Consider the following 56,124-nt stretch of genomic DNA (forward strand, 5'->3'; position numbering starts at 1 on the left):
CAGTCCCATTTTGGGGGCCGCTTCGCGCCCCAGCGGGAGCAAGCTCCCTCGCCACAGTTACCGATTCTGTCTTAACTGACTGGCATTAGCCTGGTGCCGGGTTTATTTTTGCCTGTTGGTCTGTTCAGGATGCTTGTGCCGCACGTTGTTGCTCATCTTTTGCTATGAGCAGGCGATTGAGGTCTTCTCCGACATTGAGCGCCTCGATCTCGGCCAGCAGATGCGGATGCTTATCCAGTAGGCGCATGAGTGTAAACAATGGTTCAGGAGGGAAAACCTCAGCCCTTTCGTAGCGAGAAAATGAGTTTTGCCCGCGCACAGTCAACAGCTTCACTGCCTCCTTCTGAGTGAGCTGCAGTTTGCGACGGATTCGCTTCATTTCAGCCGCGATGACTTTTCTGCCATCAATCAATAATTGGTCACTGGCATCGGAATAACGCTCTGCGCTGTCATCGTCATGATCGAATTCGATTTCCTTACAAACCTGGCATTCCCAGCCCGCGATGTTTGGAATGTCGCGCATCATGCCGCGTGTGTTGATGGTGAAGGTGCGACCTGCGAAATACTGCATTCCATCATGGGTTCCGCAATTCACGCATTGTTGGGTTTTCATAAGGTTTTCTCCTTGAAGGAGATTACGGGAGCTTCGCCGCCTGGGCGGTGAGTCACCTTGATGTAAATCTCCGTACCGTACATCTTGATCAGATAGACGTCCTGCCATATCCGGTGGTCTGCATAGGTTGTCATTGATTTGTACAACATTCGCGTTTCAAGGGCGCAGACCGCCAACCGCATCTGGCCGATGCTCAATTCAAGTTGACGAGCGCTCTCCCGCGCAGTTGCCGTAAAGGCTCTGTGGCCCAGCCGGATGACTTGCGCCTTGATCAAGGCCAGATCGTAATGAGGTGTGTACTTTTCCATAAGACACCTGAGTCCAATAATTACCCTCTGAGGGTAATTTTACCAATCGAAAATACTGCTCCTTTCCCTGCCTAAAAACCCTAGTGCGTTGCCTTTGTAGGCGACTCCTAATAGGCTGTAGGAAAATTCATCCTATGATTGGACGAAAGCGTTAAACCCATGACAGACATCGCCCCGCTGATCAAACGCTCGCTGGTTGACCAGGCGCTGGAACAACTGCGTCTGCGTATTGCCGAGGGTGTGTGGGCCGTTGGCGAACGCCTGCCCACCGAGCCCGAACTGTGCGCCGAACTGGGGATCAGCCGTAACACCGTGCGTGAAGCCATGCGCGTGTTGGCATTCTCCGGGTTGATCGAAATCCGCCAGGGCGACGGCAGTTATTTGCGCTCGATGACCGACCCGTTGGGCACGATGCGTGCGTTGTCTCATTGCACCCTGGGGCAGGCGCAGGAGACGCGGCAGATTCTGGAAGTGGAGGCCATCGGCCTTGCTGCTCAACGCCGTACTGCAAGTGACCTGCGAGCATTGCGCACAGCGCTGGATACCAGCGCCGCGCTGTATCAGGGCGACCTCGAGGCCTATATCAGCGCCGACCTGGCGTTTCACCAACGCTTGGTGGACGCCGCACACAACCCGGCCTTGAGTGAGCTGTATCAGTATTTCTCCGCTATCGTCGGCGCGCAGTTGCGCCAGACCCTGAACCTTTCACCGCGTCGCCAGGCCGTGTTCGACTTGCACGTTGCCCTGCTTGACGCCGTAGAACAGCAAGACCCCGAACGTGCCAAATCCCTCTGCCGGCAGTTGATCAATGAACCCTGAAACCCAACACACACCCGAACTTGAAGAGTTGTTGATTGACGCCGAGGCCGATGACGACGTGGTGCAACACAACCACCCGCTGGTGAGCCGGCCCTGGTTGCTGTTGCTGGGCCTGATCCTGGTGGCGCTCAACTTGCGCCCGGCCTTGTCGAGCCTGTCGCCGCTGTTGGCCGACGTCTCCAGCAGCCTGGGCCTGTCGGCGGCCCAAGCCGGTTTACTGACCACCCTGCCGGTGTTGTGCCTGGGCCTGTTCGCGCCCATGGCGCCGATCCTGGCCCGACGCTTTGGGGCTGAGCGGGTGGTGTTCGGCATCTTGCTGACCCTGGCTGGCGGGATCATCCTGCGCAGTTCATTCGGGGAAGTGGGCCTGTTTGCCGGCAGCCTGATCGCCGGCGCCAGCATTGGCATCATCGGCGTATTGCTGCCGGGTATCGTCAAGCGCGACTTCGCCGCACGCGCGGGCGCCATGACCGGCGTCTACACCATGGCCCTGTGCCTGGGCGCCGCATTGGCGGCAGGGGCCACGGTACCCTTGAGTCATTACTTCGGCGACAGTTGGCCCCTTGGTCTGGGGTTCTGGATTCTGCCAGCGCTGTTGGCGGCGTTGTTCTGGTTGCCGCAAGTCGGGCAGAAGCACGGCGCACACCGCGTCGCTTACCGTGTGAAGGGGCTACTGCGTGACCCGTTGGCCTGGCAAGTGACCTTGTACATGGGCCTGCAATCGTCCCTGGCCTACATCGTGTTCGGCTGGTTGCCGTCGATCCTGATCGGCCGTGGCCTGAGTGCCACAGAGGCGGGATTGGCGTTGTCCGGCTCGATCATTGTGCAGTTGTTCAGTTCCCTGGCCGCGCCATGGCTGGCTACCCGTGGCAAGGACCAGCGCCTGGCGATCGTGGTGGTGATGCTGCTGACCCTCGGCGGCCTGTTCGGCTGCCTGTATGCGCCGCTGGACGGTTTGTGGGGTTGGGCGATTCTGCTCGGTCTGGGGCAGGGCGGTACCTTCAGCCTGGCGCTGACCTTGATTGTGCTGCGCTCGCGTGACGCTCACGTAGCCGCCAACCTGTCGAGCATGGCCCAGGGGATCGGTTATACCCTGGCGTCCCTTGGCCCTTTCGCTGTGGGCGTGGTGCATGACTGGACCGGCGGCTGGACGGCCATCGGCTGGATCTTCGCAGTGATCGGCCTCGGCGCCATCTTGGCGGGCCTGGGCGCCGGACGTGCGCGCTACGTGCGCGTCACCTGTGAGAAGGTCTAGAGATAAACCACTTCCAGCGTGGCCGAACCGTCAATCGGGGTTTGCGTGCTCAAGTCCAGATTCTTGCGAGCATTGATCACGGTCTGCACCGTGACGTGGCTGCCTATTATGCCAATGGCGGTGGGGCCGCTGACGCTGCCCTCGATCGACGTAAAACCCAGGTAGCTCCTGGAACCGATGTCGATGGGGTTGAGGTTGGACGTGCGCCATGCCAGCCCCCCGGTGGTGGATTCGGTGCCGTAGAGCTGCCCGTTGTTGCTGGCCTGGGTCTGCCGAGGATCGAAGGTCATGGAGTAGACGCCCAGGGGCGTGCCGTTGCTGTCGAAACCCAGCCCGTAGTAAATCTCGCTTTCGACCAGGGTCGAGTCGCCGCGGTTGTCTTGCATGCGCAGGGCATAACGTACCGGGCCGGTACACGCCATGCCGAAGAACAGAGTCTTGGCGGGAAGACGGGTGCGGGTTTCCAGGTTCAAGTCTTGTTGAGATATTTTGCCGTAGTCAATCAGGCCGCCGTTTGACAGTTGCGGCAGGCACGCGGCGGGCGTGACCAGCCCCTGGACGCTGAGGTCCACCGTCGAGGCCGCCAGCGCCGCCTGGGTGCTGGTCAATAATAGAAGGCTGCAAAGGGCAGGAATTTTCATGGTACGCACTCCTACAAGTAAATGATTTCGAGGGTGCCGGACCCATTGATACGCACGACATCGCGCAGATCCAGCGATTGGGTGGGGGCCAGGTACGTCTTGATGCGCATCGTGCCGGTCAGGACCTGTATGGCGAGCGGGCCCGTAGTCACGCCGGTCTTGTCGGTAAAGCCCATGAGGCTGTTGGCAGCCATGGGGATCTGCCGCGCAGTCGAACTGCTCCAGGCTGCGCCATTGCTGGTGGAGTCGGTGCGGTACAGCGTGGACACGCTGTCGGCGCTGAATTCCGCTGGGTCGACCGTCAGGTAGAAACGTCCGATTTTGTTGTTGCTGGCGTCCAGGTCCAGGCCATAGGCCGTTTCATCGGTGCCGCCGGTGGCTGAGCCATCGCGATTGTCTTTCATGCGCAGGCCGAAGCGGGCCGGAGCATCGCAGGTCACGCTCAGGCGTACGGTGCGCGTCGGTAGCGGTGTTTCGTGGGTGGCACTCAGATCCTTGGCGTACAGCGTGCCGTAGTCCACGACGCCCTGGTCCGACAGTGTCGGTTGGCAGGCGGTCGGCGCGAAGTGGGCGCGCAACGTGAGGTCGCGGTAACGCCCGCTTGCGCTGTGGTACATCATCCCGCTGACTTCCCAGGTGGTGGCGTCGCGCACCTGGGTGGCGGCCGGGTCGGCCCAGGCGCGCAGAGTCAACTGCAACGCCAGGGTTTTCCCCTGCAATACCGTGCCCTGGTGCAGCGGCGCGATGCCATGGTCGGGCCGCCATTCCAGCACGCTGGCGCTGCTCACCGGCGCCTGGCCTGCGCCGGGCAACAAGCCCAGTTCCACCGCCCGGCCGTCGAGCACGGCGTTGCCGACTTCTATGGCATAGCTGCCGTTGGGAGTGAATTGCAGACGTTGCGCGGAGGCGGCGGTGCCGCGATAAAACAGGCTCAGGTCCTGGGCCTGGGGGCAGGTGAACGTCAGGCTCAAACGGCGCTCGCCGAGCAGGCGTTGCGGCGCGCTGTCGCTTTGCGCCAGGCGACTCATCAAGCCCAAATCCACCAGCGGTTCGCTGAGGTTGAATTGGCATTCCTCAAAGGCTTGAGCAGTGCCGGCAAACGCGAGCAATAACCCCAGGCTCACGTAGCGCAAACAGATTGCAGGGTGCATGGCAGTAGTCCTCATGGTGTGTGGCAACGAGCAGGTGCGGTTTCGAAATACACCGTGGGGTCGGCTTTTGCCGGCAGTTCGTAGCGCAATTCACAGCGGTTGCCTTGGGAGGTGGTGATCCACAGCGCTCCTTGGTCCAGCACATTGGGCAGGAACACCTGGCTGGCGTCCTGCACCAAGGTGATGAACTCACCTGTGTTCGTCGTAACGGAGGCTCCCACCGGCATGGGGTTTCCATGATCGTCGCTGACGGTGAGCAGCATGCGGCGGGTCAGGCCCACGCCGAACTCGACCCGATCGACTGCGCCACGCCCGGCCGAGATCACCGCCAGGCCATTGTTGATGTCGGCGTTGCGCGGTAGAGAGCGGGTCTGCACTTCCACAGGGCTGCGCCCGTAGGCGGCCACCTGCGACACCACGGCCTGGCCTTGCCAGTCGGTCCATACCGGGCCACTGGGGGTGCTGAGTTTGATGCCGCTCATGTCGCCGACGGAAACCAGAGCGAAGGTGTCGCGCACCGGGTAGGGGGTAAATGTCATACCGTCGCCATGCACGACTACACCGCCGCGGGCGCCGCCCTGGTAGCTCGAACGCTCGGCATCGGAGCGGCTGTAGCTCAAGTCGAGTTGGGTATAGCGCGGCAATGCCGAAACGCCCACGCTGGTTTCCACCTGATGGTCACTGCTGTCGTGTTCGGCGCTGACGCGGTAGCTCAGTTGGTCGTCGATCTGTTCGGTCAGGCCCAGGCCGGTACGGTTTTGGCCGCCGGAGTTGCGCACCCAACTGCGCAGCCGGCGGCTTTCGCCCAACGGCACGCTGACAGTGAGGTAGACCGCGTTGTCCTGTTGCTGGCGTCCGCCCATCTGCCACTCGGCACTGGCCGATAACGAGACTGCGCCAATGCTCGTGCCCCACGCTGCCAGCGCGCGGCTGCTGCTGTTGCCCTCGAAGGTACTCGAACGTGAAACGCCGGCGCTGAATGCGCCCAACTGCGGATGTGACCACCCCAGGTTGATGCTTTGTTGGTCGCGATAGCGTGAGTTGCGCTGACTGCCGTCGCGCTCGTAGGTGCTTTCCTCCAGTTCGCGGTAGCCGCTGCTGCGCCAGGAGTTGGCGGCGCTGAACGACCATCGCTCGCTCAGGCGCTGTGACCAGGAAAGATCGGTCTGCACGCCCGAGACTTTTTCCCACGACTGGGTGTTGGACAATTGGGCGGACACCTGGATCTGACTGTCCAGCCACGGCAGCCAGCCCAGGCTGGCGCCCGCCGAGCGATACTCGCCGGTCGCCAGCACGCCACTGCCCAGGGTCAGTTGCGGATGCAAGTTCCCGGTCCAACCGGCGCTGACCACCCACGGCGCCTCTGCCTCGGCCCCGCCGACGTTGCGTACGCGCCCCGCTGCGACCGAATAGCCGGGTGCAGGCAGGCCGAGACCGAGCATGGCGGCGGGTACGGTGAAACGTCGTTCCCCGCCGACACTTTCCTTGACCGTGACTTCGACGTCCGAGCGCGTATTCAGGCGACGTACATCGTTCAGCACAAACGGCCCGGCAGGCACCACGGTGGAGTGAATCAGCGCGCCGTTCTGGCGCACCTCTACCTGTGCCGGGCTGTTGGCGATCCCCTGGATTTGCGCGCTCTGGCCTTGCTCCTGAAGGGCGTGCTCGGTCAGCACCTGGACGCCGGTGATCTGTGCGCCAGACAACACCGGGTTATAGAGGTTGATCTGCCCGGCCTGCAGCACTGCCTGATGGCTGGCGAAGGTCCGTTGCGCATAGGCCTCCAAGTGGGTGCTGCGCGATAAGCCATCCTGCCAGGTCTGCACTTGGCGGCTGCGCACGATCCAGTCGCCGGCGTTGAAGCCGACTTCGGTGTTGGCTGAACCAAACCGGCTGGCGTCTTCGCCAAAGCGGTTGTAGAACCCGCTCAGGTCGTAGTTGAGCATCCCGGCAAACCCGCCGGTCTGGTAGCCCGAGATGTCCTGTTGCACGGGGCGCAGTGCTTCGGTGGGCACGACCAGTGCCAACGTCAGTGTCGACGGGTCCGGTTCCACCAGGCTTTGCGGATACCGCACGAGAAAATCCTCACAACCCACGGGTTCAGCGGGTATCACCAGGTTGGCGGCGTCCAGCAACGCACGGTCCAGGCAGGGGTTGCCCTGTTGATCGAAACTGACCTCCAGGCGTCCCCGGCGCAGGCCATTGACCCGCAGGTTGACGTTATGACGGCCGGCGGCAAAGCGCGGTGTTGCCAGCAGCAGGCTGGCCAACTGTGGATCGATGCCGCGCTGATGCAAGGTCTGGGCGTCGAAGCCTGCGGGGCTGGTGTCGTCGGCCCACGCCTTGTCCGGCATGAGCGCATACAGCAGCAACACCAGCGGCAAGGCTGGACGAATGGGCACGGCTTCGCCGTCACGGTAACTCAATACTGTTTTCACGCAAGGTACTCGCTTAGTGAACGCACAGCCCTCATTGGGTTCGGGGCTTTGGGCGTTCTGGTGACGGTCGATAAGCCGTCACTTCGTTATCCAGGCGGCGGTCTTGGCGACGCCTGTGGTTTTCTGTCAGAGGGTGATGGGGGCGTCGTAGGCCTTGACCGCAAACCCGTACACAGTGGCCGGTTGTAGCCTCACCGTCTTGGCTTGGCCACCGCTGGCAGGCACGCTCAAGGCTTCACCTGGCAGCACGTAGGTGCGCGGCAGCATCGCCTTGCCGTCGCCGGGCAACAGCCGCAGCTCCTGGGCCAGGCGCACCACATAGGGTGTGTCATTACGCACCTGCAATTGGCCGTCGCGCAGGGTCCATGTCAGGCCGGTCCAGGGGCTGCGATTGGGTGCCAGGCCCTTGGGATGCACAATCACCGGCAGGTTCTGGCGCACGGTCACGCCCACGCGGGCATGACCGGCGGCAGTGGCTGCGCGGCCCTGGGGCATGCCTTCGAACACGGCGCGTTTGAGCCGCTGGGTGAGCAACGGTTTTTGGTTTTGCAGAATAAAGCGCACCAACTGGGATTTGGACGCTTCGACTCGAGACAGCGGCGGCGTCACCACCAGCAGGGGTTCGGTGTCTTCCGGAATGTCCTGCAAGGTCACATGCAACAACGAGAGCTGGCTGTCGGAGTTGGTCACCGAAACGGAAGCTTCACCATCGGCCTCGTGGACGATCACCACGGATGTGTCCGGGACCATGCCGTCAGCCTTTGCTTGGTTGCCGAATATCAGCAGCAGGGCAATAAGGCCGAACGCGGTGTTTGAGCATGTCATCGTCATGATGGGTTTTCCATTAGGCGAAATGAGTGGGTCAGAGGTAACGCAAATCCAGAACGATGGAGCCGTCGAGGGGCACTTCCTGATTCAGGGTCAGGTACTGCGAAAAGTTGATGGCGGTGTCCACTTGAAGCTGGACCCTCAACTGGCTGATGAAGTCGGGCTGACGGTCGCCCGTCGGAGCAAATGCCATATAGGATCGTGGATAGCCATTGGGCTCGGGCGTCCAGCTTTCGCCGCTGTTGGTGGAGGCCAGGACTTGCATGGCCTGTGAGTCCCCCACTGGGTTGCGGTACGACAACGCCACGGAGCCGAGGCGTTCGTCCGGTGCATGGATGTTTCTGCCCAGCCCATAGAAAAAATCCGGTGCCAGGGAAGACTCCGCACGATTGTCGATACCCACCAGCGCAAACAGCATGGGCCTGGCGCATTGCACCTGCAGTTCGAGTTGCCGGCTGGGCAGCACGGTGAATTCGTCGACAAGGAGGGTGTGTGCGGGGATCTTTCCGTGGTCGACAAAGCCTTCATCCGACAGCTCGATATAGCAGGCATCCGGTGTCACACGACCGGTTACCGTAAGCTCGGCAGCGCTGCCCGCACTGGCCTTGGCCGCAGCGCACAGGGATAACAACAGCACGGTAAAGAAACGGGTGAACATAGTCATCGATTCATCACTGGCACGGGTGAGCACAGCCCACGGCGAAGCCCATGCCCTTCAAGGGTAAGGGCATGGGGCGCCATGGGTCAGAGGTACTTCACTTCAAGGGTGGCGGAGCCGTCGATGGTCACTTCGTTGCTCAGGTCCAGGCCGTCGGCGCGGTGAATTGCAGTGCTTACACCCACATCAACGCTCAAGTCCTTGACCGCCAGGGGCAGGGTAAGGTCCTCCATTGAGGCAACTGACATGTACAGGCCTGGGTCCAGGAACTTCTCTTTGAACCAGGTCTGGCCCTGGTCAGTGGAACCGATCGTCTGCACTACAACGCCATCATCGGCGACCGGGTTGCTCAAGGTGAGGAAGTAGTAACCCAGTTTCTGGGTATCGTTGATAAAACCCAGGCCAAAGTACGAGCTGCTCATGCTGGAACTTGCCCGATTATCAATCGGGTGCAGGGCAAACTGAATCGGAGCGTCACAGTTGACCGTCATCGTCAGGGTGCGTTTATCCAGATATGTTGCGTCGTCCAGATTCAGATCCTTGGCGGAAATCTTGCCGTGGTCGACCACGCCACCACCGGACAAGCTGGGTGTGCAAGCGCTGGGCACGATCAGCCCCTTGACGGTCAGGTCAACGGACGATGCAGCGAAGGTTGTCGCCGAGCCGAGCAGCAATACGCCGGCGGCCAGGGTGGTCAATCGGGTTTTCATCGTAGGGACTCCTTAAAGGTAATTGACTTGTACGGTGGCGTGACCGTCGATAGGGACTTCGTCGGTCAACGTCAGGTTGTTGGCAGGTGCGATGTGGGTGATCAGGCGGATCTCGGCGTCCAGTTCCTGAACTGCAATCGGTATCACGTCGTCGCTGTGGGCGATCGCCGTCAGCAAGGTATGGCTGAGCATCACCGAAGGCATCCAGGTCACGCCGCCATCCCTTGAGGTGATGGTGCGCACGGAGACGCCGTCGGCCACGGGCAAATAGAGACCCAGCCCGGCATCGCCGACTTTTTCATCGCTGGGTGTGGTGCCCAGCCCATGCCAGCTGAAGTGGCTGGCGGCGGTGCCTGAACGGTTGTCGATGGTGTTGAGGGTGAAGTACGTCGGCCCGTCGCAGCGCACACTCAACAGCATGGTTTCTCTGGGCAGATCGGTGTAGGTGTCGGTGTTGAGGTCCTTGACCGACACCTTGCCGAAGTCCACAGTCCCGCCGCCGGAGATGACTGGTGAGCAAGCGCTGGGGGTGATGCTGCCGCGCACGAGCAAGTCTGTGTTGCTGGCGGCGAATGCTGTCGGGCTGAGGAGCAAGGCGCCTATCAGGCCGGATGCAAAAACATTCATGTCAGTGAATCTCCTTGGGCATGGGGCAGAGGCGTTATAGGTATTTGACTTCAAGCGTGGCGGACCCGTTGATTGGAACCTCTGTGGTCAGATCCATTCCTGCTGTCGGCGCGATGATGGTTGCCACCATGAGGTCCGCCAACACCTGCTGGACCGGGGTGGGTGCCCACCTGCCGGTGGTGTTGTCGCCAAACGAAGCGAGGTAGGAGGCTGGCCACATGTCACCTGGGAAACTTGCCCGCCAGGTGAGGCCGTTATCCGAGGACTCAATCATGGAGATCGCTGCGCCATCGGCGATTGGATTGCTTAAGGTCAGGGAGAAACTGCCTAATTTTTTTCCGCTGACCAAGCCCAGGCCATAGCTGTTCCTCGGATCGTGGGCGTCACCAACGTTATCAATGCCCTTCAGGGCTAGCAGGGTTGGCGCATCGCACGTGATGCCCAGTTGCAGGTTGTGACTTTTAAGCACGGTCCATCCATCCAGCCTCAAATCCTTGGCCGAAATTTTTCCGTGGTCGACAATCCCGCCGCTTGAAAGGCTAGGTGCACAGGCGCTGGGTGTGATCAGCCCTTTGACGGCCAGTTCCACGCTGCTGGCTGCGAATACCGATGAACTCATGGCGAGCAGCAGGACACTGCTCAATAGGGCTACAGGGCTCTTCATTTTTCTGTTTTTTCCATTGCAGGCTGGCAGATAGAGGTGCGTGCAACGCAACGCCCGCGCTGGTGTCGGCGGGTGGTTGTCGGTGCGATGGTCTCGATATTTTTTGCGGCTGCCGGGGAGTGGCAAGCCGTCCCTCTTTTGGGGTGGGGCACAATTTAGCGAGGAGCGTGCGCGGGGGAAATACAACTAATACGACATTGGCAGGGTGGATCGAATAGGGTGAGTTCGCGTTTTTTCGTAGTTGTTGTATCGGCTTTAAGCCATTCAAAAGGTTATTGGTTTTTCGTCGATAGCATTCAAAGGAATGTGGCGATCGTTGCTGCCTAAGTAGGCCTCTATGGCTATTGCGCCAGTGCCGAAGGTTGCTGCCGTATCAATAGCTACGAAGAGGTACTGATGGGTTCGCTGTCAGGTTCAACCGCAGGCGCGAGCCGCAAATCGAGATCGCCTGTTACTCCCCCGCCTCACTGGCGGCAGTTGCATGTCCTGGTGGCGGAGGATCATTCAGCCCACCGTCTATTGCTGGGTTGCTTGCTGCGAAAACTCGGGTTGGACCATGAGCTGGTCACCGACGGGTATCTCGGGCGAGTGGCTTATGCTCGTCGGCCCTTTGACCTGGTGATCACTGATTGCCAGATGCCCGTCATGGACGGTTACAGCATGGCCCGCGCCATTCGCCAATATGAGCACCACGTCGGCTTGAGGCGAGTGCCGATCATCGCGTTGACCGCCGACCTGCAAAACGACAGCCCCCAGCGCTGCCGCGACGCGGGCATGGATGCCTGGCTGCTCAAGCCTCTGACCCTGGAACAATTAAGTGCCGTTTTGGCGCGATGGCTCCCGGGTGCCGATCACATGCCTATCGGTGCGGAGCCTGTTGCGAAGGTTATGGGGTGGCCCGCCCGCGCGAGCCTGGTCGCGACGTTTGGCAGTGAACAGGTGGTCAATCAACTGTTGGAAAATCTGCTGGTCGAGGCTTGGCAAGATCACGACCTGTTGGGCCGTGCCTGTGCCGCATTGAACGCATCATTGACCGCCGAACGCCTGCATCGATTGACGGGTAGCCTGGTATTTATAGGAGGAACAGGGCTTGAGTCCTGTGCCGTGAGGTTGATCGAGCAGGTTCAGCGCGATGGCGTGTCTGCGCACCAGGCGGAGTTGACATCGTTCCAGGCACGCTTGCGCACCTATCTGGATTATCTGTCCACTCTGTGAAAGGTGTTTACAGAGGGTTTAAGTTATTTGGAAGTCTAGTTTTTGCTGTAGGTGGTTTCCTATTATGTTGTAGTCCAAAAAATAGCCGCTACTAAACATTGGCTTCGGCTGCAAGTGGGTCTTTGTTAGTAGTTGTTGATGAGCGCTGACAGAGGTATTTTGCGCGGATTCAAGTTGCCACCATTCGTAGGTATCTATGCTTCGAGTAATTATTGCTGACGATCACCCTATTGTTCGAGTCGGGCAGAGAGTCGTGATTGAGGCGAATGGCAAGTGCAAGGTGGTCGGCGAAGCCGACGGCCCCGATCAATTACTCGGGGTGTTGAGTACTACGGCATGTGATGTGCTGGTCACCGATTTTGCCATGCCGGGCGGTCAGCAAGCTGATGGCTACAGCCTGTTGAGCCTGTTGCGTCGTCAGTACCCGAACGTGCCAGTGATCCTGGTGACGATGTTCGCCAACGTTGCCACCCTGCGTGCCTCCTTCGCCCATGGTGCCAAGGCAGTGGTCGCCAAAAGTGCCTCTGCCAAGGAGTTGCCCCTGGCGATCAAAGCCGTGTGCGCCGGCCAGACCTTCGCCAGTGAATGCCTGCGGGTGCAACTGGTGGAGGCGGGGACAGGCAATCAGTCCCATGAGCCGCAGTTGTCCGGCAAGGAGAGCGAGGTGGTGCGTATGTTGGCCAGCGGCATGACTGTCAGCCAGATCGCGGCCAAGGTCCACCGGAGTATTTCCACTATCAGCAAACAGAAAAGTACAGCGATGCAGCGGCTGAGTATCTCTACCGATGTTGAACTGTTCGCCTATGCGCGTGCATCGGGAATGGTGCCTTAGAAAGTTGCAGTTTTATGACAGTGGTTTAACTAAAGGCCAAGTGCAGGATTCGTATTAATTGTATGGGGCTGGTGCGCTAAGTGCTCTAAATTGTTGTTAGCGCCTGCTGGCATTAGTTGAGGGTTGTTTAAAATTCCGGTCAAATTAGTTGAGACGAAATACCCATTGTGCGATGTACTTGCTTGTGCCCGCGTAACCGCTGGTTGATCGACCGTAAGTGATGCAACCCTGCCGGAGGTCAGTTGCAACGCGCCTGCATTGATAGCCGTCAAGGCCGCGCGGCTAGTGTTCAAGTCCGCACTGCCGACCGCTGAAGAGATCCAGATCGACGGCAGCGCTATTTTTGTCATGAATGCCCATGGTCTTCGCGGCCTGTGCGGATTATCGTGCAGGCCTGACAATAATTGCTGCGGAACCTGCCCATGAGTGCTGCCCACGATGCTCTGATCCACCGCTTCTATGAGGCCTTTCAGCGCCTTGACGCCGAGGCCATGGCCGCTTGCTACACCGACGATGTGGTCTTCAGCGACCCGGCTTTCGGCGAACTGCGCGGGCGAGACGCCGGTGATATGTGGCGCATGCTTACCACGCGGGCCAAGGATTTTTCCCTGACGTTCGACCATGTGCGCAGCGATGACAGCACCGGCAGTGCCCATTGGGTGGCGACGTATTTGTTCAGCGCCACCGGCAATACCGTGGTCAACGATATCGGTGCGCGGTTCGTGTTCCGTGACGGCAAGATCTGTGAACACCACGACCACTTCGACCTGTGGCGTTGGTCGCGCCAGGCGTTGGGCCTCAAGGGCCTGTTGCTGGGTTGGTCGCCCGCGCTGAAAAACGCGGTACGTGCCCAGGCGCTCAAAGGCTTGAAGGCATTTCAGGCCGGGCGTTGATAAGCTTGGCGCTCTTCTGGTTTGCCGACATCGACTTGTGACTGATCCCTCTGAACCCAAACCCTGGTTCGTCTACCTGGTGCGTGCCGCCAATGGCTCGCTGTACTGCGGTATCAGCAATGACCCCGTGCGCCGGTTTGCCTCGCACCAAAGCGGCAAGGGCGCACGGTTTTTTCTGTCCAGCCCTGCCGTGGCCTTGGTCTATACCGAGCAATGTGCGAGCAAGGGCGAGGCGCTGCGTCAGGAGCGCTTGATCAAGAAATTGAAGAAGAGTGTCAAGGAGTGCCTGGCCGCGAGTGGCCTCGAGGGCGGCATACACAAAAATAGTTGCGAACCCATGTGAGGTAAACCTGCGCCCCATCCGTGTAGTGCTTGAAACTGCGATCTATTCGCATTAACAGCGTTTTCAACACGGGTTCTCAGAGCATGAAGTCGACGGCGGGCGGATGGGTAAAACAGTGGCTGGGAGCTTCGGTCTTGGCAGTGTCGGGGCTGGCGTTGCTGCCCTTGAGCGTTGCGCGTGCGCAGGAGCAGCAGAGCGCCCAGTTCAATTTTGCCCTGGCAGCCAAACCACTGCCCCAGGCCCTGAGCGAGTTCAGCCGGGTCACCGGCATCAGCGTGATCTATACCGATGAAGCGCCCTACGGCCTCAATGCCCCGGCAGTCAGCGGGCCGATGACGGCTCAGCAGGCGCTGCAACGCCTGCTGAGCCGATCCGGCTTCACGTTCCGCCAGATCGATGCCCGCACCCTGGCGCTGGAGCCGGTGCCAACCGACGGCGCGGTCAACCTCGGCGCTACCACCATCAGCGGCGCCAACCTCACTCAGGACAGCACCAGCTACCAACCGCCGCCGACCAGCTCGGTAATGCGCTCCCATGGGTTGCTGTTGGAAACCCCACAAACCGTCAACGTAGTGCCTGCTCAAGTGCTGCGCGACCAGCAACCGCGCAACCTGGATGACGCGCTGGGCAATATCAGCGGTATCACCCAGACAAACACCCTCGGCAGCACCCAGGACGCGGTGATGTTGCGCGGCTTTGGCGACAACCGTAACGGCTCGATCATGAAGGACGGTATGCCAATGGTGCAGGGCCGTGCCTTGAACGCGACAGCCGAGCGCGTCGAAGTGCTCAAGGGCCCGTCGTCGCTGTTGTATGGCATCCAGGACCCAGGCGGTGTAGTCAATATCGTCAGCAAAAAGCCTGAGCTGGTGCAGTCCACCGCCCTGACCGCACGCGGTTCGACCTTCGGCAGCGGCAAGAACGGCAGCGGCGGCAACCTCGACACCACCGGGCCCCTGGGTGACAGCGGCCTGGCTTATCGCCTGATCCTCGACCATGAAGACGAAGATTACTGGCGCAACTACGGCACCCACCGCGAAACCCTGGTGGCGCCGTCCCTGGCCTGGTATGGCGACACCACCCAAGTGCTGCTGGCTTATGAGCACCGCGAATTTCTCGCGCCGTTCGACCGTGGCACCGCCATCGATCCCAAGACCAACCATCCGTTGAACATCCCCGCCACTCGCCGTCTGGACGAGCCGTTCAACAACATGGAAGGCCGCTCCGATCTGTACCGCCTGACTGTCGATCATGATCTCAACGACGACTGGAAAGCCCACTTCGGTTACAGCTGGAACCGCGAGACCTACGACGCCAGCCAGGTGCGCGTGGTCAAGGTCAACACCAACGGCACCCTGACCCGCAGCATGGACGGCACTCAGGGCGCACTGACCACCGACCGCTTCGCCACCGCCAGCCTCGAAGGCAAGGTAGATGTCGCGGGTATGCAGCACGACTTGGTGTTCGGCCTGGACGATGAGTACCGCAAGATCTACCGTGCCGACCTGATCCGCCAGGCACCGCGGGGCAGCTTTGATTACACCAACCCGGTATACGGCAACGAAGTCGCCGGTTCCAAAGTCAGCGCGCCGGACAGCAACCAGACCGATCTTTTGCGCAGCGATTCGCTGTTCTTCCAGGATGCCATCCACCTCAACGATCAATGGATTCTGGTCGGCGGTGCGCGCTACCAGATGTACGACCAATACGCCGGCAAAGGCGTGCCGTTCACCGCCAACACCGACGGCAATGGCCAGAAGTGGGTGCCTCGGGCCGGGTTGGTGTATCGCTACAGTGACGAATTGTCGTTCTACGGCAGCTACACCGAGTCGTTCAAACCCAACTCCACCATCGCGCCACTGGCCAATAAAACCGTGTTGAATGGCAGTTTGCAGCCGGAGGAATCCAAAGCCTGGGAGCTGGGTACCAAGTTCGACCTGCCGGGGCGTATCACCGCCAGAGCAGCGTTGTTCACCATCGATAAACGCAACGTGTTGGTGCAGGTAGGCGAGGGCCTGACCTCGGAGTACAGCGTGGCCGGCAAAGTGCGCTCCCGTGGTCTGGAGTTGGATGCCAGCGGCCAGCTGACGGATAAGTGGAGCCTGATCGGCAGCTATGCCTACACCGATGCCGAGGTCACCGAAGACCCCAAGCTCAAAGGCAACCGCCTGCAGAACGTGGCAAAAAGCACCGGCTCGCTGTCAGCGGTGTATGACTTCGGCAGCATCCTGGGCGGTGATCAACTGCGCGTCGGCGCCGGGGCGCGTTATGTCGGCGAGCGGGCAGGGGATGCGGCCAACAGTTTCGAACTGCCCAGCTACACCGTGGCTGATGTGTTCGCCAGCTACGACACCAGGCTTGAGGGGCAGAAGGTCAAGTTCCAGCTCAACGTGAAAAACCTGTTCGACCGTACCTACTACACGTCCTCGGTGAATACGCAGTTTGTGTCCATGGGCGATGCGCGGCAGGTGTCGGTGTCCAGTACCTTGACCTTCTGATTCATTTATCTGTGGGAGCTGGCTTGCCTGCGATGGCATCGACTGGGTTTACCTGATACACCGAGTTGTCTGCATCGCAGGCAAGCCAGATCCTACAGGAAAGCGGTCGCCACATTGATAGCGAGCTGTTAGCGTTGCCGCCATTGCATGCTTATGGAAAACGCTACTGATGTACTTTGGAAAATGGCTACGCACCGGCACCCTGCTGGTCGGTTTGAGTTTTTTACTGGGCGGCTGCGCCAGCGTCTCCCAAACTTCCACTCCGGCAACCCTGGATAAACTGCTGAGCGATCCGGCGCTGCAAGGTGCTACGGTCTCGCTGATGGTACGTGACGCCCGCACGGGCTCCACGCTGTATCAGCACAACCCACGCACCCGGCTGGTGCCCGCGTCCAACCTCAAGCTGTTGACCACGGCGGCGGCCATGGATGTGCTAGGGCCGCAATACCGCTTCGCCACCCAACTGCTGAGCAACGGCATACGCCAGGGCGACCGCCTGACCGGCAACCTGTACCTGCGTGGCCTGGGCGACCCGAGCATTCAGTTTGCCGACTACCAGGCGCTGGCCGCGCAATTGGCCAGCCAGGGCGTGCGCCAGGTGCAGGGCGATCTGGTGTTCGACGACACCTGGTTCGATGCCGAGCGATTGGGGGTGGATTGGTCCCATGACGATGAAACCACCTACTACGGCGCGCAGATTTCGGCGCTGACCGTGGCGCCCAATGCGGATTTTGATGCGGGCAGCGTACTGGTTACGGCCAAGGCGCCATTGCGGAACGGCTCGCCGGTGAGTGTCGATATTTTCCCGCCTACTGATTACCTGCAACTGAGCAACCATGCCATGAGCGGACCGGGCAACAGCTATGGAATCAATCGCCGTCACGGCACCAACCTGTTGCAACTCAGCGGCGCAGTAGCGCCGGGAAAGCAGAGCCAGCAATTGGTCAGCGTCTGGGAGCCAACGCAACTGGTCGCGAATCTGTTTGAACAAGCCCTGGCGCAACAGGGCATCACCGTACTGGGGCGTCGGGTGATGGGCGGGGCAAGCCCGACGGCGGTAACGGTGCTGGCCGAGCACCAATCGGCGCCGTTACAGGCGTTGATCACACCGCTGCTCAAGCTTTCGAACAACAATATGTCTGAAGCCTTGCTCAAGGCCATGGGGCGCAAGACGGCCAATAGCGGCACGGCAGCGGCGGGCGCTGTGGCGGTGGCCGGGTTCCTCAAGCGCCAGGGGCTGGAAACCGTCACATTCAGTCAGGTCGACGGCTCAGGCCTGTCGCGGCGCAACCTGGTGTCGTCGCAAACCCTCACCGACCTGCTGCTGGCCGCCAGCAAACAGCCGTGGTTTGACGCCTGGTACAACGCGCTGCCGATTGCCGGCAACACCGACCGCATGACCGGCGGCAGCCTGCGCTATCGCTTGCGCGACACACAGGCGCAAAACAACCTGCACGCCAAGACCGGCTCCATGGGCGGCGTGTCGTCATTGAGTGGGTACATCACCGATGCCGGCGGGCGCAAGCTGGTGTTCTCGATGCTGACCAACAACTACGTGGTGGCCGGCGCGCAGGTCAAGGCGTTGGAGGATCGCGTGGCCGTGGCGCTGGCGCGCAGCGACGAGTGATTCAGGGCTGATAGCCCATCCGCCAACTCACGGCCCGGGTCGCCGCCAGCAAGTGCTGCGCCGCCGGGCCATCTTCATCGGCATGGAACAGCGAGGTTGGGCCGACCACGGTCATCACCGCCGCGACTTGCCCGACCGCATTGAACACCGGCGCCGACAACGCATCCACGCCGGGCATCAGCAGGCCATGTACAAAGTGCAGGCCGCGGCTGCGGATTTGCTCGCACACGCTGGCATAGGCCTGATCGTCCGCCAAGGTGTGAGCGGTGCCGGCTTGAACCTCGCGTTCGCGCAGCTCCACGGTTTCCCGCGACGGCAAGTAGGCGCTGAACACCAGCCCGGTGGACGAACTGAGCAGCGGCAACACCGAGCCCAACTGCGTCACCACGGTGACGGCGCGCACGGCCGGCTCAATCTGCACCACGGTCGCGCCCTGGTTGCCCCACACCGCCAGAAAGCAGGTTTCATTCAACTCATCGCGCAGTTCGGCCAAGGGCATGGCGCCGACTTTCAACACATCCATGCTGCCCAGCGCCGCCAGCCCCACGCGCAACGCTTCGCGGCCCAGGCCGTAATGGTTGGTGGCGCTGTTCTGTTCGGCAAAACCCGAGGCGATCAGCGCCTGCAAATAGCGGTGGACCTTGCTCGCTGGCATCTGCACATGCTCGGCCAGGCGTGACAGCGAGGTGGCCGGGGACAGTTCGGCCAGGGCCTTGAGAATATCGGTGCCGACTTCCGCCGAGCGGACTTTCTGTTTACCGGTGTCGCGGGGCTTTTCCATGGAAGGGCGAGAATCCGAGAGATGAATGGGCGTCTTTATAGCTTGACGGTCGACAGTGATCAAATTACGTTGTGCGTAACTGGATTACGATAAAAACAACTTCTGCACAGAGGAAGATCCATGGACCTCGAATACCTGTCGGGTTTCGGCAACGAATTCGCCAGCGAAGCCTTGCCTGGCGCGCTGCCGGTCGGCCAGAACTCGCCGCAAAAAGCCCCCTACGGGCTCTACACCGAACTGTTTTCCGGCACTGCCTTCACCATGGCGCGTAGCGAAGCCCGGCGCACCTGGCTGTACCGCATCCAGCCGTCCGCCAATCACCCGGCGTTCGTCAAACTTGCGCGGCAATTGGCCGGTGGCCCGCTGGGGGCGGTGACGCCCAACCGCCTGCGCTGGAACCCGCTGGATATTCCGAGTGAACCCACGGACTTTATCGATGGACTGGTCGGCATGGTTGCCAACTCGGGGTCGGAAAGACCTTCGGGCATCAGCATTTATAACTACCGCGCCAATCGTTCCATGGAGCGCGTGTTCTTCAACGCCGACGGCGAGTTGCTGATCGTGCCGGAGCAGGGCCGCTTGCGCATCGCCACCGAACTGGGCGTGCTGGATGTCGAGCCGCTGGAAATCGTGGTGCTGCCCCGTGGCCTCAAGTTCCGTGTCGAACTGCTGGACGCGCAAGCCCGCGGCTACGTCGCTGAAAACCATGGCGCCCCGCTGCGCCTGCCTGACCTGGGGCCGATTGGCAGCAACGGCCTGGCTAACCCGCGCGATTTCCTCACGCCCGTCGCCCGTTACGAAGACCTCAAGCAACCGACCACGCTGGTACAGAAATTCCTCGGCGAACTGTGGGCCTGCGAGCTGGATCACTCACCGCTCAACGTGGTCGCCTGGCACGGTAATAACGTGCCGTACAAATACGACCTGCGTCGCTTCAACACCATTGGCACGGTGAGTTTTGACCATCCGGATCCGTCGATCTTCACCGTGCTGACCTCGCCCACCAGCGTGCACGGCCTGGCCAACCTCGACTTCGTGATCTTCCCGCCGCGCTGGATGGTGGCCGAGAACACCTTCCGGCCGCCGTGGTTCCATCGCAACCTCATGAACGAATACATGGGCCTGATCCAGGGCGCCTACGATGCCAAGGCCGAAGGCTTCCTGCCGGGCGGCGCGTCGCTGCACAGTTGTATGAGCGCCCACGGCCCGGATGGCGAAACTTGCACCAAGGCCATCAACGTGGACCTGGCGCCGCACAAGATCGATAACACCATGGCCTTCATGTTCGAGACCAGCCAAGTGCTGCGTCCGACCCAGTTCGCCCTGGAGTGCCCCCAACTGCAACCTGCTTACGACGCGTGCTGGGCCTCGCTGCCCGCCACCTTCAACCCGAACCGGAGATAACCCATGACTCAACCAACGCAGACCCGCAGCTGGGTGGCCTCGGCCAATGGTCACGCGGATTTCCCCCTGCAAAACCTGCCCCTGGGCGTGTTCAGTATCAACGGCTCGGCCCCGCGCAGTGGCGTGGCGATTGGCGACATGATCCTCGACCTGCACGCCGCGCTGGATGAGTTTGACGGTGACGCCCGGCGCGCCGTCGAAGCCACTGCGGGCGGGCAGTTGAACGCGTTTTTCGAACTGGGCCGTGGGCCTCGCGTTGCCCTGCGCCAGCGCCTGCTGGAACTGCTGGCCGAAGGCAGCAAGCTGCAAACCCGCGAGGCGCAAGTGCTGCACCGTGCCGCCGATTGCCAGATGCACCTGCCGGCCAAGATCAATGACTACACCGACTTCTACGTCGGCATCGAGCACGCGCAAAACGTCGGCAAATTGTTCCGCCCCGATAACCCGCTGTTGCCGAACTACAAGTACGTGCCGATTGGTTACCACGGCCGTGCCTCGACCATTCGTCCCTCGGGTACAGAGGTGCGACGCCCTAAGGGCCAGACCTTGCCAGCCGGTCAGTCCGAGCCGACCTTTGGCCCATGCGCGCGCCTGGACTATGAGTTGGAGCTGGGCATCTGGATCGGCCAGGGCAATGCCATGGGCGATGCGATTGCCATTGGTGATGCCGCCGAGCATATCGCCGGTTTCTGCCTGCTCAACGACTGGTCGGCGCGGGATATCCAGGCCTGGGAGTACCAGCCGCTGGGGCCGTTCTTGTCGAAAAGCTTTATCACCAGCATCTCGCCGTGGGTGGTGACTGCCGAAGCCTTGGAGCCTTTCCGCAAAGCCCAGCCGCCGCGCCCTGAAGGTGATCCGCAACCGCTGCCTTACCTGTTGGATAAGCGTGATCAGAACGCGGGCGCCTTTGATATCGAACTGCAAGTGCTGCTCACCACGGCCTCGATGCGTGAGCAAAACCTGCCCGCCCATCGCCTGACCCTGAGCAACACCGAGCATATGTACTGGACCGTGGCGCAAATGGTGGCGCACCACAGCGTCAATGGCTGCCAGTTGCAGGCGGGTGACCTGTTTGGTTCGGGCACGTTGTCTGGCCCGCAGCCGGGGCAGTTCGGCAGCCTGTTGGAAATTACCGAAGGCGGCAAGAAGCCGATTGAATTGGCCTCCGGCGAGGTACGTAAATTCCTTGAAGACGGCGACGAAATCATTCTGCGTGCCCGTTGCAGCCGCGAGGGCTTTGCCTCCATCGGCTTCGGCGAATGCCGCGGTACCGTGGTCGCGGCGCGCTGAGAGGACAGGGCCATGGAACTCTATACTTACTACCGTTCCACCGCGTCGTATCGAGTACGTATTGCCCTGGCCCTCAAAGGCCTGGATTTCACCGCGCTGCCGGTCAACCTGCTGGTGCCGGCAGGCGGCGCCAACCGCCAGCCTGAATACCTGGCGATCAACCCCCAAGGGCGCGTGCCGGCATTGCGTATTGATGAAGGGGCGTTGCTGATCCAGTCACAGGCGATCATTGAGTACCTGGAAGAGCGTTATCCACAGGTGCCGATGTTCTCCAGGGATTTGGTCGCCAGGGCTCATGAGCGGGCGGTGGCGTCGATCATCGCCTGTGATATCCACCCGTTGCATAACTCCAGCACCCAGAACTTGCTGCGCAAGTGGGGGCACGATGAGGCGCAATTGCTGGAGTGGATCGGGCACTGGATCAGCCAGGGCCTGGGCGCTGTGGAGCAGTTGATTGGCGACACCGGGTTTTGCTTTGGTGAGCAGCCGGGCTTGGCCGATGCGTTTCTGATCCCGCAGTTGTATGCGGCCGAGCGCTTCAAGGTGCCCTTGGCGGCATACCCACGCATTGGGCGGGTGGCGGCGTTGGCGGCCCAACATCCAGCCTTCATGCAGGCCCACCCCGCCAATCAACCTGACACCCCCTGAACCCCCTGTAATGATCGTTCCTACGCTCAGCGTGGGAACGCCTCATGTGGCGCTCTGCGTCACGGCTCTAAAAACGGACGCGGAGCATCCAGGGCTGTATGCCCACGCAGAGCGTGGGAACAATCATAAAAAAACAGGTACCTAGCGATGCACAATCAGATTGCCAGCTTTCGTGCGGCACTCGACGCCCGTCCGGTGTCGCGCTACCAATGGTTGATTCTCCTGCTGCTGGCACTGTTACTGGTCACCGATGGCTATGACGCCCAGGTGCTGGGCTATGTAGTGCCGGCGCTGGCCCAGGATTGGGGCCTGGAAAAGTCCGCGTTTGGCCCCGTGTTCAGCGCCAACCTGCTGGGCCTCACCCTGGGCTCGCTGTTGGTGACACCGCTGGCGGATCGGTTCGGCGTGCGACGTATCCTGCTGGCATGCGTGCTGATCTACGCCAGCCTCACGGTACTGATGGTGTTCGCCAATTCCCTGACCACGTTGATGGCGGCGCGGTTTATCTGCGGCATTGGCATGGGCGGTGCGATGCCCAGTGCCATGGCATTGATGTCTGAATACTCGCCGCCGCGGATGCGCACCTTGATGGTGACCCTGGCGGCCTGCGGCTTCTCGTTCGGCGGCGCAGCAGGCGGCTTTGTGGCGGCCGGGTTTATCGATGGTTTTGGTTGGCAGGCGGTGTTCCTGGCGGGTGGTGTGACGCCGCTGCTGCTGTTCCCGTTCCTGGTGTGGCTGTTGCCCGAATCCTTGCCACGCCTGTTGCGCGATGCGCCGCCGTATCTGCGTTTGCGCAAAGTCACGGTGCGGATGCTGCCCGATTGGCAACCGCCACCGGCGACCGAAGCTGAAAACTTGCAGGAGCAGGGCAGCAAACTGACGGTGGTGGAGCTGTTTCGCAACGGCTACGCGCGCCCGACGCTGCTGATCTGGGCGACTTTCTTTGTCAGCCTGATCCTGCTGTACTTCATGATCAGTTGGTTGCCGTCGCTATTGCTCGAAAGCGGCCTGGCATTGAACGAAGCCAACCTGGTCACCTCCATGTTCCTGTTCGCTGGCACCTTGGGCGCCATCCTCATGGCCTGGTTTGCCGACCGTCTGAAAAGCAAAGTGCGGTTGCTGTCCGGCGTGCTGGCGGCGGCAGCGCTGTGCACCATTCTGCTGGGCTTGAACCACGACAACCCACGCTACCTGGTGGCCTGCGTGTTTGCAGCAGGGTTCTGCATCATCGGCGGGCAACTGACCCTCAATGCCTTCGCGAGCAACTTCTACCCGGCGCACGTGCGCGCCACCGGCACGGGTTGGGCGTTGGGTGTGGGGCGATTCGGATCGATTCTGGGACCGCTGTTTGGCAGCCTGCTGCTGGCGATGCATATACCGGTCGAGCAGATTTTCTTCTTCTGCGCGATTCCGGCGGTGATTGCAGCGTTGTTGATTATTCAGGTGCGGGCGCCTTCACTGTAGGAGCGAGCTTGCTCGCGAAGGCCGCAAGGACAGCGCGTTAAACCAGGATGCCTGCGTTATCGTTCACGTTCTTCGCGAGCAAGCTCGCTCCTACAGGGGTCAGTGCACCACTGAGTTGGGCGGCAGGTGCCCCAGCCGCTCGGTCAGGCGCAGGCGCTGAATCGGGTCGTCGCTGAGCAGCAGGGCGTGTTCCAGGTCGAAGCGTTCGGCGCTGGGGCAGTCCAGGCGTTGATACAGGCTGGCCCGCGCCAGGTAGTCGGAGGCGCTGGCGTTGCCCAGTTCCAGTACGCGCTCGGCGTCCACCAGGGCGGCCAGTGGCTCGTCGTTGGCAAGGTAGAGTTGGCGCAGGTTGCGCGACAGCCGTTGCAGGATGGCCCGTGGCTCGGCGGTCAGTAGGTGGTCGGCCTGCAATTTCAGTTTCGCCCCGTACTGGCGCGCCAGCAACTCGCGACAGTCGTTGGGGTACAGGCGCCGGCCGCCGCAAGGGTCCAACAGGTGGTCGGCTCCCGGTACCCGCAGCAGGAAGTGCCCAGGGAAGTTCACGCCGACCAGGGGGATATCCAGGCGCCGTGCCATCTCCAGTGCGATCAGGCCCATGGCCAAGGGTTGCCCGCGTTTGCGTTGCAGCACTTTGTCCAGCAGCGCGGCGGCGGGGCGCAACGGCGTGTGGTCATCCTGGGCAAACCCCAGGTCATTCATGCGCCGCAGTAGCGGCTGGCCGAGTTCATCCGCCGGTAGCAAGGGCATGCCCAGGCTCACCTGTTGTTGTAGCGCACCAAGGTCGTGCAGTATCAACGCGGGCTGCACGCTGGCGTCATGCTCGGCAGCAATCCACAGCGCGGCCTCAAACAGCGCGGGGGGTGAACGGTCCAGGCAGGCGAAAAAGGCGGTGCGGGGATTCATTGAGTTCTCCGGCATATGCCCCCGTTTTAGCCTTGCTGCGAATTTTCGTCCAGCATCTTGAGAGATATCCCACGCTCTTATGTCGTAGATCCCACGAAAACGCGCGGCTTATTCCAGTGCAATCCAGCAGTTTTCTGCCGCAAGCCTATACTTGGCCCACTACCAGAAGTGATTCGGGAGCTCATTGATGTTTGCGCTCATGCACAGCACCCGCCTTGAATCGCTGCACCTGAGCGTTGATCCGGTGACCGGCTTGAAGGCGATCATCGCCATCCACAACAGTCGCCTGGGCCCAGCGTTGGGTGGCTGTCGTTACCTGGCTTACCCTAATGATGAAACCGCCGTGGCCGATGCCGCGCGCCTGGCGCAAGGCATGAGCTACAAAGCGGCACTGGCCGGGCTGCCGGTGGGCGGCGGCACCGCGGTGATCATCCGCCCCGTGCACGTGGAAAGCCGTGCGGCGCTGTTCGAGGCGTTTGGCCGTTGTGTGGAAAAACTCGATGGCCGCTTTATCACCTCGATCGACAGCGGTACCTCGGTCGCCGACATGGACTGCATCGCCCAGAACACTCGCTTTGTCACGAGCACCACCGCCGCCGGCGACCCTGCGCCCCATGCCGCCATGGGGGTATTCGCCGGTATCCGCACCACCGCCATGGCGCGCCTGGGCAGCGACAACCTCGAGGGCCTGCGCGTGGCGGTGCAAGGCCTGGGCAACGTCGGTTACGCCTTGGCCGAACAACTGCACGCCGCGGGTGCCGAGCTGCTGGTCAGCGACATCGACCACGGCAAGGTGCAACTGGCCATGGAGCAATTGGGCGCCCACCCGATTGCCAACGACGCCTTGCTCAGCACGCCCTGCGACATCCTCGCACCGTGCGGCGTCGGCGCCGTATTCAACCGTAACAGCGTCGGCCAGTTGCGTTGCGCCGCCGTGGCGGGTGCCGCCAGCGCACAACTGACCAACCTGGACATCGCCGACCAATTGGAAGGCCGCGGCATCCTCTACGCACCGGACTATGTGATCAACTCTGGTGGGCTGATCTACGTCGCCCTCAAACACGCCGGCACCGACCTGCCAGGCATCACCGCGCACCTGTCGAACATCGGCAGCCGCCTGACCGAAATCTTTGCCCATGCCCAAGCCGAAAAACGCTCCCCCGCACGGGTGGCCGATGAACTGGCCGAACGCCTGCTGTACAAATAGGCCAGGCATTAAAAAGGCCCTGAATCCATGATTCAGGGCCCGTTCAATTCGGGCTTTACTCCGCCGCCGGGTTCAGCAACTCGGACAAGGCGTCCGGTTGGCTCTTGAACGCCTTGGCAAATACATCGCGGTTCTTCGCCATGTAGATCCCGGCTTCCTCCACCTGCTGCTCGCTCAACGACGGCACGGCTTTTTGCAACACCTCTGCCAGCAACTCAGCGAGTTCAAGCATCTTGTCATGACGGTCAGCTTCGGCTTTATCCATGAACAAACGCTCCAGATCTCGGCTGCTGCGGTATACCACTTCGACGGCCATTCACCACCTCACATGCCTTCACGATAGTTGTCTTTTGCGACTACTGTATTTATATACAGCGAAAAGGATAAGCCAAACGTCGGGGTTTGGGTAGTAGGTTTTTAATGTAGTTGGGAAATAGGGGGCTGAACCGGAAATTTCGCACGGCACGCTGAGGTCGATCGTTCCCACGCTCCGCGTGGGGATGCATCCCGTGACGCTCCGCGTCACCCACGAGCAGGTCTGAGGGACGCGGAGCGTCCCAGGCGGCGTTCCCACGCGGAGCGTGGGAACGATCGGGTTGTGGCGAGGGCTCGGATTTCTGTGCCTCATGCCACCGAGCCATCATCTCATGGCAGTGCTGGCCTTTTTTCTGCATGCAGAACAACCGTCACGTCCACCCCGCATTATCCGGTCGAGCCGACCTAAGGAAGCATCATCGTGAAAATCAATTGGGCCGAAAGGCTGCGTCAGCAAGTACACGGGCTGGCCGAGTCGCTGGGTAATCTGTTTGTCGAGTCGTTCCATTACCTGGCGTTGTTCGCCATTGGTGCGGTGACCGCCTGGGCGGCGGTGATGGAATTTCTGGGGATGCTGGAGAACGGCCATATCAAGATCGATGACATCTTGCTGCTGTTCATCTACCTGGAATTGGGTGCCATGGTCGGGATTTACTTCAAGACCAACCACATGCCGGTGCGCTTCCTGATCTACGTGGCAATCACCGCGCTCACGCGTTTGCTGATCTCCAACGTGTCGCACCACAACCCGCCGGACCTGGGCATCATCTACCTGTGCGGCGGCATTTTGCTGTTGGCGTTTGCAATCCTGGTGGTGCGCTACGCGTCGTCTGCCTTTCCTTCGGTGAAGGTCGAAAGCCCGCGTCGCAAGGGCGAGGCGAGCCTGGAGACCGAGAAGGGCGAGCTTTAAAGCCCGACGCTGAAGGGCAGGGTACGGGCGGGCGGTCGCTGCAGGAGTTTGTGGCTGTCGCCGTCCGTCATCAGCTCCAGAATTTCCACGGCGCTGTGGCCCTGTTCGATGGCGATGCCGAACTGGATGCTTTGCACCAGGCGCCTGAGGCGCTGCGGGTCGTTGCGTTGTTCGGCGCTGATCATGCGCTTGGCCACCACGCCAGTCTCGTCAGACAGGGTGAGCATGATGCTGCCGTCCAGCCTTTGGATGCTCAGGTTGACGCGGTATTGGGGGCTGAACGTGTCGGTGATGATCTGAAAAGGATTGTCCATGGTGCGTTACCGCCTGATAAGAACATGCAGTCATTGACGGCCGGTGTCGGGATTAGTTCGCATTGCCTGACCACTGGCCAAATTCCGTTTTCCTCAAAAGTTCTACAGCAAAGGGCGTGCCGTACAGCGATTTACCCGACATAGATATTCAAATGTGGGAGCGGGCTTGCCCGCGATTGCGGTGTATCAGCCAACAAGTACTTGGCTGAAGGACCGCAATCGCGAGCAAGCCCGCTCCCACATTTTTTTTGCTGTTTTTGGAGATCAGTGAGCCAATTCAGGGCATCACGGAAAAAACGATCGCAGACAGCGCAATCAGCCCGATCACCACCACAAATACATTCGATGCCTGGCCTGAATACTGGCGCAAAGATGGCACTCGGCGGATGGCGTACATCGGCATCAGGAACAGCAGGCACGCGATGATCGGCCCGCCCATGGTTTCGATCATGCCCAGGATGCTCGGGTTGAAGGTGGCCACGGCCCAGCAGGTCAGCACCATGAACAACGCGGTGCAGCGTTCCAGCCATTGGGACGACATCGAACGGTTGCGCCCACGCAGAGATTTGACGATCAGCCCCTGGAAGCCTTCGCTGGCACCAATGTAGTGACCCAGGAAGGACTTGGTAATTGCCACCAGCGCGATCAACGGTGCGGCGTAGGCAATCACCGGCGTCTGGAAGTGGTTGGCCAGGTACGACAGGATCGAGATGTTCTGCGCCTTGGCCGCGGCCAGGTCAGCCGGTGACAGCGCCAGCACGCAGCTGAAGCAGAAGAACATCACGGTCAGCACCATCATGCCGTGGGCGGTGGCCAGGATGCCGCTGCTTTTGCGCTCGGCCTGGGCGCCGTAGACGCGCTTCTGGTCCACGGCAAAGGCGGAGATGATCGGCGAATGGTTGAACGAGAACACCATCACCGGGATCGCCAGCCACAGCGTTTTGAAGAACAGCGGCAGCGGCATGCCTTCGCTGGCCGAGGCGAAGAACGCGCCGTTCCAGTTGGGAATCAGGCTGAATGCCAGCAGCAGCAAGGCGGCAACGAAGGGGTACACCAGCACGCTCATGGCCTTGACGATCACGCCCTGGCCACAGCGCACAATGGCCATCAGGCCGAGGATCAGCACCAGCGACAGAATCGCCCGTGGCGGCGGCGCCATGTGCAATTGGTGCTCCATGAAACTGCCCAGGGTGTTGGTCAGCGCCACGCTGTACACCAGCAGGATCGGGAAGATCGCAAAGAAATACAGCAGGGTGATCAGCTTACCGGCGCCGACACCAAAGTGTTCCTCGACCACTTCGGTGATGTCGCCGGATTTGCCCGACAGCACAAAGCGCGTCAGCCCACGGTGGGCGAAGAAGGTCATCGGAAAGGCCAGCAGCGCCAGCACGATCAGCGGCCAGAAACCACCGACGCCGGCATTGATCGGCAGGAACAGGGTGCCCGCGCCGATGGCGGTGCCGTAGAGGCCGAGCATCCAGGTGGTGTCGTGTTTGGTCCAACCGGTGGTTACTGTGTTTTCTCTGACATCGGGATTTTCGGCAGCAGGTGTAGGTACATCAGTCATCGGTATTGCCTCGTTATTATTTTTGCGCGGGCTCACGTTGGGGCGGGTAGCAGTGCTCCGATCAGCACTCCACCCAGCTGACCGCCAGGCCGCCCCGTGAAGTTTCTTTGTATTTGTCATGCATATCGGCGCCGGTATCGCGCATGGTGCGGATGACCCGGTCGAGGGAGATGAAGTGTTTGCCGTCGCCGCGCAGGGCCATCTGCGTGGCGTTGATCGCCTTGACCGCCGCAATGGCATTGCGCTCGATGCACGGCACCTGCACCAGGCCACCGACCGGGTCGCAGGTCAGGCCGAGGTTGTGTTCCAGGCCGATTTCGGCAGCGTTTTCCAGTTGCTCCGGGGTGGCACCGAGGATATCGGCCAGGCCTGCGGCGGCCATGGCACAGGCCGAGCCCACTTCGCCCTGGCAGCCAACTTCGGCGCCGGAGATGGAGGCGTTTTTCTTGCAGAGGATGCCGACGGCAGCGGCGGCCAGGAAGAAATTGACCACGTCGTCGTCAGACGCGTCGGCGTTGAATTTCATGTAGTAATGCAGCACTGCCGGGATAATCCCGGCCGCGCCATTGGTCGGGGCGGTGACCATGCGCCCGCCAGCGGCGTTTTCTTCGTTGACGGCGAGGGCGAACAGGTTGACCCATTCCATCGCCGACAAGGTCGAGGTGATCACGTTGGGCTTACCGATTTCCAACAGGTTGCGATGCAACTTCGCGGCGCGACGGGGCACATCCAGGCCACCGGGCAGGATGCCTTCATCGCGCAGGCCCTGTTCCACGCACTCGCGCATCACCGACCAGATATGCAGCAGGCCGCTGCGGATATCTTCATCGCTGCGCCACGCCCGTTCGTTGGCCATCATCAGCTCGGATACCCGCAGGCCGTGCTTGTTGCACAAGGCCAGCAGTTCTACGGCGCTGGAAAAGTCGTAGGGCAATTGCACGTCGCTGGTCGGCGCAATGCCTGATGCAGCTTCGGCGGCTTCGATGATGAAACCACCGCCCACCGAGTAATAGGTTTGTTCGCTCAGCAGGCCGCTGTCGCCATAGGCGTGCAAGGACATGGCGTTGGGGTGGTACGGCAGGCTTTCGTCCAGCAGCAGCAAGTCGGTGTGCCAGTTGAAAGCAATTGCCTGAGAGCCCGCCAGCAGCAATTGGCCGGACTCGCGCAGTTGCTGGATACGCGCATTGATCGAGGTGGGGTCGACGCGATCTGGCCATTCACCCATCAAGCCCATGACACAGGCGCGGTCGGTGGCATGGCCGACACCGGTAGCGGACAGCGAGCCATACAGGCGCACTTCGACGCGACGGGTTTGGCTGAGCAAATGCAGGTCGGTCAGGGCTTGGGCGAATGTCGCGGCAGCGCGCATCGGGCCAACGGTGTGGGAGCTGGAAGGGCCGATGCCCACCTTGAATAGATCGAAAACACTGATAGCCATGCTAAAGCCTTACAAGCAATGGAGTAGAAATCGCTGCCATGTTTTGTAGAGCAGGCGGAATTGGCGCGATACTGAGCCTCTGGATCGGTACTGACCAACGAATTATCCTAAGACACCCTTTAGCAGGACTAAACGCTATGACTCGCCCCCTCCATGGCCAGACCTATGTCTGGCTGCATGTGTTTTCCTGCGCTGCGCGGCATCTATCGTTCACCCGCTGCGCCGAGGAACTGCACATCACGCCGGGAGCGGTGAGCCAACAAATTCGCCAGCTAGAAGAGCGCCTGGGCTTTCGACTGTTTCATCGGCGTGCGCGAGGCGTTGAACTCAGCGCCGAGGGGCAGCGCCTGGCGGCCGTGGTGGGTGAGGCTTATGGCAGCATTGATGCCGAACTGCAGCGCCTGGACGCCGGGATGATCAGCGGCACCTTGCGCCTGCGTTCTATCCCCTCATTTCTGGGCAAGTGGCTGACCCCGCGTCTGCCACGTTTTCAGCAGCGCTTTCCGGACATTCAACTGCGCATGGTCGCCGAAGACAGCAGCATCGCCCTGCATGAAGGCGACTTCGACCTGGCCATCGACCTCAACGACGGCAGCTACCCTGGCTTGTTATCCACAGCCCTGTTGGACGAACAGATATTCCCGGTGTGCGCCCCCAGCCTGTTGCGTGGCCGCCCACCCTTGCATGGCCCGGCGGACCTGGCCCATTTCCCGCTGCTGCACGACATCACGGCCTGGCGTGGGAGTTATGAATATGCCGAATGGGAGTTTTACCTCAATGCCATCGGCTACCACGGTGCCGACGTACGGCGCGGGCACACCTTCAACCGCAATCATCTGACTATCGAAGCCGCCATCGCCGGCATGGGCGTGGCGATTGCGCGGCGCACCTTGCTGAACGATGAGCTGGAGCGCGGCACCTTGATCGTGCCGTTCGGCCTGGCCGTGCCCAACCATAAACGCTACGTGCTGCTGTATGCGCCGGGCGCGTTGAACCATCCGGGCGTGCGTGCGGTGCATGACTGGCTGGTGGAGGAAGCGGGGATTTTTCGCAGCTTGCACCCGTTGGGAGAGGGGCAATTGTGAGGAAAACAGAACGTAAGAAGTTGTAACTAACTCCCCACCCTACCAGCGTTTTTGCTCGTCGTCAGGGTTAATTTGTAATGTAGGATTTATCTTTGCAAAGGGGTTGAAATGTTTCAGCAGGTGCTCAATTGTGTAATCAAGAGGTCATGGTTTCACCACCCCGGTGTTGCAGTTTGTGACCTCTGGCGAGCTAGCTGAAATAAGGGAAGAACTATGCAAATCCAAGTCAATAGCGATAACCATATTGAAAGCAGCATCCGACTGGAGGAGTGGGTACGTACTACCATTGAGAGCACGCTCGAACGCTACGAAGAAGACCTGACCCGTGTAGAGGTCTACCTGCGGGACGAGAACGGCGACAAGCCCGGCCCCCACGATTTGAGTTGCCGTCTGGAAGCACGGCCAAAGGGCCATCAACCAGTTTCCGTGTGCCATAAAGCCGATACGCTGGAGCAAGCGATCGATGGCGCCGCAGTCAAGCTCGACCACGCACTGGAACATCTGTTTGGCAAACTGCAAGGCAAGCCGCGCGCTGTCGGTAAAAACCAGCCAATCAACAAAGTGAACGAAGACGCTTTGGAAGAGGAATTCCTGGAAAACGAAAACGCTGCCATTAACGGCTGATTGTTTTTTCATTCCCCAATGAAAACGGGCCTGCACATGCAGGCCCGTTTTTCGTTCAGCGCTCACGCCGGAAGAAATGCCGAATCAGCATCGCCAGCCCGCAGGCGCCCAACCCCGCAAACAGCATGGCCCAGCCGGCGCCGCTGCGCAGTGCTGTTTGCGCATCCAGAATGGTCAGCCCCGGCGCATCCAACTTGCCGGCGGCAATATGCTGGCTGAGGCTTGCCCACTCCATTGCCGTGCTGTCAGGCAGCACATGGGCCAGGTTGTGGCTGATCCCTAACAACAACACAAGGCCCATCAGCGCGATATTGATCGCCAGGGTGATCAGCCGTGCGCTGAAGTCGATGCCCGAGGCCATGCCTGCGCGGTCATTCGAGACGGAGCCGGTGGTGGTGTTGGTGGTCGGCGAATTGGTCAACGCCAGTCCGATACCGGCGATCACGCAACTGAGCAGCACCAGCGCCACGCTGGGTTGTTCGGCGTAATTAACGGCGGCCATTCCCATGAACCCTGCGCCCATTACCCCCAGGCCCAGGGGAATGATGCGTTCGGCGCCAAAGCGTAGGGCCAGGCGTTCGGCCAGCGGCGGTACCAGCAAAGTCGGCAAGGTGTAGGCGAGCAAGGCGGCGCCTGTGGTCAGCGTGTCGTAACCCAGGCCCGCCTGGAAGTACAACGGCAGGTAAATCATGAACGGCCAGAAGCTGAAGTTCATGCCGATCGAGCCCATCAACGCGCCATTGAAACGTTGGATGCGGAACACCGAGAAGTCGAACATCGGATGGGCGCTGCGCCGCTCAATCAAGATAAACAGCAGCAGCCCGAAGACCGACAAACCAGCCCAGCCGAGCATCGCCGGCGCGCCAAAGCCGATTTCGCTGCCCTGGGTGATGAAATAAACCAGCGCAAACACCGTCAGTGTCATGGTCAGCATGCCGGCGATGTCGAGGCGATGGTTGGCCGGGTCGCAGGACTCCTGCACGCTGATATGCAACAACGCCAAGGTGAACAGGGTCAGCGGTACATGCACCAGGAACACCCAGCGCCAGTCCGCCACGGCCAGGATCATGGCTCCCACCATCGGTCCGAAACCCAGGCCCACGCCAGCGATCACGCCCCATATCGCAAAGGCCCGCGCACGCGCCGCCGGTTCGCGGAACTGATGGGACAAGATCGCAAATTGGCAAATCATCATGGCCCCGGCGCCAATGCCCTGGACGAAACGCGCCGCGATCAGTGTCGGCGCATCGTTGGCCAAGCCACAGGCCAGCGAGGCCAGGGCGAATACCCACAGACACACCACCAGCACACGCCGACGACCGAAGCGATCCGCCAAGGTCCCCGCCGCCATCAGCACGCTGGTGCAGGCCAGGGTGTAGGCATTCATGATCCATTGGGCGTCTTGAAAGCCCGTGCCCAGTTCCTGTTCCAGCGTCGGCAGGATGACCGGCACGCTGGAGATTTCCAGGCCGAACATCAGGGCCACCAGGCAGACGGCGGTGAGGGCCAGGCCGTTCCTGGCGGTGCGCGGGGGAGTGAGGGCCGATAGTGCGGCGGCGCGGGACATACGACATTCCTTTCGAAAGCGGGAGGGGCTATTCTCTCGGGAATCAGGTTCTTTATTGGCGATAACTTTTCCGTAGACAAGGGAATACAAGGCGACAATTAAGCATGGCTACCCCACGTTTTGATGGTGTCGAACTCTTTCTGCAGATTGTTGAAAGCGGCAACCTCACCGAAGCCGCCGAGCGCCTGAACCTCACGCGTTCAGCGGTGGGCAAGGGCCTGGCGCGTCTGGAAGCGCGTTTGGGCACTTGCCTGTTACAGCGTTCCACCCGGCGCCAGCGGTTGACTGAGGATGGCCAGGCGTACTACGAGCATTGCCTGCGCGCATTGGCAGAGCTGGAGGCCGCCGAGTCCGTGTTGGAAAGCGGCCGCCAGCAACCTCGCGGGCGTTTGCGAGTGAGTGTGCCCCTGGCGTTTGGGCATCACTATGCCGCGCCAGCGTTGTGGGCCTTGCTGGATCGTTATCCGGAACTGGAAATCGACCTTTGTTTTTCCGACCGCATGATCGACTTGGTGCAGGAGGGCTTCGATATGGCCGTGCGCATCGGCCCGTTGCCCGACACCGACCGCCTGAGCGCACGGCGCCTGGGTCAGCAGGTCATGGGGCTGGCAGCGTCGCCGGCGTATTTGCAGCGCAAGGGTGCTATTGGCAGTATCGAAGACCTGGCCGCTCATCGTGGCATTGCCTACCGCAGCAACACCGCGCAGCGCTCGCGCCTGGCTTCGCCCTTGATCGTGGACGACCTCCAGGCGGTAGCCGATGCCGCCATCGCGGGCGTAGGCCTGGCCTGGTTGCCGAGTTGGTTGATTGCCCACTATGCGCTGCGCGGGCAGTTGCAGGCCGTGCTGCCCAGCTACCGTGAGCAACCTGCGCCGATCCATGTGATCTGGCCGACGGCGGCGCATATGCCGGCCAAGACGCGGTGTGCCATTGACGCGTTGGTGGCGGCCACCCCGAGTTGCCTGGCGGGCAGTTAGATCCTGAACATACTGAAAACCATCTGTAGGAGCGAGCTTGCTCGCGAAAAACGTCAACGATAACGCGTGTTTGCTGAATGAACGCGGCGCCTGTGAGTTTTTCGCGAGCAAGCTCGCTCCTACAAAATACAGTTAGAACGCGATAGAGGTTTGTACATACACCGTACGCGGCTCACCCACGTACTTGCCCTTGTTGTTGTCATCGAACGAGCGGGTGTAGTACTGCTTGTTGAAGATGTTCTTCACCCCCACCGCCACATTCAAGTCCGACAACTGCGGGCCGAAATCGTAGGCTGCGCGGCTGCTGAACAGCATGTAGCCGGGGATGCGCCCATTGGCACCGTCGGCGCTTTCGGCCTGGGTGTTGGCGTTGTCTGCGAACTGGCTGCTCTGGTAACTGCTGTCCACATTCAGCTTCCAAGGGCCTTCGGTGTAACCCACGCCGAGGGTGCCTTTGTGCTTGGAGGAGAAGGGCACGCGGTTGCCTTTGTTGGGGCCGTCTTCGCGGATGGTCGCATCCACATAGGCGTAGGTGGCGTACACATCGAAGCCGGCCAGTGCGGGGCTCAGGCCGTCGAGGGCGTAGTTGATGCTCGACTCGATGCCTTGGTGGCGAGTTTCACCGCGGGCGATCACGGTGTCGTTGGTCTGGTTGCTGTCGTACTGGTTGTCGAAGTTGATCAGGAATGCGCCGATTTCTGCGCGCAAGCTGCCGTTGTCGTAGCGCGTGCCGAGTTCCCAGGTGCGGGCTTTTTCCGGTTTCACTTCGCCACTGTTCACACGGTTGGGCATCTGGCTGTACTGCACGCTGCCGAACGAGCCTTCGGTGTTGGCGTAGAGGTTCCAATCATCGGTGAGGTGATAGAGCACGTTCAGCGCTGGCAGTGCGGTGTTGTAGTCGCCCTTGTATTTGACGTTGCTCAGGTTGTTAGTCTGCTGGGACTCGATCATCTCGTAGCGAATGCCTGGGGTGATGGTCCACTTGCCGATGTCGATGCGGTCGTCGATGAAGAACGCATTGGCTTCGGTGCCGCCGCGCGTGTCGCGGTCGTTGCGGCTGTTGGTGGTGGGGATTTGCTGGTTGACGGCAATCGGCGTGCGGTAGCGCAGCTCGTGGCCGGCTTCATTGATGTAGCGGTAGCCAACACCCACTTCGTGGCTGGTGGGGCCGAGGTCGAAGCCCTGGGCGAAGCGCGTTTCCAGGCCACGTACCCAATATTCCCGTGGCGACAGCGACAGGAAGCTGCCTTGGTCCAGGTAGCCGCTGCGCAGGGTCTTGGTGAAGAAACTGTTGACCGTGAATTCGCGGCGGTCCTGCTCGTAGCGGTAGCCGACGTTGAACATCGTGCGGCGGCCCCAGAACTTGTCATACGGGCGGGTGGACTGGTACGGATCAGCCTTGTAGTCCTTGACGTTCAAACCGCCCGGCATGTCGGCTTGGCCTTCGTAGTACTGCGCCATGGCGTTGAAGCTATTGGCGTCGTCCAACTGGTATTTGCCCTTGAGGATCAGGTCGTCGATGCGCGTGTTGCTGTTTTCGCGCCAGTCGCCGCCGCGGGTGCCGGAGTACAGCAGCGCGCCACCCAACCCATTGTCGGCGGTGCCGCCAGCCAGCAAGTTGCCGGTGGTCTTGAAGCCGTCGTGGCTGGAGGAGGGGCTGGTCTCGGTCTGCAAACCACCCTTGACCGTCGGCGCATCCGGGATGGCACGGGTGACGAAGTTGACGATGCCACCGACGTTTTGCGGGCCATAGCGCACCGCACCGCCGCCACGTACTACATCCACCGCGTCCATATTGCCCATGCTGATCGGCGCGAAGGAGAGTTGCGGCTGGCCGTAAGGCGCGAAGGGCACCGGGATGCCATCCATCAGCACGGTGGAGCGCGACGCCAGGCGCGGGTTGAGCCCGCGAATGCCGAAGTTCAGTGCCATGTCGTGGCTACCGGTGCCGTTGTTGTCCGGGGCGTTGACGCCAGGGATGCGGTTGAGCACATCGCGGGCCTGGGTGGCGCCCTGGCGTTCGAATTCTTCACGGCGGATCACATCTCGGGCGCCGGGGTGTTCGAACACGTTGGTTTGCGCCGCGTCACCGAGCCAGTCGCCGACCACGTTGGAGGTCTGCAACTCCAGTGTGGAGGGGGCGCCGGCCGGTTGCAGGCTGTAGGCGTTATCCCCCTCGGCGCGGGCTTGCAGGCCGGTGCCCTCCAGTAGTTTTTGCAGGCCCTCGGCAGTGCTGTAGCTGCCCGATAACCCAGGGCTTTGCATCCCTGCCGTCACGGCGGAGCCGAAGGACACCAGTACGCCGGCTTCGCGACCGAATTGATTCAGGGCCGCTTCCAGGGTGGTCGGGGCGATATGGTACGCCTTGGCGTCGGCTGCCATCACCGCCGGCAGTGTGGTCAGGCTGAGACTGGCACCGAGCAGGAGTTGGCGCAGTGTACGGGCGAGAAGCGTCGGGTGCTGGGGCATGAAGGGCGGTCCTGAGAAGGAAGGATCAAGGTGGCTTTCCTTCTCTGTCACGCCAGGTGCGGAAAACGGCTCACAGCTGCAAAAAATATTTCGAGCTCACCGCCCACTGTAGGAGCGAGCTTGCTCGCGAAGGTCGTCAACGATCACGCGGGTTGTCTGGTTTAACGCGGTGGGTTGAGGTTTTTCGCGAGCAAGCTCGCTCCTACAAAAAGCGCTATGCATCACGCACGTGCCTGCACGGTCACCCAATAACGGGTAAAGCGCCGCACTTTCACCGGCAGGCTGATCTCCAGCAGGTCGAGGATGCGTTCGCTGTCATCCAGTGGGTAACTGCCGGACAGCAGCAGGTTGGCGACTTGTGGATCGCAATGGAGCTGGCCGCGACGGTAGCGTCCCAATTCATTGAGGAAGTCTTCCAGGCGCATGTGTGCGGCCACCAGCATGCCGTCGGCCCAGGCGCCGCTGTTGGCGTCGGTGGGGCGCGGGGTGTCCCAGCCTTTGCGGGTGAAATTGACTTGGTGCGCGGCGTCGACACTAAGCGGCAGGCCGTTGTAGCGGTTGGGCATCACCTCGACCTGACCGGCCAGTACCGCCAGTTGGGTGTGGTCGTTGAACTGGCGCACAGTCAAGCGCGCCGCCTGGCTGCTGAGCAGGCCCTGGCCGGTCAGCACGTGCAACGGCGCCTGGCCTGCACGGGCGGTGAGCAGGATTTCACCTTCAAGCAGGCGCACCAGGCGCTGTTGGCCGTCGAAATGCACATCCACCGCGCTGCCGGTGTTGAGCTGCAACTGGCTGCCGTCGGCCAGCTGTACTGTGCGGCGCTGGCCCACCGGGCTGCGATAGTCAGCCGTCAGCGGCGGCAGAATATGTTGCTGGCGCAGGCTCCAGGCGGCGGCCGAACCGGCACCCAGAATCAACAGCAATTTAAGCGCCTGACGCCGGCTGGTGGAGGTGGGCGCGTTCAACGCCGCGTGGGCCAGGGGCGAGGGCACGCCGCGCAGGCGTTGGTTGACGCGCTGGATCTGCTCCCACGCGCGTTGGTGTTCGCTGTGGGCATTCAACCATTGCTGCCAGGCCGCCTGCTGGCGTGGGTTGAGCGTGCCTTGCTGCATTTCCAGCAACCAGTGCACGGCTTGTTCGGCGACTTGGCTGGAGACATTCATAGGGCGAAGTAGCAGCGCATGGCCGCTTTGGTCAGGTGGCGTTTGACCGTGGCGATGGAGATGCCCAGTTGCGCGCCGATTTGCGCGTAGGTCAGGCCGTCGAGTTGGGCCAGCAGGAAGGCGCGTTTGACCTGCTTGGGCAAGCCGTCGAGCAGTTGGTCCAGTTCCAGCAGGGTCTGCAGGATGATTGCGCGGTCTTCTTCCGACGGCGCCACGTGTTCGGGCATCTGCGCCAAGGCCTCGAGGTAGGCGCGCTCCAGGTCCTGGCGGCGGTAGAAGTTGAACAGCACACGCTTGGCCACGGTGGTGAGGAAGGCGCGCGGCTCGATCAGCGTTGGCGCTTCCCGGGCACTGAGCACGCGGATAAAGGTGTCCTGAGCCAGGTCGGCGGCGTTTTCCGGGCAGCCGAGCTTGCGTCGCAACCAGCCGGTGAGCCAGTGGTGATGGTCGTTGTACAACACTTCGACGGGGTTGGACGGCTGCAACGCGATCACTCCACAAGCATTCGACATGCTTTAGAGAACAAGAATTGTTCGCATTGTAGGGCGCATGACAAGGTTCGGCAATCGGCCAAGGCAGGTGATTCATCCGTTCTCTTTTGCTTATGAGAATATTTATCATTAATATTGCGCGCTGATGAACCAGGCGCCTGCCGCATGAAAAGCAAAACCTCATTGCCCGTGTCCTACCGCCTCGCCGTCACCTCGCGCGTGCTGGCGGCGGTGATTGGCGGTTACCTGATGGCTTCCCTGGCCGCCATTTGCCTGGCGCTCTGGCTGCCCACCTCCCGTGCCGATGCGGTGGTCACCGGCATGATGAGTTCCTTTGTGTTCTACCTGCTGGCGGTGCTCTGGTGTTTTGCCTGCCGCACGGCATGGCGCGCCTGGGCAGGGGTGATGGTGCCGAGCGCACTCTTGGCCACCCTGGCCGGCATCGGTTTTTGGATGGCTCGCACATGAAAGAGGGCTTTCGCCAGGCCATGGCCTGGCTGCACACCTGGGCAGGCTTGATCTTCGGCTGGCTGCTGTTCGCGATTTTCCTGACCGGCACCCTGGCCTATTTCAAAGATGAAATAACCCACTGGATGCAGCCCGAAGTGCAGGCCCATCCCCTGGACGATGAGCGCAGCCTCGCCGTCGCGCAAAACTATCTGCAACAGCAGGCGCCTACCGCCGCACGCTGGTTCATTACCTTGCCGAACCGCCGCGACCCCGGCTTGTCGGTGATGTGGCAAGACAAGGTCGAGCCCGGCAAGCGCGGCACTTTCATCCAGAAAGTCCTCGACCCCGTCACCGGCCAACCGGTGCAGGCCCGGGAAAGCAAGGGCGGTGAGTTCTTCTATCGCTTCCACTTCCAACTGCAAATGCCTTACCCGTGGGGCCGCTGGCTGTCGACCATCGCTGCCATGGTGATGTTCGTCGCGCTGATCACGGGCATCATCACCCACAAGAAAATCTTCAAGGACTTCTTCACCTTCCGCCCGCGCAAAGGCCAGCGCTCCTGGCTGGACGGGCATAACGCGGTGGGTGTGCTGGTGCTGCCGTTTCACCTGATGATCACCTACAGCAGCCTGGTGATTTTCATGAGCATGGTCATGCCCGCGCCCATCGTGGCGTCCTACGGTGACGACAGCCGGGCGTTTTTCAGTGAGCTGTTCCCCGCTACTGACAATGCGCCGGCCCTCGGCCAGCCGGGCAAACTGCTGCCGTTGATGCCGATGTACCAGCAGGCGCGGGAGCAGTGGGCAGGTGGTCATGTAGGGCGTGTGGCGGTCAACAACCCTGGCGATGTCAACGCCTCGGTCAATGTGTTCCGCGCCGGCTCCGACAGCGTAGTGCATGCGTCGGGCAGTACGTTGTCGTTTAGCGGCACCACTGGCGAGCTGTTGCGGGCCAGTGCCGAGCCATCGTTGCCAGCGGTCGTTGGTGGCAGTTTCTACGGTTTGCACATGGGCCATTTCGCCGGCCCGGTGCTGCGCTGGCTGTACTTTATCTGCGGCCTGGCGGGCACGGCGATGATCGGCACAGGCTTGGTGATCTGGCTGGGCAAACGTCAGCTCAAACACGCCAAGGCCTCGGTGATGCCCTTTGAACTGCGTTTGGTGGAGGTGCTGAATATCGCCAGCATGTCCGGATTGATGATCGCCATTGCAGCGTTTTTCTGGGCCAACCGCCTGCTGCCGGTGAGCTTCACCGAGCGTTCGGACTGGGAAGTGCAGGCGTTCTTTATCGCCTGGGGCCTGAGCCTGTTGCACGCCTTGCTGCGGCGCGGTCGCCAGGGCTGGGTCGAGCAACTGAGCCTCGGCGCGCTATTGTTTGCCGCCATTCCATTGCTTAACGCCATCACCACCTCGCACCACTTGGGCGTCTCCGTGCCAAGTGGCGACTGGGCCATGGCCGGCTTCGACCTCACCTGCCTGGCGAGTGGCGTGTTCCTCGCCTGGGCAGCCTGGACGATGCACCACCGCAGCGCGCCGCTACCCAAGGCCGAGCGTGCCCGCGGGTTAACACTCAAGCAGCAGGCCAACTGATGCTTCTGGCGCTATTGATGTGCTACGCCGGGTTCATGGCACTGTGCTTGTCCACCGACCGTCACCACGGCGAACTGCTGCACAGCAAACCCACGCCCATTCGGCGCTTGGGGTTGCGGGTGGGCGGTTGGTTGCTGCTGGGCGTGTCGATCTGGCCATCGGTGCTGGGCGCCGGTTGGAGTCAGGGCCTGGTGGAGTGGTGCGCGGTGTTGATGCTCAGCGCCTTGCTACTGGTGTTGCTGTTGCCGTATCGGCCGAGGCTGGCCTTGATCCTCGCGGGGCTCGCTCTTCTGGCCAGCCCTGTTGCGGCGTTCGCCCTCTCTTGAGCCGGCCATGAGGACCCAACCACCGCAATCTTCTCAGGACACTCCGCACCCGGATGCAGCGGGTGGACGCGCGCATTTCCTGCAGGTGTTTTTGTCCCAGCGCTCGCAAATGGAGGCGTTGGTCAGCCGCCGTGTGGGTTGCCGCGCCACGGCAGCCGACCTGGTGCAGGATCTGTTCCTGCGCTTCTGGCGTCGCCCGCTGGTGCAGGTCGAAGAGCTGAGCACCTACCTGCTGCGCTGCGCCGGCAACATCGCCATCGACCACCTGCGCAGCGAAAGCGCACGGGCGCGCAGCAGCGAAGGCTGGCTACCGGAACAATCCGACCACCAAGGCTGCGAACCCCAGGCAGCGCTGGAGGCGGGCAATGATCTGCGTCATGTGGAAGCCGCCTTGCGCAGCTTGCCCGAGCGCACCCGCCAGATTTTCCTGCTTAACCGCATCCACGGGCGCAAGTACACCGAAATTGCCAAGGCCATGGGCCTGTCCCAAAGCGCCGTGGAAAAACATATGATGCGCGCCCTCGAAGCCTGCAAGGCCAGCCTTCGCGAACCATCGCCTCCACGCACGCCAGGGAACGCCCCGTGAACGTCACGCCCACGCCCGCCCAGGAACAGGCCGCGCTCGATTGGTTGTGCCTGCTGCATGACCAGCCCAGCAGCGGCGACCAGGCCACGTTCAGCCGCTGGTTACGCGCAGATCCCGCACACGTCGAGGCATACTCCCAAGCCCAGGTGCTCTGGGAATTAAGCGAAGTACCGGCGCGCCAGCTGGCCGACGAGGACGCGCTCGCGTTGCAGGGCTACCTCAACACGATCAACGCCTCCAAACGCTCCCGGGTAGCGCGTTGGTCTGGTGCCTTGGCCGTCGCCGCCTGCTTGCTGCTGATGGTGTCGATGGGCGTCGGTTGGCAGCCGTCACGCTGGGTCGATGAGTGGGGCGCCGATTATGTGACGGCGCCGGGGGAGGTGAAGACCTTCACCCTGGCCGATCAATCCAAGGTCACCCTCGACGCCGACAGCGCCATCGCCGTGGATTTCAGCCAGGGCGAACGGCACATCCAATTGCGCCGTGGTGCAGGTTTTTTCAGCGTGACCCACACCGGCCAACCCTTCGTGGTGGAGGCGAGCGGCGGTGAAACGCGAGTACTGGGAACTCAGTTTGAAGTGCGCCTGCAACCTGACGGCGCCGAGGTCACTGTGCTGTCCGGCCGTGTGGGCGTGACGCCCTCCAAACAGGGCCAGCAACAGGTGCTGACAGCAGGCCAGCAAGTGGCCTACGCCGATGGTATTGCCGACCCTTTGCATGGGGTCGACAGCGCCTCACGCCTGGCCTGGCGCGAGGGTTGGCTCAACTACTACAAGGCCCCCCTGGCCGATGTGGTCGAGGACCTGAGGCGTTATTACCCCGGTCGAATTCTTCTGCTTAACGAGGACATGGCCGCAAAACGCGTCAGCGGCAGCTTTCCGAGCCAGGACCCTGTAGCGGTCTTGAACGCCTTGCAAGCGGTGCTGGGTTTTGAACAGCACAGCCTGTTGGGCCGCATGATTGTGCTGCGCTAGGGCTGTGTTGGGGTTTTCGCTGCTGAATCTGTCAGGCAAGAAATACCTCAGCTCGACACGCTCGGCGATGGTGTCGCTGGAGGCCAATTTTAAATCACACCCCAGAGCTCGATGCGCAGAGCAGGCTTGTGTGGGAGCTGGCTTGCCTGCGATAGCGGTGTGTCAGTCACAGGTATTGAACCTGTTACACCGCCATCGCAGGCAAGCCAGCTCCTACATTTGATTGGGTGTTACTTCAGGGCGGCCATGATTGCTTCGGGGTTGTAGTCGCGAATCAAGGTGCCGTTCACGTCCACAAACGGAATCCCGCCACCGCCCAGCGCCTCATACGCCTTGCGCGCCTTGGCATCCTTCTCGATATCGACGGCTTGGTACGGGATACCCTTCTGGTCCAGAAAACGCCGGATCTGCTTGCAGTACCCACACCACTCGGTGGCATAGAGCACCACCCGCGCAGAGGCACGTACGTGCTCGGGCGCCACCTGGGACGGGTTGAACAGCCGCTCCACCTTGCCCCAGTTCTGGATCGCAACCACCACCAGCAACACCAGCAGAACTTTCTTGAGCACCCCGCCCAGCATCAGTTACGGCGCTTGAGCTGGTCGGTCAGTTGGGTCGGCAGGCCCTTGATGATCAAGGTGCCGGCGGCTTCGTCGTACTCGATCTTGTCGCCCAGCAGGTGCGCTTCAAAGCTGATGGACAGGCCCTCGGCGCGCCCGGTGAAGCGGCGGAACTGGTTGAGGGTGCGTTTGTCGGCCGGAATCTCCGGCGACAGGCCGTAATCCTTGTTGCGGATATGGTCGTAGAAGGCTTTTGGCCGCTCCTCATCGATCAGCCCGGAGAGCTCTTCCAGGCCCATGGGTTCGCCGAGCTTGGCCTGGCTGCTGGCGTAGTCCACCAGGGTCTTGGTTTTCTCGCGGGCGGACTCGTCGGGCAGGTCTTCGCTTTCAACGAAGTCACTGAACGCCTTGAGCAGGGTGCGGGTTTCGCCCGGGCCATCCACGCCTTCCTGGCAGCCGATGAAGTCGCGGAAGTACTCCGAGACCTTCTTGCCGTTCTTGCCTTTGATGAAGGAGATGTACTGCTTGGACTGCTTGTTGTTCTGCCACTCGGAGACGTTGATACGCGCCGCCAGGTGCAGTTGGCCCAGGTCCAGGTGACGCGAGGGCGTCACGTCCAGCTCGTCGGTCACCGCCACGCCTTCGCTGTGGTGCAGCAGGGCGATAGCCAGGTAGTCGGTCATGCCTTGCTGGTAATGGGCAAACAGCACATGGCCGCCGGTGGAGAGGTTGGATTCCTCCATCAGCTTTTGCAGGTGCTCTACCGCCGTGCGGCTGAAGGTGGTGAAGTCCTGGCCACCGTCAAAGTATTCTTTCAACCAACCGCTGAACGGGTGCGCGCCGGACTCGGCATGGAAGAAACCCCAGGCCTTGCCTTGTTTGGCGTTGTAGCTCTCGTTGAGGTCGGCAAGCATGTTCTCGATGGCGGCGGACTCGGACAGCTCCGAGTCGCGGGCGTGAAGAACTGCGGGTGTGCCGTCGGGTTTTTTGTCGATCAGGTGGACGATGCAATGACGGATCGGCATAGGCTTCTCGGCTGGTTGAAGGGGAGCGGTCGGCCTCCCCGAAAAGTCGCCCAGTGTACCGCACCCATTGGTCAAGACGTGCCCCGAACGGCATTTTGCACGCCCTCCCACTGGCCATATGCCTTTTTTTCACGGTTTAGAGCGATAAAGCTGACCAAATGGGTATGTTGAGGCGGATATTTCCCCGTCTCTGTGCTAGTTTTGCCCCGTCTTACGCCAAGTCTCGGCGTTAAGCGTGCATTCAGCATTTGTCAGGTCGAACCAATCCCCGTTTCAAGCATCTATAACCCCGATCTCCGTGGTTATGGCCGGGGATGCCAGGCCATGACGGTCGGGCTCGACGGCTGACACTGCACTCTGCAATCCATATGAATTTGATAGGGAAGGAACACCACAATGGCTATTACTAAAGACCAACTGATCGCTGACCTGGCTGAAGCAGTAGACGCACCGAAAACTACCGTGCGCGCTCTGCTGGACCAACTGAGCCAAGTTGTTGCTGATCAGCTGGAAAATGGCGGCGAAATCACTCTGCCAGGCGTTGGCAAACTGAAAGTGACCGAGCGTCCTGCCCGTACTGGCCGTAACCCTTCGACTGGCGCTGCCATCGAAATCGCTGCCAAGAAAGTTATCAAGCTGGTTGTGGCTAAAGGCCTGACCGACGCTGTTAACAAGTAAGACGCAGCAAAAAAACCGTGCTTCGGAGTGATCCGGGCACGGTTTTTTATTGCCTGCGATTTTATTGTAGAGCGCGGTTATTGTGGCGAGGGAGCTTGCTCCCGCTGGAGTGCGCAGCGCTCCCAGGATTTTGGGGCCGCTGCGCTGCCCAGCGGGAGCAAGCTCCCTCGCCACAATGATTCTTATCGAACCCAGCGCTGGCGCCAGATCTGCTGCTCGTTCTTGGTCTGGAATGTCCAGGCCACAAAGCGGCTCTGCTTCTGCCCCTGGGACATCTCCACCACCTGGCTTTCCAGCACGCCGGCTTTTTTCAGCGCGGTTTCGATCGCCGGCAGGTTGGACGCTTTGGACACCAGGGTGCTGAACCACAGCACTTTATGGGCAAAATGCGCGCTCTCGGCGATCAGCTGCGTCACAAACCGCGCTTCTCCACCTTCACACCACAGTTCGGCCGATTGACCACCGAAGTTAAGCACCGGCAACTTGCGTTTCGGGTCGGCCTTGCCCAAGGCGCGCCATTTACGCTCGCTGCCTTTGGTGGCTTCGTCCATGGATGCATGGAACGGCGGGTTGCACATCGTAAGGTCAAAGCGCTCACCCGGCTCCAGCAGGCCCAACAGGATCTGCTTGGGGTTGGGTTGCTGGCGCAGCTGGATGACCTTGCTCAGGTCGTTGGACTGCACGATGGCCTTGGCGGCGGACACAGCGATCGGGTCGACCTCCGAGCCCAGGAAGTTCCAGCGGTACTCCATATAGCCAATCAGCGGGTACACGCAGTTGGCGCCCATACCGATGTCCAGCACCTTGACGATCGAGCCCCGCGGGATCTTGCCGTCGTTGACGCTGGCCAGCAGGTCGGCGAGGAAGTGCACGTAGTCGGCACGCCCCGGCACCGGCGGGCACAGGTAGTCGGCAGGGATGTCCCAATGCTGGATGCCATAGAACGACTTGAGCAGTGCCCGGTTGAACACCCGCACCGCATCCGGGCTGGCGAAGTCGATGCTCTCTTTGCCGTAGGGGTTGATGATCACGAACTGCGCCAGTTCCGGCGTGGTCTTGATCAGCGCCGGGAAGTCGTAACGGCCCGTGTGGCGGTTGCGCGGGTGCAGTGTGGCCTCTTTGCGCGGCGCGACGGGTTTGGCCGTGGCGGCGGTTTTAGGCTTCTTGCGCGGTGGTTTGGGCGTAGTGGGGGCGGTCATGATGATTCTGGTGTTGGCTCAATGTGGTGGGCATTGTCACACATTCCTGAACACAACTCGGTCAAATGTGGGAGCTGGCTTGCCTGCGATAGCATCACCTCGGTCTGCCTGATACACCGAGTCGTCAGTATCGCAGGCAAGCCAGCTCCCACAGGGATAGGGTTTTGATTGGGAAATGGTGTCGTTTTCCTGGACAAAAAAAAGAGGCCCGAAGGCCTCTTTCTCTACACGGTTTCCCCTTACAGGCTGGAAATCCGCGCATGTTGCTCCGCCAGCTTGCCCAAGGCCTGTTCAGCCTCGGCCAACTTGGCGCGTTCTTTCTCGATCACTTCAGCCGGCGCCTTGTCAACGAACGCCGCGTTGGACAGCTTGCCGCCCACTCGCTGCACTTCGCCTTGCAGACGCGCAATTTCCTTGTCGAGGCGGGCCAGTTCCGCGCCCTTGTCGATCAGGCCGGCCATCGGCACCAGCACTTCCATATCACCCACCAACGCGGTGGCAGACAACGGTGCTTCGGCATCGGCAGCCAATACGGTGATCGACTCCAGCTTGGCCAGCTTCTTGAGCAGCGCATCGTTCTCGCTGAGGCGACGCTGGTCTTCGGCACTGGCGTTCTTGACGAACACGGCCAGCGGCTTGCCCGGACCGATGTTCATCTCGGCGCGGATGTTACGTGTGCCGAGCATCAGAGTCTTGAGCCATTCGATATCGCTTTCGGCGGCCTCATCGATGCGCGCTTCGTTGGCCACCGGCCAAGGTTGCAGCATGATGGTCTTGCCTTCGATACCGGCCAGCGGCGCCAGGCGCTGCCAGATTTCTTCGGTGATGAACGGCATGAACGGGTGCGCCAGGCGCAACGCCACTTCCAGCACGCGCACCAGGGTGCGACGGGTGCCGCGCTGGCGTTCGACCGGCGCGTTTTCGTCCCACAGTACCGGCTTGGACAGTTCCAGGTACCAGTCGCAATACTGGTTCCAGATGAACTCGTACAGGGCCTGTGCGGCCAGGTCGAAACGGAACTGGTCGAGCTGGCGGGTCACTTCGGCTTCGGTGCGCTGCAACTGCGAGATGATCCAGCGATCCGCCAGGCTCAGCTCATAGGCTTCGCCGTTCTGGCCGCAGTCTTCGCCTTTGTCCAGCACGTAGCGCGCCGCGTTCCAGATCTTGTTGCAGAAGTTGCGATAGCCTTCGACGCGGCCCATGTCGAACTTGATGTCGCGACCGGTGGAGGCCAGCGAGCAGAAGGTGAAGCGCAGGGCGTCGGTGCCGTAGCTGGCGATACCGTCGGCGAATTCGTCGCGGGTCTGCTTCTCGATCTTTTTCGCCAGTTTCGGCTGCATCAGGCCCGAGGTGCGTTTCTGCACCAGGGTTTCCAGGTCGATGCCGTCGATGATGTCCAGCGGGTCCAGGACGTTGCCCTTGGACTTGGACATCTTCTGGCCCTGGCCGTCGCGTACCAGGCCGTGTACGTACACGGTCTTGAACGGTACCTGCGGGGTGCCGTCTTCGTTCTTCACCAGGTGCATGGTGAGCATGATCATCCGGGCAACCCAGAAGAAAATGATGTCGAAGCCGGTGACCAGCACGTCGGTGGAGTGGAATTTCTTCAGGAACTCGGTCTGCTGCGGCCAGCCCAGGGTAGAGAAGGTCCACAGGCCCGAACTGAACCAGGTGTCCAGTACGTCGTTGTCCTGTTGCAGCGCGATGTCCGCGCCGAGGTTGTGCTTGGCACGCACTTCGGCTTCGTCGCGGCCTACATAGACCTTGCCCGACTCGTCGTACCAGGCCGGAATACGGTGGCCCCACCACAGCTGACGGCTGATGCACCAGTCCTGGATGTCGCGCATCCACGAGAAGTACATGTTTTCGTACTGTTTAGGCACGAACTGGATGCGGCCATCTTCCACGGCGGCAATCGCAGGTTCTGCCAGCGGCTTGGTGGACACGTACCACTGGTCGGTCAGCCACGGCTCGATCACGGTGCCGGAGCGGTCGCCCTTCGGCACTTTCAGGCCGTGGTCGTCAACGCTGACCAGCAAACCGGCAGCGTCGAAGGCGGCAACGATCTGTTTGCGCGCTTCAAAACGGTCCAGGCCTGCGTATTCGGCCGGGATCTTGCCGTCAATGCTGTCGTTGAGCGTGCCGTCCAGGTTGAACACCTGGCAGGCCGGCAATACGGCGGCATTCTTGTCGAAGATGTTCAGCAACGGCAGGTTGTGGCGCTTGCCGACTTCGTAGTCGTTGAAATCGTGGGCCGGGGTGATTTTCACGCAGCCGGTGCCGAACTCAGGGTCGCAGTAGTCATCCGCGATGATCGGGATACGGCGGCCAACCAGTGGCAGTTCGACGAATTTGCCGATCAGCGCCTGGTAGCGCTCGTCGTTCGGGTTAACGGCGACGGCGGCATCGCCGAGCATGGTTTCCGGTCGGGTGGTGGCGACGATCAGGTAATCATTGCCTTCAGCGGTCTTGGCGCCGTCGGCCAGCGGGTACTTGAGGTTCCACAGGAAGCCTTTCTCGTCGTGGTTTTCCACTTCAAGGTCGGAAATGGCCGTGTGCAACTTGGTGTCCCAGTTGACCAGGCGCTTGCCGCGGTAGATCAGGCCGTCTTCATGCAAGCGCACGAAGGCTTCCTTAACGGCTTCGGACAGGCCGTCGTCCATGGTGAAGCGCTCGCGGCTCCAGTCTACGGACGAACCCAGGCGACGGATCTGACGGCTGATATTGCCGCCGGACTGGTCTTTCCATTCCCAGACTTTCTCCAGGAATTTCTCGCGACCCAGGTCGTGACGGTTCTGGCCGGTGGCTTCCAGTTGGCGTTCCACCAGCATCTGGGTGGCGATACCGGCGTGGTCGGTGCCCGGTTGCCACAGGGTGTCGCGACCCTGCATGCGGCGGAAGCGGATCAACGCATCCATGATCGCATTGTTGAAGCCATGGCCCATGTGCAGGCTGCCAGTGACGTTCGGTGGCGGAATCATGATGGTGTACGAGTCGCCCGCACCTTGTGGGGCGAAATAGTTCTCGGACTCCCAGGTGTTGTACCAGGAAGTTTCGATAGCGTGGGGCTGGTAGGTCTTATCCATGCGCGGCGGGACCCTAGTTGGCATTTATTCAGGAAAGCCGGCAAGTATAACGGGGGATAGGGGCGAGGGCGAGGCGAAGACGGTTAAGACCGATGCAGAATTAATGTGGGAGCTGGCTTGCCTGCGATGGCGGTGTTTCAGTCAGCATCTTCGGCGACTGATGCGCCGCCATCGCAGGCAAGCCAGCTCCCACAGGGGTCTATGCAAGGTTTAAGACTGGTATTGGCTGAGCAACCGCTCCATCCGCGCATCCATCCGACGCTTGATCTCGGCCTCGATATGCGGCGCAAAGTCATCGATCACATCCTGCATGATCAATTGCGCAGCGGCGCGCAGTTCGTTGTCCAGGTGCAGCAGCAGGGCGTCGGGGGCTTTTTCGGCGGCTGGAGCGGGTTCTGCAATCGCAGGTGCCGGCGCGGCAGGCTTGCCGCCGACCATGTCGAACAACAGCGGAATCTGTACCTCACCCTCGACCGTCTCGGTCAGCAGCGGCGGTTGCAGGTTGTCATCACCCAGCAACTGACGGATCGACTCCAGGTCGTCCAGCAGGTGTTCGTCTTTTTTCAGCGGGTTGGGAGTGTCCATCATGTACTCAAAGTCGTTGTAGCCGGTGATCTTGCAGAGGATAGCCCTGTTCACGGTAGAAACGGAAACTCTCCCGCGCAGCCTGACGAATAGCCGGGTCTTCCACTACCACTTCCGCCACACGGGCGAACGCTTGGGCAAAGGCCGGTACTTTCAGGTCGAGGTTGACCAGCAAGTCATGGTGATCGCCGCAATTGTCACCCAAGCCCAGGACTACCAGGCTTTCAGGTTCGGATTCGGCGGGGCCGTGGGGCACGAAGCTTTCGCCCTTGAATCGCCACAGACGGGCATCAAGTTCTTCACGTTGGGCGGCATCGCTGCAGTGCAGGTAGATGCGATGGCCCATGCGCCAGGCTTTTTCAGTGAGTTTGCAGGCAAAGTCCAGGCGCGCGAGAGGATCGGCGCTGGGCAATATATAGAAGTCGACTTGGGGCATTGGAAATCCTGGGGCTGGCCTGGTTGCCCCTCTGTAGGAGCGAGCTTGCTGTGGCGAGCAAGCTTGCTTGCGCTGTGGTGCGCAGTGCCCCTAAAAAGCCGGGGACTGCTACGCAGTCAACGGGAGCAAGCTCCCTCGCCACAGCAAGCTCGCTCCTACAGAAGGGCCGGGGCCGCTTAAGCTTTGGCGCGATCCAGCAGGTATTGGGTCAGCAGGGGTACCGGACGGCCAGTGGCGCCCTTGTCCTTGCCGCCGCTGGTCCAGGCCGTGCCGGCGATGTCCAGGTGAGCCCAGTTGAAGTTCTTGGCAAAGCGCGACAGGAAGCAGGCCGCGGTGATGGTGCCGGCTTTCGGGCCACCGATGTTGGCGATGTCGGCGAACGGGCTATCGAGCTGTTCCTGGTACTCATCGAACAGCGGCAGTTGCCAGGCGCGGTCGTCGGCGGCCTTGCCGGCGCTGAGCAGTTGCTCGATCAGTTCGTCGTTGTTGCCCAGCAGGCCCGAAGTGTGGGAACCCAAGGCAACGATGCACGCGCCGGTCAGGGTCGCGATGTCGATCACGGCCTGGGGCTTGAAGCGCTCGGCGTAGGTCAGGGCATCGCACAGCACCAGGCGGCCTTCGGCGTCGGTGTTGAGGATCTCCACAGTCTGGCCGCTCATGGTGGTGACGATATCGCCTGGGCGAGCCGCGCCGCCGCTCGGCATGTTCTCGGCGCAGGCCAAAATGCACACCAGGTTGATCGGCAGCTTGAGTTCCAGCACGGCACGCAGGGTGCCGAACACGCTGGCGGCGCCGCCCATGTCGTACTTCATCTCGTCCATGCCCGCACCGGGCTTGAGGCTGATGCCGCCGGTATCGAAAGTGATGCCTTTACCTACCAGGGCGTAAGGCTTCTCGGACTTCTTGCCGCCGTTGTATTGCATCACGATCAGGCGTGGCGGCTGGTCGCTGCCCTGGCCCACGGCATAGAACGAGCCCATGCCCAGGTCCTTGATCTTCTTCTCGTCCAGTACCTCAACCTTCAAGCCCTTGAACTCTTTGCCCAATGCCTTGGCCTGTTCGCCCAGGAATGTCGGGTGGCAGATATTCGGCGGCAGGTTGCCCAGGTCGCGAGTGAACGACATGCCGTTGGCGATGGCCTGGGCGTGGGTGACGGCGCGCTGGACTTCAGCCTGGGCGGCCTTGATGGTCAGCAGGGTGATTTTCTTCAGGGCGCGCGGTTCGGTTTTCTGGCTCTTGAACTGGTCGAAAATATAGCCGCCGTCCACCAGCGACTCGGCCAGCAGGCGGGTCTTGCCGTAGCTGTCGCGGCCCTTGACCACGATTTCATCGAGCGCCAGCACCGCATCGCTGCCGCCCAGGCCCTTGAGGGTGGTGAGGATGCCGCTGACGATCTTGCGAAACGGACGGTCGCCCAGTTCGGCATCCTTGCCCACGCCCACCAGCAAAACGCGCTCGGCTTTAAGGTTGGGCAGGCTCTGCAGCAGCAGGCTCTGGCCGACCTTGCCGGCCAGGTCGCCGCGCTTGAGCACTGCGCTGATAGCGCCGCCGCTCAGTTCGTCCAGTTGCTTGGCGGCGACGCCGAGTGTGCGGCCTTCGCCGACAGCGACCACGAGGGTGGCGGTTTTCAACGTTTCGGGGCTAACGCTTTTTACAACCAATTCCATTTTCGGGTCCCTTATCAAGGTCTGTGAGCCGGGAGCTTGTACTCCGGCTTTAAAGCTCGGCAGCGTTGTAAACCGCCAGCGACAAAGGCCGCAGTTTGAACCTCGCCAACGGAGCCTGACAACCCTTGGCGCACGCTTTGTGCGTGCGCATGAGTAAGCTCCGTGACAGGCGAGGTCAATCACAGGATAATGCGCCATCTTTTTAGCCGGCCCGTGGTAAGCGGGTCGACTCGGTATGCTTGCTTGTTTGGCCGCCTTAGCCTGACAACCCTGGAGTGTCTGGTTTGATTGTCTTCCGTTATCTGTCCCGCGAAGTCCTGTTGACCCTGAGTGCCGTGAGTGCGGTGTTGCTGGTCATCATCATGAGTGGTCGTTTCGTCAAGTTCCTGGCCCAAGCCGCCGCTGGCGCCCTGGATCCGGGCTCACTGTTCCTGATCATGGGCTACCGGATGCCCGGCATGCTCCAGTTGATCCTGCCGCTTGGCCTGTTTCTCGGCATATTGCTGGCCTATGGCCGGCTGTACTTGGAAAGCGAGATGACCGTGCTGTCGGCCACCGGCATGAGCCAGCAGCGCCTGCTGGCCATGACCATGGTGCCTGCCGCCGGTGTTGCCCTGGTGGTGGCCTGGTTGAGCATGAGCCTGGCGCCCCAGGGGGCCATGCAATTCCAGCTCCTGCTGAACAAGCAGGATGCGATGACTGAGTTCGACACCCTCGAGCCCGGTCGCTTCCAGTCGCTCAGCGACGGTTCGCGGGTGACCTACACCGAAACCATGACCGACGACCGCTCCAACCTTGGCGGCGTGTTCATCTCCCAGAAGAACCTCGGTCAGAACCAGAAGGATCGGGGTATTTCGATTCTGGTGGCCGACAGCGGTCGCCAGGAAATCCGTCCCGATGGCAATCGCTACCTGATCCTGGAAAACGGCTACCGCTACGACGGCAGCCCTGGCCTGGCGGATTATCGGGCGATCAAGTACGACACCTATGGCGTCATGCTGCCCAAGGCCGAGATCAGTGACGAGGTCACCGACCGCGACGCACTGCCCACCTCATCGCTGTTCGGCAGCCCGGAGTTGCGCTCCATCGCCGAGTTGCAATGGCGCCTGTCCCTGCCGCTGCTGGTGTTTATCGTGACCCTGATGGCCGTGCCGCTGTCGCGCGTCAACCCGCGCCAAGGGCGTTTCCTCAAGTTGCTGCCAGCGATCCTGCTGTACATGGCCTACCTGACCATCCTGATTTCTGCCCGTGGTTCCCTGGAGAAGGGCAAGTTGCCACCGGCCCTGGGCCTGTGGTGGGTGCACGGGGTTTTCCTGATGATCGGCCTGGGGCTGCTTTACTGGGAACCTATCCGTTTGAAAATGAAGAGCCGTCGTGGCCTGAAGGAGTTGGCCCGTGGCTAAGCTTGATCGCTACATCGGCATTAGCGTACTGATCGCCATCCTGGCGGTACTGGGCATCATTCTCGGCCTGGCCTTGCTGTTCGCCTTCATTGATGAAGTGGGCAACGTTACTGACACTTACACAGTCACGGACGTGCTGAGCTACGTCGCACTGACCGCGCCGCGCCGCCTCTACGACATGATGCCAATGGCCGCGCTGATTGGCTGCCTGATCGGCCTGGGCACCCTGGCCAGCAACAGCGAGCTGACCATCATGCGCGCCGCCGGGGTTTCCATCGGCCGTATCGTCTGGGCGGTGATGAAGCCGATGCTGCTGCTGATGGCCTGCAGTGTGCTGATCGGTGAATACGTCGCGCCACCGGCCGAAGCCACCGCCCAGGCCAATCGCGCCCTGGCCCAGGGTTCGGGCGATGCGCAAAGCGCCAAGCACGGCCTGTGGCACCGCCAGGGTGACGAGTTCATCCACATCAACGCCGTGCAACCGGGTGGCCTGTTGATCGGGGTGACCCGCTACACCTTTGACAAAGAACGGCACATGTTGTCGTCCAGCTTCGCCAAGCGCGCGCAGTACAGTGGCGAGCAATGGCAACTGAGCGACGTCACCACCACGCACTTCCGTAACGTGGGCCAGGGCACCCAGTCCAGCACCGAAGTGGTCAATGTGCCGACCGAACAGTGGGATATCGCCCTCAAGCCGGAGTTGCTCAACACCGTGGTCATGGTGCCGGAAGCCCTGCCGATCTCCGGTTTGTGGAGCTATATCCACTACCTCAAGGAGCAGGGTTTGAACAATGGCCGCTACTGGCTGGCGTTCTGGGTGAAAGTCTTGCAGCCGGTGGTTACCGCGGCCTTGGTGTTGATGGCGATCTCCTTCATTTTCGGGCCATTGCGTTCCGTGACCCTGGGCCAACGGGTATTTACCGGCGTGCTGGTGGGCTTCACCTTCCGCATCGCCCAGGACTTGCTTGGGCCGTCGAGCCTGGTATTCGGCTTCTCGCCGCTGTTTGCGGTGCTGGTGCCAACAGCTATTTGTGCCGTGGCCGGGTTCTGGCTGCTCCGCCGGGCGGGTTGAAGCCGCGCTCGCTAAATGCCACTCACTGTAGGAGCGAGCTTGCTCGCGAAAGTCTGCGAAACGCAGCGTTTATCCAGAATAAGCGCGTTATCGTTGGCGATTTTCGCGAGCGAGCTCGCTCCTACAGTTTTAAGCCCCATTAAAGTGGGGCTTTTTTGTATTGGTCAGCAAAGATGACGTCTGGCCTGAGCATCAGGTACAATTCCCGGCTATTTTTCAGCGGGCAATCTGCCTGCAGCCTTTTTGAGTGTTGATCCGTGAGTGATTTGAGTCATATCCGCAATTTCTCCATCATCGCCCACATTGACCATGGCAAGTCGACGCTGGCCGATCGATTTATCCAAATGTGCGGCGGCCTTGCCGAGCGTGAAATGGAAGCCCAGGTACTGGATTCCATGGACCTCGAACGCGAGCGCGGGATCACCATCAAGGCCCACAGCGTCACGCTGTACTACAAGGCCAAAGACGGCATTACTTACCAACTGAACTTCATTGACACCCCGGGCCACGTTGACTTCACCTACGAAGTCAGCCGTTCGCTGGCGGCCTGCGAAGGCGCGTTGCTGGTGGTCGATGCTGGCCAGGGCGTGGAGGCGCAGTCGGTTGCCAACTGCTACACCGCGATCGAGCAGGGCCTGGAAGTCATGCCCGTGCTCAACAAGATCGACCTGCCCCAGGCCGAGCCTGAGCGCGTCAAGGAAGAGATCGAGAAGATCATCGGCATCGACGCCACCGACGCCGTCACCTGCAGCGCCAAGACCGGCCTGGGTGTCGACGAAGTGCTCGAACGCCTGGTGCATACCATTCCCGCACCGACCGGCAACTACGAAGATCCGCTGCAAGCGTTGATCATCGACTCCTGGTTTGACAACTACCTGGGCGTTGTTTCCCTGGTACGCGTGCGCCATGGCCGTGTGAAGAAGGGCGACAAGATCCTGGTCAAGTCCACTGGCAAGATCCACCTGGTGGACAGCGTCGGTGTATTCAACCCGAAACACACCGCGACCACTGATCTGAAAGCCGGTGAAGTAGGCTTCATCATCGCTGGCATCAAGGATATTCACGGTGCACCAGTGGGTGACACCCTGACCCTGAGCTCCACGCCAGACGTCGACGTGCTGCCCGGCTTCAAGCGCATCCAGCCACAGGTCTACGCCGGCCTGTTCCCGGTCAGCTCCGATGACTTCGAAGATTTCCGCGAAGCCCTGCAAAAACTGACCCTCAACGACTCGTCGTTGCAGTACACCCCGGAAAGCTCCGACGCCCTGGGCTTCGGCTTCCGTTGCGGGTTCCTGGGCATGCTGCACATGGAGATCATCCAGGAGCGCCTCGAGCGCGAATACGACCTGGACCTGATCACCACCGCGCCAACCGTTATTTTTGAGTTGCTGCTCAAAACCGGTGAAACGATTTACGTCGACAACCCCTCCAAGCTTCCGGACCTGTCGGCCATCGAAGACATGCGCGAGCCGATCGTGCGGGCCAATATCCTGGTACCGCAGGAACACTTGGGCAACGTCATTACACTGTGTATCGAAAAGCGTGGCGTGCAGCGCGACATGCTGTTCCTCGGTACTCAGGTACAAGTGACCTACGATATGCCGATGAACGAAGTGGTCCTGGACTTCTTCGACCGTCTCAAGTCCACCAGTCGCGGCTATGCTTCGCTGGACTACCATTTCGATCGTTACCAATCGGCTAATCTGGTGAAACTGGATGTGCTGATCAACGGCGACAAGGTAGATGCCCTG

At 61.1% G+C, this 56,124-nt stretch carries 53 protein-coding genes (1 of these 53 only partly in view); 26 read left to right on the forward strand and 27 right to left on the reverse strand.

What is annotated here, in order from left to right:
* Window positions 1–124 precede the first annotated feature (124 nt).
* Both GIW79_RS05615 and GIW79_RS05620 read right to left on the reverse strand, forming a co-directional pair.
* Entirely contained in the window at window positions 125–613 is a 489-nt protein-coding gene (locus GIW79_RS05615; protein WP_186527868.1) for a type II toxin-antitoxin system MqsA family antitoxin, read from the reverse strand.
* On the reverse strand, window positions 610–921 hold the full coding sequence (locus tag GIW79_RS05620) for a type II toxin-antitoxin system MqsR family toxin (protein ID WP_054897719.1): 312 nt from the start codon (window positions 919–921) through the stop codon (window positions 610–612). Before GIW79_RS05620 ends, GIW79_RS05615 begins: the two co-directional genes overlap by 4 nt.
* A gap of 159 nt (window positions 922–1,080) precedes the next feature.
* On the opposite strand from GIW79_RS05620, the gene GIW79_RS05625 reads away from it, so the two are divergent.
* Together GIW79_RS05625 and GIW79_RS05630 are read left to right on the forward strand one after the other, a co-directional pair.
* Window positions 1,081–1,740 carry a FadR/GntR family transcriptional regulator gene (locus GIW79_RS05625; protein WP_096143434.1) on the forward strand — a complete coding sequence of 220 codons (660 nt, stop codon included), beginning with the start codon at window positions 1,081–1,083 and terminating at the stop codon, window positions 1,738–1,740.
* Complete coding sequence (locus GIW79_RS05630) at window positions 1,730–2,995, forward strand: CynX/NimT family MFS transporter (RefSeq protein ID WP_236453878.1); 1,266 nt, start codon at window positions 1,730–1,732, stop codon at window positions 2,993–2,995. Before GIW79_RS05625 ends, GIW79_RS05630 begins: the two co-directional genes overlap by 11 nt.
* Here GIW79_RS05630 and GIW79_RS05635 read toward each other — a convergent pair.
* The 8 genes from GIW79_RS05635 to GIW79_RS05670 form a co-directional block, all read right to left on the reverse strand.
* Window positions 2,992–3,636: a DUF1120 domain-containing protein gene (locus GIW79_RS05635; protein WP_054897722.1), complete on the reverse strand. Its 645-nt coding sequence runs from the start codon at window positions 3,634–3,636 to the stop codon at window positions 2,992–2,994. The two genes, GIW79_RS05630 and GIW79_RS05635, sit on opposite strands and share 4 nt — an antisense overlap.
* Before the next feature lie 11 nt (window positions 3,637–3,647).
* Complete coding sequence (locus tag GIW79_RS05640; RefSeq protein WP_236453875.1) at window positions 3,648–4,787, reverse strand: DUF1120 domain-containing protein; 1,140 nt, start codon at window positions 4,785–4,787, stop codon at window positions 3,648–3,650.
* Window positions 4,788–4,798: 11 nt separating this feature from the next.
* The gene (locus GIW79_RS05645; protein WP_268934298.1) at window positions 4,799–7,213 is read right to left on the reverse strand and encodes a fimbria/pilus outer membrane usher protein; all 2,415 of its coding nucleotides are present in this window, start codon (window positions 7,211–7,213) and stop codon (window positions 4,799–4,801) included.
* Between the two features lie 138 nt (window positions 7,214–7,351).
* Complete coding sequence (locus tag GIW79_RS05650) at window positions 7,352–8,056, reverse strand: fimbria/pilus chaperone family protein (RefSeq protein ID WP_034128691.1); 705 nt, start codon at window positions 8,054–8,056, stop codon at window positions 7,352–7,354.
* A 31-nt stretch (window positions 8,057–8,087) separates the two neighbouring features.
* Window positions 8,088–8,717 carry a DUF1120 domain-containing protein gene (locus GIW79_RS05655; RefSeq protein WP_054921061.1) on the reverse strand — a complete coding sequence of 210 codons (630 nt, stop codon included), beginning with the start codon at window positions 8,715–8,717 and terminating at the stop codon, window positions 8,088–8,090.
* 80 nt (window positions 8,718–8,797) lie between these two features.
* A complete protein-coding gene (locus GIW79_RS05660) occupies window positions 8,798–9,421 on the reverse strand; it encodes a DUF1120 domain-containing protein (RefSeq protein ID WP_054921063.1) in 624 nt (207 codons plus the stop codon).
* Between the two features lie 12 nt (window positions 9,422–9,433).
* Window positions 9,434–10,048, reverse strand: coding sequence for a DUF1120 domain-containing protein (locus GIW79_RS05665; RefSeq protein ID WP_186527863.1), 615 nt, complete (start codon window positions 10,046–10,048; stop codon window positions 9,434–9,436).
* 34 nt (window positions 10,049–10,082) lie between these two features.
* Window positions 10,083–10,838: a DUF1120 domain-containing protein gene (locus tag GIW79_RS05670; RefSeq protein WP_329605950.1), complete on the reverse strand. Its 756-nt coding sequence runs from the start codon at window positions 10,836–10,838 to the stop codon at window positions 10,083–10,085.
* A 270-nt stretch (window positions 10,839–11,108) separates the two neighbouring features.
* On the opposite strand from GIW79_RS05670, the gene GIW79_RS05675 reads away from it, so the two are divergent.
* From GIW79_RS05675 to dacB, 6 genes are all read left to right on the forward strand, one after another.
* Window positions 11,109–11,927 carry a response regulator gene (locus GIW79_RS05675; protein ID WP_089041344.1) on the forward strand — a complete coding sequence of 273 codons (819 nt, stop codon included), beginning with the start codon at window positions 11,109–11,111 and terminating at the stop codon, window positions 11,925–11,927.
* Between the two features lie 196 nt (window positions 11,928–12,123).
* Window positions 12,124–12,759, forward strand: coding sequence for a response regulator transcription factor (locus GIW79_RS05680; RefSeq protein ID WP_034128686.1), 636 nt, complete (start codon window positions 12,124–12,126; stop codon window positions 12,757–12,759).
* Window positions 12,760–13,181: 422 nt separating this feature from the next.
* Window positions 13,182–13,652 (forward strand): nuclear transport factor 2 family protein, encoded by a 471-nt coding sequence (locus GIW79_RS05685; protein ID WP_054897730.1) that lies wholly within the window; start codon window positions 13,182–13,184, stop codon window positions 13,650–13,652.
* A 37-nt stretch (window positions 13,653–13,689) separates the two neighbouring features.
* On the forward strand, window positions 13,690–13,995 hold the full coding sequence (locus GIW79_RS05690) for a GIY-YIG nuclease family protein (RefSeq protein ID WP_236453869.1): 306 nt from the start codon (window positions 13,690–13,692) through the stop codon (window positions 13,993–13,995).
* Between the two features lie 83 nt (window positions 13,996–14,078).
* Window positions 14,079–16,493: a TonB-dependent siderophore receptor gene (locus GIW79_RS05695; RefSeq protein WP_236453866.1), complete on the forward strand. Its 2,415-nt coding sequence runs from the start codon at window positions 14,079–14,081 to the stop codon at window positions 16,491–16,493.
* A gap of 169 nt (window positions 16,494–16,662) precedes the next feature.
* Window positions 16,663–18,120 (forward strand): D-alanyl-D-alanine carboxypeptidase/D-alanyl-D-alanine endopeptidase, encoded by a 1,458-nt coding sequence (dacB, locus tag GIW79_RS05700; protein WP_236453863.1) that lies wholly within the window; start codon window positions 16,663–16,665, stop codon window positions 18,118–18,120.
* Window position 18,121: 1 nt separating this feature from the next.
* Here the strand turns inward: dacB and GIW79_RS05705 are convergent, their stop codons facing one another.
* On the reverse strand, window positions 18,122–18,901 hold the full coding sequence (locus GIW79_RS05705; RefSeq protein ID WP_054897733.1) for an IclR family transcriptional regulator: 780 nt from the start codon (window positions 18,899–18,901) through the stop codon (window positions 18,122–18,124).
* 120 nt (window positions 18,902–19,021) lie between these two features.
* On the opposite strand from GIW79_RS05705, the gene hmgA reads away from it, so the two are divergent.
* The 4 genes from hmgA to GIW79_RS05725 all read left to right on the forward strand — a co-directional run bounded on the left by hmgA (window position 19,022) and on the right by GIW79_RS05725 (window position 23,707).
* Complete coding sequence (gene hmgA / locus GIW79_RS05710; RefSeq protein ID WP_236453860.1) at window positions 19,022–20,305, forward strand: homogentisate 1,2-dioxygenase; 1,284 nt, start codon at window positions 19,022–19,024, stop codon at window positions 20,303–20,305.
* 3 nt (window positions 20,306–20,308) lie between these two features.
* Window positions 20,309–21,595: a fumarylacetoacetase gene (fahA, locus tag GIW79_RS05715; RefSeq protein WP_054921080.1), complete on the forward strand. Its 1,287-nt coding sequence runs from the start codon at window positions 20,309–20,311 to the stop codon at window positions 21,593–21,595.
* A 12-nt stretch (window positions 21,596–21,607) separates the two neighbouring features.
* Window positions 21,608–22,243, forward strand: coding sequence for a maleylacetoacetate isomerase (gene maiA / locus GIW79_RS05720; RefSeq protein ID WP_236453857.1), 636 nt, complete (start codon window positions 21,608–21,610; stop codon window positions 22,241–22,243).
* Between the two features lie 147 nt (window positions 22,244–22,390).
* Window positions 22,391–23,707, forward strand: a complete 1,317-nt coding sequence (locus GIW79_RS05725; RefSeq protein ID WP_072447555.1) for an MFS transporter — start codon at window positions 22,391–22,393, stop codon at window positions 23,705–23,707.
* Window positions 23,708–23,806: 99 nt separating this feature from the next.
* Here GIW79_RS05725 and GIW79_RS05730 read toward each other — a convergent pair whose 3' ends face one another.
* Window positions 23,807–24,610, reverse strand: a complete 804-nt coding sequence (locus GIW79_RS05730; RefSeq protein ID WP_054921083.1) for a SirB1 family protein — start codon at window positions 24,608–24,610, stop codon at window positions 23,807–23,809.
* 187 nt (window positions 24,611–24,797) lie between these two features.
* Between GIW79_RS05730 and GIW79_RS05735 the strand changes: the two genes are divergently transcribed.
* On the forward strand, window positions 24,798–25,817 hold the full coding sequence (locus GIW79_RS05735; RefSeq protein WP_014717048.1) for a Glu/Leu/Phe/Val dehydrogenase family protein: 1,020 nt from the start codon (window positions 24,798–24,800) through the stop codon (window positions 25,815–25,817).
* Between the two features lie 55 nt (window positions 25,818–25,872).
* Here the strand turns inward: GIW79_RS05735 and GIW79_RS05740 are convergent, their stop codons facing one another.
* Window positions 25,873–26,133, reverse strand: coding sequence for a YebG family protein (locus GIW79_RS05740; protein WP_003188807.1), 261 nt, complete (start codon window positions 26,131–26,133; stop codon window positions 25,873–25,875).
* 420 nt (window positions 26,134–26,553) lie between these two features.
* Between GIW79_RS05740 and GIW79_RS05745 the strand changes: the two genes are divergently transcribed.
* Window positions 26,554–27,042, forward strand: coding sequence for a phosphate-starvation-inducible protein PsiE (locus tag GIW79_RS05745; RefSeq protein WP_014717052.1), 489 nt, complete (start codon window positions 26,554–26,556; stop codon window positions 27,040–27,042).
* Here the strand turns inward: GIW79_RS05745 and GIW79_RS05750 are convergent.
* The 3 genes from GIW79_RS05750 to GIW79_RS05760 all read right to left on the reverse strand — a co-directional run bounded on the left by GIW79_RS05750 (window position 27,039) and on the right by GIW79_RS05760 (window position 30,361).
* Window positions 27,039–27,356 carry a DUF3509 domain-containing protein gene (locus tag GIW79_RS05750; protein ID WP_034128674.1) on the reverse strand — a complete coding sequence of 106 codons (318 nt, stop codon included), beginning with the start codon at window positions 27,354–27,356 and terminating at the stop codon, window positions 27,039–27,041. The two genes, GIW79_RS05745 and GIW79_RS05750, sit on opposite strands and share 4 nt — an antisense overlap.
* Window positions 27,357–27,633: 277 nt before the next feature.
* Complete coding sequence (locus GIW79_RS05755; RefSeq protein WP_236453854.1) at window positions 27,634–28,923, reverse strand: serine/threonine transporter; 1,290 nt, start codon at window positions 28,921–28,923, stop codon at window positions 27,634–27,636.
* Between the two features lie 61 nt (window positions 28,924–28,984).
* Window positions 28,985–30,361, reverse strand: a complete 1,377-nt coding sequence (locus GIW79_RS05760; RefSeq protein ID WP_054897739.1) for an L-serine ammonia-lyase — start codon at window positions 30,359–30,361, stop codon at window positions 28,985–28,987.
* A gap of 137 nt (window positions 30,362–30,498) precedes the next feature.
* Between GIW79_RS05760 and GIW79_RS05765 the strand changes: the two genes are divergently transcribed.
* Both GIW79_RS05765 and GIW79_RS05770 read left to right on the forward strand, forming a co-directional pair.
* The gene (locus tag GIW79_RS05765; protein ID WP_054897740.1) at window positions 30,499–31,446 is read left to right on the forward strand and encodes a LysR substrate-binding domain-containing protein; all 948 of its coding nucleotides are present in this window, start codon (window positions 30,499–30,501) and stop codon (window positions 31,444–31,446) included.
* 213 nt (window positions 31,447–31,659) lie between these two features.
* Entirely contained in the window at window positions 31,660–32,070 is a 411-nt protein-coding gene (locus GIW79_RS05770; protein WP_198791268.1) for an HPF/RaiA family ribosome-associated protein, read from the forward strand.
* A gap of 55 nt (window positions 32,071–32,125) precedes the next feature.
* On the opposite strand, the gene GIW79_RS05775 is transcribed toward GIW79_RS05770, so the two are convergent.
* Window positions 32,126–33,637, reverse strand: a complete 1,512-nt coding sequence (locus GIW79_RS05775) for an MFS transporter (protein ID WP_236453850.1) — start codon at window positions 33,635–33,637, stop codon at window positions 32,126–32,128.
* 104 nt (window positions 33,638–33,741) lie between these two features.
* On the opposite strand from GIW79_RS05775, the gene GIW79_RS05780 reads away from it, so the two are divergent.
* The gene (locus GIW79_RS05780) at window positions 33,742–34,614 is read left to right on the forward strand and encodes a LysR family transcriptional regulator (RefSeq protein WP_054897742.1); all 873 of its coding nucleotides are present in this window, start codon (window positions 33,742–33,744) and stop codon (window positions 34,612–34,614) included.
* A gap of 132 nt (window positions 34,615–34,746) precedes the next feature.
* Here the strand turns inward: GIW79_RS05780 and fecA are convergent, their stop codons facing one another.
* From fecA to GIW79_RS05795, 3 genes are all read right to left on the reverse strand, one after another.
* Window positions 34,747–37,083: a TonB-dependent Fe(3+) dicitrate receptor FecA gene (gene fecA / locus GIW79_RS05785; RefSeq protein ID WP_089041334.1), complete on the reverse strand. Its 2,337-nt coding sequence runs from the start codon at window positions 37,081–37,083 to the stop codon at window positions 34,747–34,749.
* A gap of 221 nt (window positions 37,084–37,304) precedes the next feature.
* On the reverse strand, window positions 37,305–38,246 hold the full coding sequence (locus tag GIW79_RS05790; RefSeq protein ID WP_089041333.1) for a FecR domain-containing protein: 942 nt from the start codon (window positions 38,244–38,246) through the stop codon (window positions 37,305–37,307).
* The gene (locus GIW79_RS05795) at window positions 38,243–38,731 is read right to left on the reverse strand and encodes a sigma-70 family RNA polymerase sigma factor (RefSeq protein WP_014717061.1); all 489 of its coding nucleotides are present in this window, start codon (window positions 38,729–38,731) and stop codon (window positions 38,243–38,245) included. Before GIW79_RS05795 ends, GIW79_RS05790 begins: the two co-directional genes overlap by 4 nt.
* A gap of 171 nt (window positions 38,732–38,902) precedes the next feature.
* On the opposite strand from GIW79_RS05795, the gene GIW79_RS05800 reads away from it, so the two are divergent.
* From GIW79_RS05800 to GIW79_RS05820, 5 genes are read left to right on the forward strand one after another with little or no spacing between them, the layout of a single operon-like run.
* Window positions 38,903–39,205 carry a DUF3649 domain-containing protein gene (locus tag GIW79_RS05800; RefSeq protein WP_014717062.1) on the forward strand — a complete coding sequence of 101 codons (303 nt, stop codon included), beginning with the start codon at window positions 38,903–38,905 and terminating at the stop codon, window positions 39,203–39,205.
* Window positions 39,202–40,776 carry a PepSY-associated TM helix domain-containing protein gene (locus tag GIW79_RS05805; protein WP_057976119.1) on the forward strand — a complete coding sequence of 525 codons (1,575 nt, stop codon included), beginning with the start codon at window positions 39,202–39,204 and terminating at the stop codon, window positions 40,774–40,776. The genes GIW79_RS05800 and GIW79_RS05805 overlap by 4 nt, the downstream gene beginning before the upstream one ends.
* Window positions 40,776–41,102 carry a DUF3325 domain-containing protein gene (locus GIW79_RS05810; protein WP_034128665.1) on the forward strand — a complete coding sequence of 109 codons (327 nt, stop codon included), beginning with the start codon at window positions 40,776–40,778 and terminating at the stop codon, window positions 41,100–41,102. Before GIW79_RS05805 ends, GIW79_RS05810 begins: the two co-directional genes overlap by 1 nt.
* 7 nt (window positions 41,103–41,109) lie before the next feature.
* Window positions 41,110–41,688 (forward strand): RNA polymerase sigma factor, encoded by a 579-nt coding sequence (locus GIW79_RS05815; RefSeq protein WP_054897746.1) that lies wholly within the window; start codon window positions 41,110–41,112, stop codon window positions 41,686–41,688.
* A complete protein-coding gene (locus tag GIW79_RS05820; RefSeq protein WP_054897747.1) occupies window positions 41,685–42,662 on the forward strand; it encodes a FecR family protein in 978 nt (325 codons plus the stop codon). The genes GIW79_RS05815 and GIW79_RS05820 overlap by 4 nt, the downstream gene beginning before the upstream one ends.
* A 230-nt stretch (window positions 42,663–42,892) precedes the next feature.
* On the opposite strand, the gene GIW79_RS05825 is transcribed toward GIW79_RS05820, so the two are convergent.
* Complete coding sequence (locus GIW79_RS05825; RefSeq protein ID WP_054921114.1) at window positions 42,893–43,243, reverse strand: glutaredoxin family protein; 351 nt, start codon at window positions 43,241–43,243, stop codon at window positions 42,893–42,895.
* Window positions 43,243–44,247, reverse strand: coding sequence for a nucleoid-associated protein YejK (gene yejK / locus GIW79_RS05830; protein WP_065885922.1), 1,005 nt, complete (start codon window positions 44,245–44,247; stop codon window positions 43,243–43,245). Before yejK ends, GIW79_RS05825 begins: the two co-directional genes overlap by 1 nt.
* A gap of 396 nt (window positions 44,248–44,643) precedes the next feature.
* On the opposite strand from yejK, the gene GIW79_RS05835 reads away from it, so the two are divergent.
* Window positions 44,644–44,925, forward strand: a complete 282-nt coding sequence (locus tag GIW79_RS05835; RefSeq protein WP_003188840.1) for an HU family DNA-binding protein — start codon at window positions 44,644–44,646, stop codon at window positions 44,923–44,925.
* Between the two features lie 182 nt (window positions 44,926–45,107).
* On the opposite strand, the gene rlmF is transcribed toward GIW79_RS05835, so the two are convergent.
* The 5 genes from rlmF to GIW79_RS05860 all read right to left on the reverse strand — a co-directional run bounded on the left by rlmF (window position 45,108) and on the right by GIW79_RS05860 (window position 51,898).
* A complete protein-coding gene (gene rlmF / locus GIW79_RS05840) occupies window positions 45,108–46,124 on the reverse strand; it encodes a 23S rRNA (adenine(1618)-N(6))-methyltransferase RlmF (protein ID WP_034128662.1) in 1,017 nt (338 codons plus the stop codon).
* Between the two features lie 239 nt (window positions 46,125–46,363).
* Window positions 46,364–49,210, reverse strand: coding sequence for a valine--tRNA ligase (locus GIW79_RS05845; protein ID WP_054897749.1), 2,847 nt, complete (start codon window positions 49,208–49,210; stop codon window positions 46,364–46,366).
* A gap of 210 nt (window positions 49,211–49,420) precedes the next feature.
* Entirely contained in the window at window positions 49,421–49,795 is a 375-nt protein-coding gene (locus GIW79_RS05850; protein WP_057976113.1) for a hypothetical protein, read from the reverse strand.
* Window positions 49,796–49,802: 7 nt separating this feature from the next.
* Window positions 49,803–50,231, reverse strand: coding sequence for a DNA polymerase III subunit chi (locus GIW79_RS05855; RefSeq protein ID WP_034128659.1), 429 nt, complete (start codon window positions 50,229–50,231; stop codon window positions 49,803–49,805).
* 176 nt (window positions 50,232–50,407) lie between these two features.
* Window positions 50,408–51,898, reverse strand: a complete 1,491-nt coding sequence (locus GIW79_RS05860) for a leucyl aminopeptidase (protein WP_072447568.1) — start codon at window positions 51,896–51,898, stop codon at window positions 50,408–50,410.
* Between the two features lie 284 nt (window positions 51,899–52,182).
* Between GIW79_RS05860 and lptF the strand changes: the two genes are divergently transcribed.
* From lptF to lepA, 3 genes are all read left to right on the forward strand, one after another.
* Window positions 52,183–53,301, forward strand: a complete 1,119-nt coding sequence (lptF, locus tag GIW79_RS05865; RefSeq protein ID WP_034128657.1) for an LPS export ABC transporter permease LptF — start codon at window positions 52,183–52,185, stop codon at window positions 53,299–53,301.
* Window positions 53,294–54,373, forward strand: a complete 1,080-nt coding sequence (gene lptG / locus GIW79_RS05870) for an LPS export ABC transporter permease LptG (protein ID WP_003188851.1) — start codon at window positions 53,294–53,296, stop codon at window positions 54,371–54,373. The genes lptF and lptG overlap by 8 nt, the downstream gene beginning before the upstream one ends.
* Before the next feature lie 257 nt (window positions 54,374–54,630).
* Window positions 54,631–56,124, forward strand: partial view of a translation elongation factor 4 gene (gene lepA, locus GIW79_RS05875; RefSeq protein ID WP_032877619.1) — the 5' portion only. Its footprint extends 306 nt past the window's final position; only the first 1,494 of its 1,800 coding nucleotides appear in the window; its start codon is at window positions 54,631–54,633; its stop codon lies beyond the right edge, outside the window.

Source organism: Pseudomonas sp. PA-7-1E, assembly GCF_021605325.1.
Taxonomy (GTDB): domain Bacteria; phylum Pseudomonadota; class Gammaproteobacteria; order Pseudomonadales; family Pseudomonadaceae; genus Aquipseudomonas; species Aquipseudomonas fluorescens_BV.

Excerpts from the sequence above, each read along its gene's own strand:
- GIW79_RS05825 (WP_054921114.1), bottom strand. The coding sequence starts at position 43,243 with ATGCTGGGCGGGGTGCTCAAGAAAGTTCTGCTGGTGTTGCTGGTGGTG.
- GIW79_RS05620 (WP_054897719.1), bottom strand. The coding sequence starts at position 921 with ATGGAAAAGTACACACCTCATTACGATCTGGCCTTGATCAAGGCGCAA.
- GIW79_RS05680 (WP_034128686.1), top strand. The coding sequence starts at position 12,124 with ATGCTTCGAGTAATTATTGCTGACGATCACCCTATTGTTCGAGTCGGG.
- dacB (WP_236453863.1), top strand. The coding sequence starts at position 16,663 with ATGTACTTTGGAAAATGGCTACGCACCGGCACCCTGCTGGTCGGTTTG.
- GIW79_RS05665 (WP_186527863.1), bottom strand. The coding sequence starts at position 10,048 with ATGAATGTTTTTGCATCCGGCCTGATAGGCGCCTTGCTCCTCAGCCCG.
- GIW79_RS05695 (WP_236453866.1), top strand. The coding sequence starts at position 14,079 with ATGAAGTCGACGGCGGGCGGATGGGTAAAACAGTGGCTGGGAGCTTCG.
- GIW79_RS05730 (WP_054921083.1), bottom strand. The coding sequence starts at position 24,610 with ATGAATCCCCGCACCGCCTTTTTCGCCTGCCTGGACCGTTCACCCCCC.
- GIW79_RS05650 (WP_034128691.1), bottom strand. The coding sequence starts at position 8,056 with ATGACGATGACATGCTCAAACACCGCGTTCGGCCTTATTGCCCTGCTG.
- GIW79_RS05640 (WP_236453875.1), bottom strand. The coding sequence starts at position 4,787 with ATGCACCCTGCAATCTGTTTGCGCTACGTGAGCCTGGGGTTATTGCTC.
- GIW79_RS05815 (WP_054897746.1), top strand. The coding sequence starts at position 41,110 with ATGAGGACCCAACCACCGCAATCTTCTCAGGACACTCCGCACCCGGAT.
- GIW79_RS05770 (WP_198791268.1), top strand. The coding sequence starts at position 31,660 with ATGCAAATCCAAGTCAATAGCGATAACCATATTGAAAGCAGCATCCGA.
- GIW79_RS05765 (WP_054897740.1), top strand. The coding sequence starts at position 30,499 with ATGACTCGCCCCCTCCATGGCCAGACCTATGTCTGGCTGCATGTGTTT.
- yejK (WP_065885922.1), bottom strand. The coding sequence starts at position 44,247 with ATGCCGATCCGTCATTGCATCGTCCACCTGATCGACAAAAAACCCGAC.
- GIW79_RS05780 (WP_054897742.1), top strand. The coding sequence starts at position 33,742 with ATGGCTACCCCACGTTTTGATGGTGTCGAACTCTTTCTGCAGATTGTT.
- GIW79_RS05835 (WP_003188840.1), top strand. The coding sequence starts at position 44,644 with ATGGCTATTACTAAAGACCAACTGATCGCTGACCTGGCTGAAGCAGTA.
- rlmF (WP_034128662.1), bottom strand. The coding sequence starts at position 46,124 with ATGACCGCCCCCACTACGCCCAAACCACCGCGCAAGAAGCCTAAAACC.
- GIW79_RS05850 (WP_057976113.1), bottom strand. The coding sequence starts at position 49,795 with ATGGACACTCCCAACCCGCTGAAAAAAGACGAACACCTGCTGGACGAC.
- GIW79_RS05760 (WP_054897739.1), bottom strand. The coding sequence starts at position 30,361 with ATGGCTATCAGTGTTTTCGATCTATTCAAGGTGGGCATCGGCCCTTCC.
- GIW79_RS05685 (WP_054897730.1), top strand. The coding sequence starts at position 13,182 with ATGAGTGCTGCCCACGATGCTCTGATCCACCGCTTCTATGAGGCCTTT.
- GIW79_RS05855 (WP_034128659.1), bottom strand. The coding sequence starts at position 50,231 with ATGCCCCAAGTCGACTTCTATATATTGCCCAGCGCCGATCCTCTCGCG.
- maiA (WP_236453857.1), top strand. The coding sequence starts at position 21,608 with ATGGAACTCTATACTTACTACCGTTCCACCGCGTCGTATCGAGTACGT.
- GIW79_RS05675 (WP_089041344.1), top strand. The coding sequence starts at position 11,109 with ATGGGTTCGCTGTCAGGTTCAACCGCAGGCGCGAGCCGCAAATCGAGA.
- GIW79_RS05615 (WP_186527868.1), bottom strand. The coding sequence starts at position 613 with ATGAAAACCCAACAATGCGTGAATTGCGGAACCCATGATGGAATGCAG.
- GIW79_RS05630 (WP_236453878.1), top strand. The coding sequence starts at position 1,730 with ATGAACCCTGAAACCCAACACACACCCGAACTTGAAGAGTTGTTGATT.
- GIW79_RS05750 (WP_034128674.1), bottom strand. The coding sequence starts at position 27,356 with ATGGACAATCCTTTTCAGATCATCACCGACACGTTCAGCCCCCAATAC.
- GIW79_RS05660 (WP_054921063.1), bottom strand. The coding sequence starts at position 9,421 with ATGAAAACCCGATTGACCACCCTGGCCGCCGGCGTATTGCTGCTCGGC.
- GIW79_RS05725 (WP_072447555.1), top strand. The coding sequence starts at position 22,391 with ATGCACAATCAGATTGCCAGCTTTCGTGCGGCACTCGACGCCCGTCCG.
- GIW79_RS05655 (WP_054921061.1), bottom strand. The coding sequence starts at position 8,717 with ATGACTATGTTCACCCGTTTCTTTACCGTGCTGTTGTTATCCCTGTGC.
- GIW79_RS05860 (WP_072447568.1), bottom strand. The coding sequence starts at position 51,898 with ATGGAATTGGTTGTAAAAAGCGTTAGCCCCGAAACGTTGAAAACCGCC.
- GIW79_RS05775 (WP_236453850.1), bottom strand. The coding sequence starts at position 33,637 with ATGTCCCGCGCCGCCGCACTATCGGCCCTCACTCCCCCGCGCACCGCC.
- GIW79_RS05705 (WP_054897733.1), bottom strand. The coding sequence starts at position 18,901 with ATGGAAAAGCCCCGCGACACCGGTAAACAGAAAGTCCGCTCGGCGGAA.
- fahA (WP_054921080.1), top strand. The coding sequence starts at position 20,309 with ATGACTCAACCAACGCAGACCCGCAGCTGGGTGGCCTCGGCCAATGGT.
- GIW79_RS05625 (WP_096143434.1), top strand. The coding sequence starts at position 1,081 with ATGACAGACATCGCCCCGCTGATCAAACGCTCGCTGGTTGACCAGGCG.
- GIW79_RS05845 (WP_054897749.1), bottom strand. The coding sequence starts at position 49,210 with ATGGATAAGACCTACCAGCCCCACGCTATCGAAACTTCCTGGTACAAC.
- GIW79_RS05805 (WP_057976119.1), top strand. The coding sequence starts at position 39,202 with ATGAAAGAGGGCTTTCGCCAGGCCATGGCCTGGCTGCACACCTGGGCA.
- GIW79_RS05635 (WP_054897722.1), bottom strand. The coding sequence starts at position 3,636 with ATGAAAATTCCTGCCCTTTGCAGCCTTCTATTATTGACCAGCACCCAG.
- GIW79_RS05810 (WP_034128665.1), top strand. The coding sequence starts at position 40,776 with ATGCTTCTGGCGCTATTGATGTGCTACGCCGGGTTCATGGCACTGTGC.
- GIW79_RS05735 (WP_014717048.1), top strand. The coding sequence starts at position 24,798 with ATGTTTGCGCTCATGCACAGCACCCGCCTTGAATCGCTGCACCTGAGC.
- fecA (WP_089041334.1), bottom strand. The coding sequence starts at position 37,083 with ATGCCCCAGCACCCGACGCTTCTCGCCCGTACACTGCGCCAACTCCTG.
- GIW79_RS05740 (WP_003188807.1), bottom strand. The coding sequence starts at position 26,133 with ATGGCCGTCGAAGTGGTATACCGCAGCAGCCGAGATCTGGAGCGTTTG.
- GIW79_RS05790 (WP_089041333.1), bottom strand. The coding sequence starts at position 38,246 with ATGAATGTCTCCAGCCAAGTCGCCGAACAAGCCGTGCACTGGTTGCTG.
- GIW79_RS05755 (WP_236453854.1), bottom strand. The coding sequence starts at position 28,923 with ATGACTGATGTACCTACACCTGCTGCCGAAAATCCCGATGTCAGAGAA.
- hmgA (WP_236453860.1), top strand. The coding sequence starts at position 19,022 with ATGGACCTCGAATACCTGTCGGGTTTCGGCAACGAATTCGCCAGCGAA.
- GIW79_RS05800 (WP_014717062.1), top strand. The coding sequence starts at position 38,903 with ATGAAAAGCAAAACCTCATTGCCCGTGTCCTACCGCCTCGCCGTCACC.